Consider the following 47,427-nt stretch of genomic DNA (forward strand, 5'->3'; position numbering starts at 1 on the left):
GCCTATCGCAGATTGGCTAAGATGGTGGCAAGGTCCAAATTTGGCCACGCCGGGCAGATGAGATTTGATGAAAAAGGGCTGTGCGTGAACACGCAAGCCAGCACGTGGCGCACAGGGTGGCGCGACGTCGAAGAAATACTTATCGGGAAGCGCTGTATCAGTTTTGCAATTTCGGGCATCGTTTTGATCCTGCCGCTGAGCGCGTTTGAAAGCAAAGCGGCGATGCACCAAATCTATACGCAAGTGAGCAAAATGTTTGAGCAAGGACAGAACGCGACATGAAACAACCTCTTGGTGTGATCCTTGCAGGCGGGCAAGCGCGGCGTATGGGCGGTGGTGATAAGGGGCGGCTGATGCTAGGCGGGCGCAGTTTGCTCAGCCATGTGATTGCACGGTTGGAGCCGCAAGTCGCGGCGCTTGCTTTGAGCGCAAACGGCGATGTTGCGCGGTTCGTTGATACGGGTCTGCCCGTGGTGGCAGATAGTGTCGCGGGATTTGTCGGACCTTTGGCAGGTGTGCTGGCAGGGCTGGATTGGGCTCATGAACAAGGTGCTGAGACGATTGTGACGGCGGCGGCGGACACACCGTTTTTTCCATGCGATCTGGTGCCGCGATTGATGATGGCCGCGGATGGCATGGTGCATCCCTTGGTTCTGGCAGCTACGCTGGATAGCGAGCGTGGGCGCAATCGACATCCAACGTTTGGGCTTTGGCCTGTTGCACTTCGCGATGATCTACGCCGTGCGCTGGAGGGTGGCTTGCGTAAAGTCGTGCTCTGGAGCGATCAGCATGGTGGGCGCGAAGCGATGTTTGAAGCCGAACCGTTTGATCCGTTTTTTAACGTGAACACCCCTGAAGATTTGGCGCACGCCGAGGGATTATTATGAAGATTTACGGCGTTGTCGGTTGGAAAAACGCGGGTAAGACCGGTCTTATGGAGCGTTTGGTGAGCGAAATTTCGTCGCGTGGGTATTCAGTGTCCACGGTCAAACATGCCCACCATAGTTTCGATGTGGATCACGTGGGCAAGGACAGCTACCGTCACCGCGCGGCGGGTGCGAGAGAGGTGCTGCTGGCTTCGCGCAATCGTTTCGCTTTGATGCATGAATTGAGCGATGAAGATGAGCCAACGCTTGAAGAATTGCTGGGCAAACTTGCGCCCGTCGATCTGGTGTTGGTGGAAGGGTACAAGCGCGACAAGCATCCCAAAATAGAGGCGCATCGCCAGGAAACGGGCAACCCGTTGATCGCGGATGCGACTGTGCGCGCCTTTGCAGCGGATTGCGCGTTGGATGTGGGTCGCCCTGTGTTTGATCTGAATGCGACGGCTTTGATTGCCGATTTTGTGTTGAGTGATGTGGGTTTGGCGGAGCGGCTGGTATGACGTTTGATACGGTCATCGTTGTCGATTGGGCCTCTGGCAAAGCATCGGGGCCGACGCCGAAGAAGGACGCGATCTGGATCGGTGTTGCGAGCTCCACTTCTGTCGAACCGCCGCTTTATTTGCGTTCGCGCGTAGAGGCCGAAGCATGGTTAATCGCTCGTTTGATCGCGGAGCGCGCCAAGGGTCATCGGGTGCTTGCGAGTTTTGATTTTCCCTTTGCCTATCCCACTGGTTTTGCACGCGCTCTAAGCGGTTCGGATGATCCGTTCGGTGTCTGGGAATGGCTCGCCGTGCGGATCAAAGATGATGAGAACGGCGAGAATAATCGCTTTGACGTTGCTGCTGAAGTTAACGAATTTTTCGGAGGGACTGGTCCGTTTTGGGGCAATCCTTTGAAGCGTGATATAGCAGGGTTGCGACGAAATAAGTCTGAGTATTCTTTGCATGGTTTGCCTGAAAAGCGTCAGTGTGAGCAGGATGAAAAAGGGTTGTTCACGTGCTGGCAGCTTGCGGGCGCGGGCGCTGTTGGCGCACAAGTTTTGATGGGATTACCCGTTTTGCATCGCCTGCGTGAACGATTCGGCAAGGAATTGGCGGTATGGCCATTTGAAGCGGCGGACGCGCCGATTGTTTTGGCAGAGATTTGGCCATCTCTGCTGGGGCCTGTGGTTAAGGAGGCAGAGAAAAGTGGTGAAATAAGAGATGCAGCACAGGTTCGGCTGTTGTCGAAGGCTTTGGCGTCTATGCCGGCTATTGAACTTGCTGGAATGATGGATCTCACGTCGCCTATTGAGGGCGCGATCCTTGGTGCTGGGCACTCAGATGAACTGCAACGCGCGGCGGTGCATCTAGCGCCGCCAAAGTTGTCAAATGACTGTTTTACCTTGCCAATGGGCGTAGATTGGACACCTGTGGATGAAGCGTTGGGGATGCTTCGCGCGCGTTTGAAACCTGTGGTGCCGACGATAACTGTCTCGGTGCAGAGTGCCGTGAACAAAATCCTAGCAAAGGATGTGATCGCGCAACGCTCTAACCCGCCGCTACCCAATACAGCTGTGGATGGATATGGGTTTGCATCCAAAAGTTTGTCTGGCGAAGGGCCATTTGAGTTGCCTTTGGTAAAAGGACGTGCAGCAGCTGGTTTGCGCTTTGATGGTCGCGTGCCAAACGGTTTCGTCATTCGCATTTTGACGGGTGCTGCATTGCCGGATGGCGTTGATACGGTGATTTTGCAGGAAGATGTGCGCAGTGATGGCCTGCGCATTGCTTTTAACGGACCGGTCAAAGCAGGTAGCAACACGCGTCGCGCGGGTGAAGATGTGGGCGCTGGTGAAACTGTTCTGCGTGCGGGGCGGCGGATGACGCCAGCCGATGCCGCATTGTTGAGTGCGGTGGGCGTTTCGCAGGTTAGCATCTACGCGCCATTGCGCGTTGGTGTCCTTTCGACTGGCGATGAGCTGGTTGAAACAGGTCAGCCCGCGCAGGATGGGCAGATTTATGATGCAAACCGCCCAATGCTTTTGGCGCAATTGCGCGATTGGGGGTTTGAAGCGGTCGATCTTGGTCGGGCACCTGATGACAGAGCAACGCTAGGTGCAATGTTGGATGGGGGTGCTGCTCAGTGCGACGCCATTATAACATCTGGCGGTGCGTCTGCGGGGGATGAAGATCACATGTCGGCCCTTTTGGAAGAGACCGGCTCGCTCGCGTTGTGGCGGATTGCTTTGAAACCTGGGCGGCCCTTGGCGCTGGGAATGTGGAACACAGTTCCGGTTTTTGGCTTGCCAGGAAACCCTGTGGCGGCACTCGTGTGCACGTTAGTTTTTGCGCGCCCTGCTTTGAATATTCTTTCAGGTGCCGGATGGTCAGAACCACAATGCTTTTTGCTGCCCGCTGCCTTTGAAAAGCGTAAAAGGGCTGGACGACGCGAGTTTTTGCGAGCAAGGGTTCGAGACGGTCATGTTGAGGTCTTTAAGTCCGAGGGATCAGGGCGGATCAGTAGTTTAAGCTGGGCGGAAGGTCTCGTTGAATTGCCCGATGGCGCTGCATTGATCGAGCATGGAACACCGGTGCGATACTTGCCGTTTGGTTTGTTTTAAGCATCAAAGGGGCGATTGCGATGACAACACGAAAACCTGTCTCACACATCTTGCCAAAGCACTAGTCAAACGTCCCCGCAACGCGACCCAACAGCATGAAGGCGCGGGCCGTGCGTGTGCTGGAAAGCGCAGCAATTTCAGCGTCTGTCGCTATTTCTTCAAACTCCGAAAAGCTCTTGTCGAAACGGCGTAAGAAGTGATGCGCTGCATCGCGGAAAATCGTATCTTGCTTCATGCGAGCGGCGGACAAAGCCAGTGAAGAGCGATCCCGAATGCCGCCAAGTGCCGCAATCGCACGGCCACGTTCGCCAGCGGCGAAACTCCGCCAAATTTCGGGGCGCGCGGCGTCAGGGCGCAAGTCATCCATGTAAATACCGTCTTGGCTAAGCAGTGTCAGCACATCTTGCGCTGCCTGAATCAACTGCGCAGAGGTTCTGTCTTTTAACGCATCGCGCAAAGCATCAAAGCCGGCTTTGTCATTGGCATCCTCAGGGAAATTTAGCGCGCGGATCAAAACGTCACGCTCGAGCGGCGGTGCCATTTCAGCGGCTTGCGTGCCAAGGGCCAGACTGGCCTGTTCGGAGGGGTCCGCCGCAGCCGGTTCTACAGGAGCCGGTTTGCGCACGGGGGCCGTGTCGCGCTTCGTTGAGAAGGTCGCAAGCGTCGTTTCGGTCTTGCGCTGAGCCGCGGCGATTTCATCAAGTTTACGAGTTACAGAGGGCTCCGCCGCCATATTGCGCCCTTGGCTTTGGGCCACATAAGCTTGTCGAATGCCATCAATAGCGGCTTGTAAACGCTGGCTTTCTTCACGCATCACACGACTCGAGCGGGCAGCCGTCGCTGCGACCCAGATCATTGCAACCGGCATAAAGATTGCAAGCATTGTCATCAAGAAACGAAGGCCACCAGTACCCTCGACAGCGGCTTCGCTCGGAAGCGTGAGGAAGAAAATCGCAGCACCAAGTAACCACAAAAGGCTCAGCGCGATCGCGATGATTTCGATCCCCGTGATCGAGGATTTACCCGGACGATCATAGATGCCCAGTGGTGTTGATTTACCGTCAGAGCCGTCAGCCATGCTCACTTCTTTCGCTCTTCGCCTGTGGAAAAACCACGGTCTAAATATATTCGACTTTAAGCACTTCGTAAGATTTGCCGCCACCAGGCGTGCGCACCTCAACACTATCACCTTCGTCCTTGCCAATCAAAGCGCGCGCGATAGGGGATTTGATATTGAGCAAGCCGTCTTCGATGTTGGCTTCATGTTCGCCAACGATCTGCCACGTTTTTTCTTCATCGGTGTCTTCATCAACCAGAGTTATGGTCGCGCCAAACTTAATGGTTCCGCTCAGTGTCGCCGGATCAATCACGGTGGCCAAGGAAAGAACGCCTTCAAGTTGCTTGACTCGGCCCTCGATGAAACTGTGTTTTTCGCGCGCGGAATGGTACTCGGCGTTTTCTGACAGATCGCCATACTCGCGTGCTTCAGCAATTGCTGCGATAATCGCAGGGCGTTCCACGGTCTTGAGGTTCTTGAGTTCAACCTCAACAGCCGTATGGCCTGCTTTGGTCATCGGTATCTTTTCCATGGGCGACCCCGTCGTCATCTAACGTGCTTGTGTAGCACAGCTATTTATACAAAAACGCCGGACAAACCGGCGCTGCACTCTTGTCTATTTTCAGCACTCAGATTGCCCTGAGCTGGTGGGCAAATGCAAGTGATGATCGCCATATAAGCATATTCGCGCGAATGCGTAGGTTTTTCTGCTGAAACACCACGATTTACGTATCGTTGCGATTGACCACATTAGGCATGCCTTGATACCCATCGGCGCAACATAATTTCTTGCTCACGAGAGGAGCCATCATGTGTGAAATCGAACGCGAAGCGATGGAATATGACGTAGTGATCGTGGGCGCGGGGCCCGCGGGCCTGTCTGCGGCGATCCGTCTGAAGCAACTGGATGCTGATTTGCAGGTTGTTGTGCTGGAAAAGGGCTCTGAAGTGGGCGCGCATATCTTGTCTGGCGCAGTGCTTGATCCGGTTGGTTTGAACAAGCTTATTCCTGATTGGAAAGAAAAGGGCGCGCCGTTGAACGTGCCTGTAAAGGACGACAATTTTTATGCGTTGGGCGAGGCGGGTCAGATCCGCATTCCGAATTTCCCGATGCCACCTTTGATGAACAACCACGGCAATTACATCGTTTCCATGGGCAATGTGTGTCGCTGGATGGCAGAGCAGGCCGAAGAGCTTGGCGTTGAAATCTTCCCGGGCATGGCTTGTTCCGAGCTGGTTTACGGCGACAATGGCGAAGTCAAAGGCGCCGTGGCTGGCGTGTTTGGGCTAGAGGCTGATGGCACGCTTGGGCCGAATTCGGAGCCAGGCATGGAGCTTCATGGTAAATACGTTTTCCTCAGCGAAGGTGTGCGAGGATCGCTTAGCAAAGAAGTGATTGCGAAATACGATCTCTCGAAAGGGAAAGAGCCGCAGAAATTTGGCCTTGGCATGAAAGAGATTTGGGAAATTGATCCCGCCAAGCACAAAGAAGGATCTGTCACGCATACGATGGGTTGGCCTTTGGGCAGCAATGCTGGCGGTGGTTCGTTCATATATCATCTTGATAACAATCAGGTTTACGTTGGTTTCGTGGTGCATTTGAACTACGAAAACCCGCATCTGTTCCCCTATATGGAATTCCAACGCTTCAAACATCACCCGATGATCGCGGACCTTTTGAAAGGCGGCAAACGTGTGGCCTACGGAGCGCGCGCGATCTCTGAAGGCGGGTATCAGTCCATGCCGAAGATGGTGGCACCCGGCGTTGCATTGCTTGGCTGTTCTGTAGGCATGGTTAACGTGCCGCGCATCAAGGGCAATCACAACGCAATGTTGTCTGGCATCGCGGCTGCAGAAGCTGCGTTTGCTGCGATTGAGGCGGATCGTTCTGGCGATGAGCTGAACGACTACGAGGTCGAAGTGCGCTCTGGCGAGATTGGCAAAGACCTCAAGAAAGTGCGCAACGTAAAGCCACTTTGGAGCAAATACGGGCTTGTCGCATCGCTTGCAGTTGGCGGGTTTGACATGTGGACCAACACGCTTGGCTTCTCGCTTTTGGGCACTTTAAAGCACGGCAAAAATGATGCGGACGCAACGGGTAAAGCGGCGGCACATCAGCCGATTGAGTATCCCAAGCCTGATGGCACGCTTAGCTTTGATCGCCTCACGAATGTGGCGTTCAGCTTCACCAATCATGAAGAAAGCCAGCCAGCGCATTTGCAGCTGACTGACAAAATGGTGCCGATGGCGGTGAACATGCCGCATTACGCAGAGCCAGCGCAGCGCTATTGCCCCGCCGGCGTTTACGAGGTTGTTGACGATAATTTTGTGATCAACTTCCAGAACTGCGTTCACTGTAAAACATGTGATATCAAAGATCCGAGCCAGAATATCACTTGGGTCACGCCTCAGGGTGGGGACGGTCCGAACTACCCGAATATGTAATATCGACGCTTTGAAATGACGCGGAGGGCAGGCTTAGGTCTGCCCTTTTTCGTTGAGCATTTGCTCGACGTTTGCCCTGTAGCTGTTGCTTACGGGAACAGAACGCCCATCTTTGAGAGCCAGTTGGTGACGGCGATCAACACGCGACAGACTACTTGCATGCGCGCGTGCAGCCCAGTGAGATCGGTGGGTCTGCACGCCTTCGATTCCATCGAGCAGATCAATCGCATCGCTTAGGCGCATCAGGATCATCTCACTTCCTTTAGTTGTCGTAACCTCGACGTAGTGATCCTGCATCGACATTGAGATGATTTGCCCTTCGCGTAAACGCGTGGGTAAGCGTTGTAACAATCGAGGGGTCAATAAGCTTGGGGTCTTTTCGTCGCTTTTTACTGAATTACTATCCTGCGTTTCTTGTCGCGCAGTTTGCGAGCGAGAATTGATCAAAAGCTCCAGTCCCGCGATCAGTATGCCCATAACGGTGACTTGAAACCACAGCATAGGAAATAGCGCGCCTTCTAAATGTTCGGGGCGGAAGACCTTGTTAAGCGCTATAACAAATGAGGTGCCGGGCACACTGCCGAGCGCAGAACCAATCACGATGGTAAACAGCATTGGAACCCTTGTGAGCCATTTGCTTTCGATTGCGGCAAGGATGCAAATTTCCATAAAAATGCCGACAGTGCTGATCGCAACAGTCCAAAAGACCACACGATCCCAGAAGGATAAATCATCACCCGTGTCGAATGGACCTAGGAAAACACAGACAAAAATCGCGATGGCGAAAACGGCAATGCGCCTGTCTCTGCTGTTTTGACTTGTATTTTCACGCATCGTGTATTTGCTTTTCTGCTGATTTCACGAAGAATCTTAACGATATACGCAGTTTGACTTCGAAGAGAGCCGAGTTGCAATGATAAATGATCTCGTGAGTGAGGCAATCGGCATCCTAACCCAACTGATTGCAGTTAACTAAAATTCCCTTTTCAAAACGTACATGGAGCGGTGCACTCGTTTGCACCGCTTCTTTTTTATCGCTCTGCGTGTCGCGCTCGAAAGAAATCGCAAAAACTTGAACGACTCTTTGTGTTGTTGAGACGTGCGATCATTGCTTTACCCGCATCGACGCCCTAGCTTCTTGTAAAGCAGTACACATAAAGGAGCATCACACGTGCCCATTCGCGTCTTACGGCAGATAAGTTTTGCAGCGGTTCTTGCCGTCACTGGAATTCCGCTGGTAGCTGAGCCTGCGGGGCCTTATCTCGCGGCGCGTTCTGCTGCGGTGACAGGCGATTACGATGCTGCGGCGCGCTATTATACTCAGGCTCTAGCGCGTGATCCTTCAAACCCTGAAATATTGGAAAACGCCAGCTTTGCGTTGCTCGCCCTTGGTGACATCGAACGCGCGGCGATCGTTGGTGGCACTTTGCTCGCCAACGGCCAAAGCAGCCAAGTTGCGCAAATGGCCTTGCTCGCACAGCGCGCACAGGAAGAGAATTACGCTGATGTGCTTGGACGGATTCTTGATAACCAAGGTGTTGGACCTTTGGTGGACGGACTTTTGCGTGCTTGGGCGCAAGTCGGCATTGGCGAAGTAACAACTGCGCTTGAGAACTTTGAAAAGATTGGCGAAGAGCGCGGGCTGCAAGGCTTTGCACTTTACCACAAAGCGTTCGCTCTTGCGATGGTTGGCGATTTTGAAGGGGCGGATGAGATCTTTTCCAAACCTGAGTCAGGTGCGTTGCGTCAAACCCGTCGCGGTGCGATTGCGCATATTGAAGTGCTCAGTCAATTGGGGCGGACTGAGGATGCTTTGAAACTTCTCGACGACTCGTTTGGCCCTGACCTTGACCCGCTACTCAAGTCTATTCGCGCGAGCCTGAGTGATGGCAAGACTGTTGAATTTAGCCAGATCAAGACTGCGCGCGATGGCATGGCAGAGGTCTTTTTCACCGTGGGCAGTGCGTTGCGTAACGAGGCGAGCGAAGATTACACGCTTCTTTATACGCGCGTCGCTGAATATTTGAACCCAATGCACAGTGATGCGACCTTGCTGTCCGCTGGTTTGCTCGAGCAGATGGAACGGTTCGAGTTGGCGACGGAAACTTACAAGAAAGTTGGTCGTGATGATCCCGCGTTTCATGCGGCAGAGCTGGGGCGCGCAGAAGCGTTGCGGCGTAGTGGGAAACCGGACGCCGCGATCGAGGTGCTCGAAAGTCTCGCGCAAACCCATGGTGAATTGGCGCTCGTGCATTCGTCGCTCGGCGATGCGTTGCGCCAGATGGAGCGTTTTGAGGATGCGATCAAAGCGTATGATACCGCGCTAGAGCAGTATGACGAAGAAAGCCGCGGACAATGGTTCATCTATTACGCGCGCGGGATTTCTTACGAGCGGCTTGATAACTGGGAAAATTCGGAAGCGGATTTTCGCAAAGCGTTAGAGTTGAACCCGGAGCAGCCGCAAGTTTTGAACTACCTTGGATATTCCTTGGTTGAGAAGCAAGTCAAGCTGGATGAAGCGCTAAATATGATCGAGCGCGCCGTCGCGGCACGTCCTGACAGTGGGTATATCGTCGATAGCTTGGGTTGGGTTTTGTTTCGTTTAGGTCGCTATGAAGAAGCGGTCGCACCGATGGAACGCGCGACAGAATTGATGCCGATTGATCCCATTGTGAACGACCATTTGGGCGATGTGTATTGGTCTGTGGGGCGCTTTCTTGAGGCGGAATTCCAATGGAAACGCGCACTTTCGTTCGTGGATTACGGTGATGCTAGCCAAGAAGCGGACCCAGATCGCATTCGGCGCAAGCTAGAAGTCGGTCTTGATCAAGTGCTTGAAGAAGAAGGTGCAAAGCCGCTCCGATTGGCAGATGACGGTTAATAGTGTCAGGCGCACCGCACGCGCAAAGGTTAATTTAACGCTTCACGTGACAGGTCAGCGGGCGGATGGGTATCATCTGCTCGACAGCTTGGTCTGTTTTGCGGATATCGGGGATTTCATTGACATGCGCGAAGCGGATGCGCTCTCGCTCAGTGTAGATGGCCCTTTGGCGGCAGGTGTGCCGACGGACGAGCGCAATTTGGTACTGCAAGCCGCGCGATTGTTTGGTGCTGACAAAGGCGCGGCCATTAACCTAAGTAAACACCTACCCCATGCGGCGGGTATTGGTGGCGGCTCTGCGGATGCAGCGGCGACGCTACTGGCTTTGGCTGAATTGTGGGACCTTCCTTTGCCGGAGGATGTGGTACGCCTTGGCGCGGATGTGCCTGTGTGTCTTTCGCCAATGGCCTTGCGGATGCGTGGTGTTGGAGACGAATTGTCAGTTGTGCCGCCATTGCCCGAGCTGCCAGCAGTTTTGGTAAACCCGCGCGTCGCTGTCGAGACGCCACCAGTATTTAAAGCATTGACCCAAAAAGAGAATGCGCCGATGGGCGTTGTTCCTGAATGCGCGGATGTAGGCGTTTTCGCCAAGTGGTGCGCAGAGCAGCGTAACGACTTGCAAGCCCCAGCGATCAGCATCGAGCCAACTATCCAAGACGCGCTTGATGCGTTGGAACCTGCTCTTTTTGCACGCATGTCAGGTTCTGGCGCGACGTGCTTTGGACTTTGCGAAAACGCGGATTCGACGAAAGAGCTGGCGAAAACCATTCGAGGGAAACATCCAGACTGGTGGGTGGTCGCGACTAACTTTAGTTAATGCGCGCCACGACGTAACCCGCAATTTCGCGTAGCATATCGCGCACTGGATGCTCTGGCAGTTGGTCTATCGCAGCGACGGCTTTGTCAGCCCATGCGAGCGCTTCGAGCCGTGTGTCTTCCAATGCACCATGCTTGTGCAAAAGCGCAATCGCATGTTCCAGATCGCCGTTTTCCTGGCGACCTTTCTCGATCGTGCGTACCCAAAAAGCGCGCTCTTCGGCGTCGGCTTTGGCAATAGCCTTGATCAGGGGTAAGGTTAATTTCTTCTCGCGAAAATCATCGCCTACATTCTTGCCAATCGCGTTCGGATCACCTGACACATCGAGCAAATCGTCTACGATCTGGAACGCAATGCCGAGGGCATCACCATAATCAAATAACGCCTGCACTTGCGCATCATCTTCACCTGCAATCACACCGCCAACCTCCGTCGCGGCCGAGAAGAGCGCAGCAGTTTTGCCGCGTACGACTTGCAGATAGATCGCTTCTGTCGTGGCAAGATCTTGCGAAGCGGTAAGCTGCAACACTTCGCCCTCCGCAATCGTTGCCGAAGCGTTGGCAAGAATGTCGAGCACACGCAAAGAACCCGTTTCTACCATCAACTGGAATGAACGCGAAAAGAGATAATCGCCAACAAGAACAGAGGACTTGTTGTCCCATAACAGATTGGCAGTCGGACGTCCGCGACGCTGACCGCTTTCATCAACCACATCATCATGGAGCAATGTGGCGGTGTGAATAAACTCTACCGTCGCTGCCAAATGCACGTGATAGGGGCCATCGTAGCCACACAAATGCGCCGCCGCGAGGGTCAACATCGGGCGCAAACGCTTGCCGCCTGCTTCGACCAGATGCGCGGTAACTTCAGGGATGCGCGGGGCATGTTCAGACGCCATGCGCTCACGAATGAGCACATTCACCGCCTCCATATCAGCCGCCAAATAGGCCGCTAAGGCATCATGTGGCTTTATTGAAATCTCGTCCAAGCTCATCACACTCTCGTTCCTGCCCTGTAGTATATCTGTACATTCGGGCGCGCCGCGCTTAACTCTATTTTTATGCAAGAACTGATGCGAACCAATGACATAACACTCACGGCTCTCGTGCGAGCCATCCTTGATGATGCGGGTATACCGATCTTTGAGTTGGACGTAAATATGAGCGTGCTTGAAGGCTCCATAGGCATTTTGCCGCGCCGTGTGATGGTGGCGACGCGTGACTATGAACGTGTCCTGCGCATTTTGGCGGAAAACGAAGTTGAACTCCCACATTGAGCATCCCCAACTAGGGCCGTGCAGCGTTGATGCCTTCCTTGGGGGGCTCGTGCAGATTGCACAACCGCTTAACGGTTATCGTGCGGGTGTAGACCCTGTTTTACTGGCTTCGAGCGTGCCTGCGAAAGCGGGTGAAACAGTACTTGAACTTGGATGTGGGGGCGGCGTTGCATCGCTGTGTTTGGGGCGGCGGATTGCGGGCCTGTCTTTGACGGGGGTGGAACTGCAAGCAGATTACGCTGATCTTGCGCGTGAAAATGCGGCGCGTAATGGTATCGACTTCACTGTTTATCCGGCTGATTTGAAAGCTTTGCCCGCAGAGGTGAAAGCACAGGGCTATAATCATGTGATCGCTAACCCGCCATACTATGATCGTGCTCGTAGCGTGCCTTCGCTGAATGTTGAGCGCGAAGTGGGGCTAGGTGGCGACACGCCGTTGAGTAAATGGGTGAGCGTTGCGAGCAAGCGACTTGCGCCCAAAGGACAGCTGCATTTTGTGCAGCGCGCGGATCGTTTGCCAGAACTTATGAGCGCTGTTTTCAAATCGCTCGGCTCTATTGAGGTACAACCTTTGTATGCACGCACAGGTCGCGATGCGCATTTGGTATTGGTGCGCGCAAAAAGAGAGGGGCGGGCAGATTTTCGCTTACACGCGCCTATTGTGATGCACCAAGGGGCTGAGCACGGTGGAAATGATAAGAATTACAATGAGATAATCGAAGCTATCTTGCGTCATGGCGCGGGTTTGAGCTTTGGGGGCGTTGCCTAAATCTTACGCATTTTAAGGTTGGGTTAACCATAGGATGCATCTGCAGCGTGACAGATGAAAAAAATTATGCTGGACTATCATTGCACATCTAACCTTAGGAGGACCTCGATGAGCTTGAGTTCACATCTGGAACAGCTGAAGAAGAAACACCTAAACCTTTCTGCCGAAGTGGAAGCCGCACAGCGCGCGCCCGGAACGCAGGACCTTCAAATTGCAGAACTCAAAAAACAAAAACTACGACTTAAAGAGGAAATTACGCGCCTTTCGAGTTGAGCGTAATTTCATTTTAAGATGACTGGACCGGCGCTGGAGTGATCCTAGCGCCGGTTTTTTGTTGTCTACCCCACACCCTGCAAAGACATCACGCCCAGATCGTCGCTGATCTGTGCTTCTATGGCGAGGGCGGCGGCTTGGGCACCGGCGGCAGTCGTGAAATAGGGGATCTTGCCGTAAAGCGCGACGGAGCGGATTTCGCGGCTGTCTTCCACCGCTTGCGCGCCCTCAGTCGTGTTGATCACCAAGGCGATTTCGCCGTTCTTGAGGTTGTCGACCACGTTTGGGCGGCCCTCATATACTTTGTTCACGATCTCGCACTCAATGCCCGCAGCGGATAGCCAGCTTTGCGTGCCGCGTGTTGCAGTAAAGGTAAATCCGAGAGATGCCAATAGTTTAGCGGCCTCTAAGGTCTTGTCGGTTTTGTCGTCATCACGGATGGAAACAAAGACTTTACCCTCGCGCGGCAAGACAACGCCAGCGCCCATTTGTGCCTTAAGGAAGGCGCGGGCGAAGGAGGTGTCCCAACCCATGACTTCGCCCGTAGAGCGCATTTCAGGGCCGAGGATCGTATCGACACCGGGGAAACGAGCGAAAGGCAACACGGCTTCTTTGACGGAGAACCACGGCATATTGTAATCTGCCAACGTCATTTGATCCGGCATTGGTTGCGAGCCGGGGATCGCACCCTCTGGATATGCGCCGCGCTTTGGGAAGTTGGAGAGCGGCTCACCTGCCATGAGGCGCGCGGCGATGGACGCGATTGCGCTGTCGGTTGCTTTGGCGACGAACGGCACAGTGCGCGAGGCGCGTGGGTTCACCTCAATCAAGTAAATCTCGTCGTCTTTGATCGCGAATTGTACGTTCATCAAGCCAACGACGTTCAGGGCAAGCGCTAGGGCATGTGTCTGCTCCTCGATCCGCTTGATCACGTCTTTGGACAGCGAGTAGGGCGGCAAGGAACAAGCGCTGTCACCAGAGTGAACACCCGCTTCTTCGATGTGTTGCATGATGCCTGTGACGTGGACCTCTTTACCATCGCAAAGCGCATCAACGTCGAGTTCGACCGCGCCAGAAAGGTAGCTGTCAAGCAACACAGGGCTGTCGCCGGACACAACAACCGCCTCAGAAATGTAGCGTTCCAGTTGCGCTATATCGCGCACTATTTCCATAGCGCGGCCACCCAAAACATAAGAAGGACGAATAACCAGTGGAAAGCCGATGTTTTCCGCAATCGCGAGGGCTTCGGCGTCTGTGGATGCGATGCCATTGCGTGGTTGCTTGAGGTTCAACTGGTTCACAAGCGCTTGGAAACGTTCGCGATCTTCTGCCAGGTCGATCGCATCAGGAGAGGTGCCAAGGATCGGAATGCCCTCTGCTTCTAGCGCATTGGCCAGCTTCAAAGGCGTCTGTCCACCAAACTGAACGATAACGCCATGCAGCGTGCCGTTCTCAAGCTCGACGCGCAGGATTTCCATGACGTGCTCGAATGTGAGGGGTTCAAAATAGAGGCGATCAGAGGTGTCGTAATCCGTCGAAACCGTCTCGGGATTACAGTTGATCATGATCGTCTCGTAACCCGCGTCCGTTAGGGCGTAGCAGGCGTGACAGCAGCAGTAATCAAACTCGATCCCTTGACCAATACGGTTCGGACCACCGCCAAGAATGACAACTTTGTTGCGATCAGACGGGCGTGCTTCGCATTCCACATCGCCGAAAGCGGGTGCCTCGTATGTGGAGTACATGTAGGGCGTTTGCGCCTCGAATTCGGCAGCACATGTGTCGATGCGTTTGAAGACGGCTGTGACGCCGACGGCGTGGCGCGCTTTGCGCACGTCTTTCTCTTTGAAGCCAGTTAGGTTGGCGAGGCGGGCATCTGTGAAGCCCATCATTTTGAGATGGCGCAGGCCCGCTTCATCGCTGGGCAGGCCATTTTCGCGCACGCCTTCTTCGGCCTCGACGATTTCGCGAATACGGGCAAGGAACCAAGGGTCAAACATCGTGACCACGTGAATTTCATCATCCGTCAGACCGTGACGCATGGCTTGCGCAATGGTGCGCATGCGGTCTGGGGTTTGCTTGGAGATCGCTTTGATAACCGCAGATTTCTCTGGCGCGCCCTCGATTTCGACTTCGTCGAAACCAGTGAGGTCGGACTCCATCGAGGCCAGCGCTTTTTGCAGGCTCTCATGGATCGTACGGCCGATGGCCATGGTTTCGCCAACGGATTTCATAGCCGTGGTGAGGTATGGCTCAGAACCCGGGAATTTCTCGAACGCGAACTTCGGGATCTTGGTGACGACGTAGTCGATGGTCGGCTCAAAGGACGCAGGCGTTACTTTGGTGATGTCGTTATCCAGCTCATCTAGCGTGTAGCCTACGGCCAGCTTAGCAGCGATCTTGGCAATCGGGAAACCTGTCGCCTTGGAGGCAAGCGCGGAAGAGCGAGACACGCGTGGGTTCATCTCAATGACGACCATGCGGCCATCCGCAGGGTTTACCGCCCACTGAACGTTGGAGCCGCCTGTTTCCACGCCAATTTCGCGCAAAACCGCGATGGAGTGGTTGCGCATCACTTGGTATTCTTTGTCTGTCAGGGTCAGCGCGGGGGCGACGGTGATCGAATCGCCTGTGTGCACGCCCATGGGGTCGATGTTTTCAATCGCGCAGACGATGATCGCGTTGTCAGCCGTGTCACGCACGACCTCCATCTCGAATTCTTTCCAACCCAGAAGTGACTCGTCCACGAGGATTTGGTTCACAGGGGACGCGTCCATGCCAGAGCGGCAGAAAAACTCATAATCTTCGCGGTTGTACGCCACGCCGCCGCCTGTGCCGCCCATGGTAAAGGCAGGGCGGATAATCGCGGGTAGGCCGACGTAGTCGAGTGTTTCAAGCGCGATGCGCACGCCCTCGGAAAGATCGGCTTTGCCGTTCTCATCTGTGGGTGCGGTTACGATTGTCGCTTTGGGGTTTTCGATGCCGAGGCGGTCCATGGCTTCGCGGAAGAGCTTGCGATCTTCTGCCATTTCAATAGCTTCGCGTTTCGCACCAATCATTTCAACGCCGAATTTCTCAAGCACGCCCATCTCTTCAAGGGCCAAAGATGTGTTGAGACCCGTTTGACCACCCATCGTCGGAAGCAACGCATCAGGGCGTTCTTTCTCGATGATCTTGGCGACGATCTCGGGTGTAATCGGCTCGATATAAGTTGCATCCGCCAAGTTCGGATCGGTCATGATTGTGGCCGGATTGGAGTTGACCAGAATGACGCGGTAACCCTCTTCACGAAGGGCCTTGCAGGCCTGTGCGCCAGAATAGTCGAATTCGCAGGCTTGCCCAATTACGATTGGCCCCGCGCCGATGATCATAATGGATGAAATGTCGGTACGTTTGGGCATGGGAAGACCTCTTTTTCGGGGCGGCTCGATCGGTGGCAGGACAGAGTCGCGGCAGCGTGCAAATTGTCGTGGGTTATAGACATGGCATGGGCAGGTTCAAGGGGCATATGAGCGTGCGGGCAAGCGAGACTTGACTTTCGCGCCCCCGCGCGGTGTATCGGCCCCTATCCTATAGCCCTTTCCGAAGGAAAAAGCACCATGCACGCCTATCGCAGCCACACTTGCGCCGATCTAAATAAATCCAACGTAGGCGAAAATGTGCGTCTTTCTGGCTGGGTGCATCGCGTGCGCGATCACGGCGGCCTCTTGTTTATCGACCTGCGCGATCACTACGGCATCACTCAGGTGATGGCAGACCCAGACAGCCCTGTGTTCAGCCAGATCGAAAAAGTACGCTCTGAGTGGTGTATCCGTATCGATGGCAACGTCATGGCGCGCGACGAGAGCTTGGTGAACCCAAAAATCCCGACGGGTGAAGTTGAAGTGTTCATTCGTGACATTGAAGTTTTGGGTGCTGCGTCCGAGCTGCCGTTGATGGTATTCGGCGAGCAGGAATATCCCGAAGAGACCCGCCTCAAGTATCGCTACCTAGATCTGCGCCGTGAGAAATTGCAGCGCAATATGAAGCTGCGGTCTGATGTTGTGTCCTCAATGCGCAAGCGCATGTGGGAGCGGGATTTCCGCGAATATCAGACACCAATTATCACAGCATCATCCCCAGAAGGCGCGCGCGACTTTCTGGTGCCGTCACGCCAGCATCCGGGCAAGTTCTACGCTTTGCCGCAGGCCCCTCAGCAGTTCAAGCAGCTGATCATGGTGTCTGGCTTTGACAAGTATTTCCAGATTGCGCCGTGTTTCCGCGATGAAGATCCGCGCGCGGATCGCTCGCCTACAGATTTCTACCAGCTCGACCTTGAGATGAGCTTTGTAGAGCAACAGGACGTCTTTGATACGATCCAGCCGGTGGTTGGCGGTATTTTCGAAGAGTTCGGTGGTGGCCGCAAAGTTGACCAGACGTGGGAGCAGATTTCGTATAAAGATGCGGCCCTTTGGTATGGCTCTGATAAGCCGGACCTGCGCAACCCGATCAAGATGCAAGTCGTGTCTGAGCACTTCGCTGGGTCTGGCTTTGCGATCTTCGCGAAGCTTTTAGAGCAAGAGGGTACCGAGATCCGCGCGATCCCTGCGCCGACAGGTGGCTCGCGCAAGTTCTGTGACCGTATGAATGCCTTTGCGCAGAAAGAAGGTCTGCCTGGCATGGGCTATATCTTCTGGCGCGATCAGGGCGAGGGTATGGAAGCTGCTGGACCGCTGGCTAAAAACATCGGACCTGAGCGCACAGAGGCGATCCGCCAGCAGCTTGGTCTGGGTGTCGGCGATGCAGCATTCTTCTTGGGTGGTAAGCCATCTGCGTTTGAAAGCGTTGCAGGACGTGCGCGCAACGAGATTGGCGCAGCCTTGAAATTGATCGACGAGGATCGTTTTGCATTTGCGTGGATCGTTGATTTCCCGATGTACGAGGCGGACGAAGAAACGGGCAAGATCGACTTCTCGCACAACCCCTTCTCGATGCCGCAGGGTGGCCTAGAGGCGCTTCAAGGCGATCCTTTGGAGGTTTTGGGCTACCAGTATGACCTAGCCTGTAATGGTTACGAGTTGATTTCCGGTGCGATCCGAAACCACCAGCCCGACATCATGTTCAAAGCGTTTGAGCTGGCGGGCTATGGCAAGGATGAGGTCGAGAAGCGTTTTGGTGGCATGGTCAATGCGTTCCAATACGGTGCTCCGCCCCACGGTGGTTGCGCGGCAGGGATCGACCGGATTGTGATGTTGCTTGCGGATGAAGCGAACATTCGCGAAGTCATCATGTTCCCGATGAACCAACGTGCGGAAGATTTGATGATGAATGCGCCGTCAGAGCCGATGAGCGATCAGATGATGGAACTGGGCCTGCGCGTTATTCCGCAGGACTAAGCAAATGTGGCCCTGCGTGCTACAACACGCAGGGTTACTCGCCCAGCACACGCTCAATCTGGGAAAGGCCGCGAGGGCCTGTGTAGAGATCAGGCGCTGTGAAAAGTGGATCACGCAGGGCTTGCTCTACGGTGATGAATGTCCAGCCGTTGGTGTCATACCACGCGAGCAAATCATCCAAGTGATCTGCGTTGATCTTATTCATATGCAGCAGCAGAATATGCGATACGTCGCGCCCTAGCGCCTTTTGCGAGAGCGCTTGAAAATACGCGGTCCGCTCTTTCATATGTTCTAAATATGCTGTCGCGATGTGCTGCGCTTCGCGCTGATCACCCATATCCAAAGCATCCACGTAATCCGAGTTGAACCGCCACTCGTCATTATCAATGGTGACGGGAACATTTTCATACCCTTGATTTTTCAGGACATTTTCCGCAGCACGTTTGGCTTTTTCTGTTTTACCTTCTCGTAGAAATGGAAAGCGATAGTACTTTTGGCCCTGCATCCACGGTTTGAGCGCGCGGTCAGTGCGACGGACCTCGCGGCGGAATGCCCAGCGTGTGAGAGTATCGTAATCAGGGTGTGACCAGCTGTGATTGCCAACCGTGTGCCCCGCGTTTGCGAAGGCGTCCATGACAGGGGCTGTCTCTTCGTTGATCTGATTGCCGATCGCAAAGCCCGTTGCAATGATGTCATGGGTTTTCAACGCCGCATTTACATCGCGTATAATTTTCATGCCTTCTTGCGGCGTGGTGCGCGAACGCAAGACTTAGGGCAGATCATCAAGCGTGATCGCGATTTGCTGCGCCTGCAGGGGAAGAGCCAAAAAGATGAGACAAAACGTCCAAATATGGCTCAACATGAAAGCGCCTTCGAAGGAGTATGCGCGCGCGTTACATCAGCGCGCGCAAATAGATTAGCGGCGACGGTCGCGGCGCGCGGACATAGGCTGGAACGCGACGCCGACATGCGCTTCGCAATAAGGCTTGCCAGCTTTCACAGGTAGACCACAGAACCAGAAGTCCTCTGTGGCTGGATCACCGACAGGCCATTTGCATGTGCGCTCTGTTAGTTCCATCAAGCCGATCTTTTTTGATTTCTTCTCGACCTCGGACACTTTCGCAAGCGCCTCTGGGCTGATCTCATTCGCAGAAGGCTGCGGTGGCAAAGGTTGACCCGCAGGAATAATGGCACGGCGCGCACGCGAAGGGGGCGGAGGAGGCGTCGTAGGCTCTGCAATTGGCATCACAGCCTTGGGAGCCGCATCAGCCTTTGGTGCTGCCTTCGCCTTTGGCTCTGCCTTGGCGGTCTTCGGTTTGGCGTCGCTCTTGGCGGTGCTCGTGGTCGTGCGGTTCGACAAGCCCAAGCGATGCACTTTGCCGATCACAGCATTGCGCGTCACGCCGCCGAGTTCTTTGGCGATCTGGCTCGCGGACTGGCCTTCGCCCCACATCTTTTTCAGCGTCTCTACGCGTTCATCTGTCCAGGACATTCTGGCTTCCTTATGTAAAAAAGCGGCCCGCTCAACGCGCCGCTCCTGATATCTGGTGCTTGCCCCTATTCTAATCAGCCTCGGCTGAGATACAAGTCGCACGAATCAGGGACACGAGGCTGGAGCCACCTATGACACAAAACGCACGCTTGGATACACCACAGATGGGTGCGCGCCGCTTTGGCCGGGTGAATTGGCTGGGATTGCAAACCTTGATCTGGCGCGAAACGCGCCGCTTCTTGGCGGTTTGGACGCAAACGCTGTTGGCACCATTGGTCACCGCAGGCTTGTTGCTGTTGATCTTTAATCTTGCTGTCGGCCCACGTCGAGGAGAGGTCATGGGCGTGCCGTTCATCGAATTCATAGCGCCCGGTATTCTGATGATGACCGTTATTCAGAACGCGTTTGCCAATGTGACCTCCTCGATTGTGATTTCCAAAGTGCAGGGCAACATTGTTGATACGCTTATGCCGCCCTTGTCTCCGCTGGAGATGGTGATCGGTTATCTGGTTGGCGGCATCGGACGCGGCGTGTTTGTTTCGATCGCGATTGGTCTTGGCCTGCTCGTTTTCCTCGGCATTGGTGTGCAGCACCCATTTATGGCGCTGGTCTTCGTCGTGCTTGGCTCTGCTTTCCTTGGTGGACTGGGCATCATTGCGGGTATTTTTGCAAATAAATTTGATCAAATGGCGGCGATTACGAATTTCATCGTCACGCCGCTCGCTATGCTTTCGGGGACGTTCTACTCGGTCACCGTGTTGCCACCTGTCTTGCGCGAGATCACGCATTTCAACCCGATCTTTTATTTAATCGACGGCCTGCGTTATTCGGTGATTGGCGTGTCGGATAGTAACCCATGGTCTGGTATGCTCATCTGCACGCTCTCAGTCGCCATTGTCACTGGAATTGCATGGCAAATGTTTCGCACCGGCTATCGCCTCAAGCCTTAGAAGTGATGGCCTGTCGCCATGCAAGCAGCGCTGCACCCGCGATGATAATCCCAGCGCCAAGCAGTGAAACGGATGTCGGGATGACGCCAAAGATCAACGCGTCATACAGGGTCGCAAACAACAGCGTACCATAGCTGAAAGGCACCACAAAAGACGCATCCGCGCGCGCGACCGAGTTCAGAAAACACGTCTGCGCCGCTGCCATCAACACGCCTACACCCGCAAGCGCGAGCCATTGTTGCCCGGTGGGTGGCTCCCAAACGAACAAGACGGCGAGTGTGGCAATCACCAAGCCGATCCCATTGTTCACCAGCAAGATTTGAAACGGGGCTTCACGACCCGACAAACGCTTGATGAAGACAATTTCCAACCCCAAGATCAAAGCCGCCCCAAGTGCGAGCAATGCCCCCGGTGCAATCGCTCCCGAGCCGGGCCGGAGCAAAACCAAAGCCCCAACCATCGCAATACCAGCAGCACTCCACCGGATTGGGCCAACCTTTTCCCCGAGCAAGAAAATCGCAAAGACCATCGCAAACACAGGGTTTAAAAAACTGATCGCCGTAGCGTCTGCGAGTGGAATGAAGGCAGCAGCTGCAAACATCAACGTCACCCCCGCAGCACCACAAGTCGTGCGCATCACATGTAGTTTCAGATCAACAGGCCCAAGCTTTGGACGCATGATCAAAGCCGCACTGCCAAGCGTCAACGCGGCGAACAAGAACCGCGCATGCGTGATCTGAACAGGATGCAAAGGTGCGCCAAGCGTGTCCGTGCCCAGTGCTTTGGCCAGCAAAGTTGTCGCCGCAATGAACGCGGTTGCGCAGATCATCAGGATTATCGCAAGACGTGGATTGTGGCTTGGCAGGTGTTTGTTGGGCAGATCACTCATACGCCAGATCTGCGTTGAATTCTGCGCATCCGCAAGCGTCCAATTGTATCCACATACAATCCCAGACTTGCGTTCTTCGCGCGCTGCTTTATGAAAAGCGCATGATCAAAACCGCACATAACCGTCTCCGACGACACTTGCGCCGCGCTTAAAAAGCGTTCGATCTGCCGTGCGTGACGGCCAACTCTTTCACGTATCACCCAAATTGTTGACTTGCCCTTGCCGCTCAGGCACTCAAAGGGCTTAATTTTTCCAAGGATGCTCCCATGATCCCTTCTGTTCTACCGACCTATTCTCGTGCGCCTATGTCCTTTGTAAAGGGCGAGGGCAGCTGGTTGATTGAAGCAGACGGGCGACGTTTTCTTGATTTGGGCGCGGGTATTGCGGTGAATGCCCTTGGTCACGCGAACCCGGTTTTAGTTGCGGCTTTGACCGAGCAAGCAGGCGCTCTGTGGCATGTGTCCAACCTCTATCAAATCCCTCAGCAGCAAAAGCTTGCGGATCTTTTGGTCGAACACACTTTCGCGGATACGGTTTTCTTCACCAATTCAGGCACGGAAAGCTGCGAACTCGCTGTCAAAATGGCGCGTAAATATTGGTACGATAAAGATGCGCCCGAGCGGGTAGAGATCATCACGTTCGAGGGCTCTTTCCACGGCCGATCTTCCGCGGGCATCGCCGCTGCAGGCTCTGAGAAAATGACTAAAGGCTTCGGCCCTCTGCTCGGTGGTTTCAAACATTTGCCATGGAACGATCACGACGCGTTGACGGCTGCGATCACTGATCAAACGGCAGCGATCATGATCGAACCAGTCCAAGGTGAAGGCGGTATTCGCCCGCTTCCGGATCAATGCCTCAAAGGTCTGCGCGATCTGTGCGATGAGCATGGCATTTTGTTGATCCTCGATGAAGTGCAATGTGGTGTCGGTCGCACAGGCAAACTCTTCGCGCATGAATGGGCTGGGATTGAGCCTGACATCATGATGGTCGCCAAAGGCATCGGTGGCGGCTTCCCACTCGGCGCCGTGCTCGCAACAGAAAACGCGGCAAGTGGCATGACCGCTGGCACCCATGGCTCCACATATGGCGGCAATCCTCTGGGCTGCGCTGTTGGTTGCGCTGTGCTTGAGACTGTCGCTAATCCTGAGTTCCTGGCGGATGTTTCGCGCCGTGCAGGGGGATTGCGTCAAAGTCTCGAAGGGCTGATCGCGCAACACCCCGATATCTTCGAGAGCGTGCGTGGCGCAGGTCTGATGCTTGGTCTCAAATGCAAAGCGACGAACATCGACATCGTGAATGCGGGCTATGACAACGAGGTCATCACTGTTCCGGCTGCCGACAATGTGATCCGCCTGCTGCCTGCCCTCAACATCACCGAAGACGACATTGCCGAAGCCATCAAGCGCCTCAGCGCCGCCGCCTCTCAAATAGAGAAAACGCTCTAGTCTTCCTCTCTTCATAAATATCCCGGGGAGCGCGAGGGGTTGGCCCCTCGCCCCATCATTAGAAAAAGTATAAACACATGAACCATTTTCTAGACATCCACAAAACAGACCCAACCGCGCTGAGCGGTATCATCAGCAACGCGCGTTCTATGAAAGATGCGCGCGTTGGCCTGCCCAAAGCGACGCTGGATTCAGAGCAACCGCTTGCAGGCCACATGGTTGCGCTCATTTTCGAAAAGCCCTCGACCCGAACACGCGTCTCTTTTGATGTGGGCGTGCGCCAGATGGGTGGTGAGACCATGGTGCTGTCTGGCTCTGACATGCAACTTGGTCACGGCGAAACCATTGCTGACACGGCGCGCGTGCTGTCGCGCTATGTTGATCTGATCATGATCCGCACGTTTGACGAAAGCGTGTTGCTCGAGATGGCGGAATACGCTGATGTGCCTGTCATTAACGGGCTGACAGATCGCACGCATCCCTGTCAGATCATGGCGGATGTTATGACGTTCGAAGAACATCGCGGGCCAATCAAAGGTAAGAAAGTCGTGTGGTGTGGTGATGGCAACAACGTTTGCGCGTCCTTCCTTCATGCGGCGGGTCAATTCGGGTTTGATCTGGTATTCACTGGGCCTAAGCAGCTTGATCCAGAAGACGAGTTCGTCGGTCTTGCGCGCAAAGCAGGTGTCAGCGTCAGCATTGAGCGCGACGCACAAAAAGCTGTGCAAAATGCTGATCTTGTCGTCGCGGATACGTGGGTTTCGATGCATGACAGCCAGTCCGCTAAGGAGCGTCGCCACAACATGCTACGTCCGTATCAGGTGAATGAAGAGCTGATGTCGCATGCCAAACCAGACGCATTGTTCATGCATTGCTTGCCTGCGCACCGCGAAGAAGAGGCGACAAGCGCTGTCATGGATGGGCCAAATTCGGTGATCTTTGATGAGGCGGAAAACCGGTTGCACGCTCAAAAAGCGATTATGCGTTGGTGTCTCGAAAAATAATCTAATCGGCCAAGAAGATCGTCGTTAGCGACCTGTCGTCGCCTCTGAGATACCCAATTCCGCCCGCCTCATCAGGCTGGCCGGAATTGGTGAGCCCAAAGAAGCGGCCAAGCGCGCTTTCTTGTGCGCGATCTGTAATGATTTCGACGTCACGCCCATTTTGCTCAGTCGTGATCGTGCCGCCTGAAAATTGGTTTCCAAAGATTTTCATGCCGGTGATCTTGATACCGTTGAACCCGACATTGGCGCTGACGCCCGTATCGCGATTTGTGATTTCAAATTGATCCGTTGTCACATCTACCGTGCCATCCGTGAAATTTGTTTCAACTTTCGACGTGCCATTGCTTAAGTCGAAGTTGGTGGCACTGTTGAAATAGCTCGCTTGCGCTTCGCCATTTAATGTCGCGGAACCAGCCGTTGGCATATCTTCAGAGCGCGTTACGACGCCATAAATTCCGGTTGATAAGAAGGGTACAGAGTTGACGAAATAGGCATGTGTGTAGACGCGTGCGTAATCATAGTTGCCCGTAAACCCCTGCGCTGGCGTTGAAAACAGGGTTGATACACCATCGGTGAGCAGGCCATCCGCAGTAAACCCATCTGGATCAACCAAAGTGTAGGTCCCGTCGTTAATCGTGGTTGCACCCGTGGCATGATCAAGCGTTCCAGAAGAGCTGCTCAATGTCGTTGCCGTCGGAATAGGCTGGAGTTTCAAAGCTACGCCGCCAAGTCCGCTGGTCTCGTTGGCAGTGCTCGCGAGGCGTTCATAGTCAGGGCTAAGATTACTGCCAGACGTACTCATGCGGTCTTCACTCACAGCGTTGCAAGCTGACAAAGTACAGATCAGCATGAAGGGCAGGCCGCGGGGCAATGAGTGATACAAGATTTGATCAGTTTAAACGGATAGAACCCAGTGCATAGCGATTCTTGCGTGTCCGAGCAGGAACGCGCTTACACGGCGATCCAATAGAGGACGCTAAAGATGACACCTGACATAAATGCGGCGGCAGGCACGGTGATGACCCAAGCTGCAATGATGGTCATAAAGTGTGAGCGACGCACAAGTTTGCGACGACGACGCTCAATCGGTGCGATCGTTTTCGCGACAGGCACGGGGCCTTTGAGACCGCGCAGACGATTTTCCATATGCCATTCGCGATAGAAACCCACGCCAAAGATACCGCCAACGGCGATATGGGTGGAACTCACAGGAAGGCCAAGCCAACTGGCCACGATCACGGTGATAGCAGCGGACAAAGCCACGCAATAAGCTCGCATCGGGTTCAATTTGGTGATCTGGCTGCCCACCATGCGGATCAACTTCGGACCAAATAAGAAAAGGCCGAACGAAATACCAAAGGCACCGATCACCATGACCCACATAGGAATTGCGACTTTGGAAGAGAAATCACCAAATTCATTGGCGTGAACAATCGCAGCAAGGGGGCCAACCGCATTGGCGACATCGTTCGCACCATGTGCAAAACTTAGGAGTGCCGCGGAGAAAACCAGTGGAATGCCGAACAGGACCTTAAGCGACTTGTTTCTGTTCTCAAGACCCTGGGATTGCTTGATAATAAGTGGTTTTGTGATGAAGTAAGTACCAATGCCAATCACGGCACCGATGAAGAGGGCGGTTTGAATATCAATTTTGATGATCCGTTTTAGGCCCTTCATCGCAAGATATGTGGCAAACACACCGGCCATAATGCCAACGAGGATCGGAACCCAAACACGTGCAGCGGCGATTTTATCTTCGCGATAGATGATCTTGTGTTTGATCAAAGCAAGGAAAGCCGCCGCGATGACACCACCAAGGACGGGCGAAATAATCCAGCTGGCAGCAATCGTGCCCATCGTTGGCCAGTTCACAGCAGCCAGACCAGCCGCGGCGATGCCCGCACCCATCACGCCACCCACGACAGAGTGGGTCGTGGACACAGGCGCGCCGACATACGTGGCCAAATTCACCCAAAGCGCAGAACTGATCAACGCGGCCATCATCGCCCACATAAAGACTTGCCCGTCTGCGACGGCTTCTGTGTCAATGATGCCTTTAGAAATGGTCGAGACAACATCCCCGCCTGCCAAAAGCGCACCGGCGCTTTCACAGACTGCAGCAATCGCAATCGCGCCGCCCATTGTCAGTGCGTTCGCACCAACCGCTGGGCCCATGTTGTTGGCAACATCATTCGCACCAATGTTGATCGCCATATAGGCACCAACTGCGGCGGCGGCGGCAACGATGAGCGAGCCTTCGGTGCCCCCGAACCAGATCATGGCAATCAAGAACGCCATCAAGATAAAGGCAAAAGCAATGCCAAGGCCTACCATGGGACGCGCGACATAGTTTGTCGCCATCTCAAGCTGACTGATCCTGTTCAGATCACGATCGAGGGTTTTCCACTGGCTACCAAGGGGATCTTCGGCCATGTCAGTCTCTTTTGGCTGCGATAAAGTTGAACTGCGCCTAGAGCTCAAAATGATTCAAGACAAGGGTTTCATCACATCGGCTTGGATTTACTTACCTTTGGTCAGCGCCAATCAGAATTGTTTTAGAATGTCTTGCAAACCTGGTTCATCAACCATTTCAGCGGCTTGCTTTGGATTAACCCACTTGCGCGTGCGCTCAGCCGCCTCTGGAAAGTCATCCTCTAAATGATCCACCTCGAGGGCATAAACCTGCGTTGCACAAGACACTACACCGCCGCCGTCCATGCGTTTGTCGTAATCATAGGTGCCTAGCGGCTCTGGCGAGATATTGGCAACTTTCACGCCCGCTTCTTCCCAAGCTTCTTGGGCAGCGGCTGCTTTGGCATCCAGACCATCGATGGGCCAGCCTTTGGGAACGATCCAGCGTTTGGTTTCGCGGCTGGTGATCATAAGCACTTTGCGATCTGCACCCGTGCCTTGATAACAAATGGCCGCGACTTGTACGCGATCAGGGCGCTGCACCAGAGGTTTTACAACTTCCTGCCACGCCTTTTTTAACAATCCTACCATCGAAATCCGCCATCCTTTTTTTGCTTTTATGTGTCGCACCTTAACAGAGTGTTGAAATTATTCAACTTTCAGCGGTTTTTTCGCTTTGCGCGCAAGGTCGGATCAGCTTCACGCGGGTTCTCCGGCCATGGATGGCGTGGGTAACGCCCGCGCATGTCTTTGCGCACATCCGCATAGGACGTATCCCAGAACGCAGGGATGTCAGTCGTGGTTTGCACAGGGCGACCAGCAGGCGACAAGAGCGTCACGCGCAAGGCTTGGCCTGCCACGATGGGGTGCACGGTGGTGCCGAACATCTCTTGCAAGCGCAGTTCTATTTCGGGCGTGCCATATTCATAATCTACCGCAATGCGCCGCCCCAGCGGCGTTTCAACATGCGACGGTGCAGCTGTATCAAGGCGCTGTTGTTGATCCCATGTGAGAAGGGATTTTAAAGGGTTAAGCAAATCGAGCGCTTTGAGCTGGGCGGCGTTCTTGATGTTGGAGAGATAGGGCAAAAGCCATTGCTCAATGCTGTCCAAGAGCACCACTTCATCAAGGTCAGGAAAATCTTCACCCGCTTGCCGCATCAGATCAACACGTGTGCGAAAGCGCTGTGTGGCAGGGGAAAACGTCAAACCAAGCGCGCGAACGCCATCGAGCATCGCATGTGCAATCGCCTGATCTGGCGCGTCTTTCCAAAGGCGCTCATCCAGCACCAGAGCCCCTAGCTTTTCGCGTTGGTAAGCAATGACGCGTCGCTCGCGCTTGGACCAGGCGCACTCATCGACCCAAGTGATCTGCGCATTGTATAGCGCGCGGATATCAGCAAGATCTATCTGAGCCGCTTGCCTGATGCGGGCTTCACGTGGGTTGCCGTCCGTATCAGTGACTACGATGAAAGGCGCGTTACCAAGGACGTCGCCCTCTTCCATGACTGCGCCTTTGCCGCCTGACAGCACATAGCGCGGTGCGTCGCCTTTGCGTCGTTGTCCGATACGGTCAGGATAGGCAAGCGCCGCCATAGAGCCGAGGCTGAAAGGGTCTTGCGATGCGTTTGGCATGAGTTTGTTCAGGCGTTTCACTTCTTGCGTGATACGGCTCCCGTAGTCCTTTGGGACACGGCGGTCTTGTAGCGCGCGCGTGCGCAACGACAGATCACAGCCCGCGCTGCGTCCGAGAGGATCGCGTTCGTTCAGGATGGCCGCGGGCATTGCTGCTTGTTTGCCTGCTTTGCTTAGCATGTGGCCAAGGCGCGGATGAAGCGGCAGGCGAGCAAGGGCTTTGCCATGCGCGGTGATGCGTAAATCTTTGTCGAGTGCGCCGAGGGTTTGTAACAGCGCTTGCGCTTCGCCAAGTGCGATGGGGTTGGGCGGTGTCAGGAAGGGTAAATCCTCTGGCGGCGCACCCCAAAGGGCAAGCTCAAGCGCGAGTCCTGTCAGGTCAGCCGTCTCGATCTCAGCAGGGGCAAAAGCAGGAAGTGTGCCATTTTCGCCCTTCGCCCAGAGTTTGTATGCTTTGCCGGGACCAAGACGCCCTGCACGACCCGCGCGCTGTGTCGCTTCGGCGCGAGAGGCGCGTTCGGTCACAAGGCGCGACATACCAGTTCCGGCATCAAAGCGTGCGCGCCGCGCAAACCCGCTATCTACCACGGTTGTGATGCCCTCAATCGTCAGGGATGTTTCGGCGATCGAGGTTGCAAGCACGACTTTGCGCCGCCCATCTGCTTGGGGTTGGATCGCGGCGCGTTGGTCTTGGAATTTCATTGCACCAAAGAGTGGACGCAGGGTCGTATCTGTGGCGATACGGCTCGCGAGCAGGCTTTCAGTCCTGCGAATTTCGCCTTCTCCGGGAAGGAACGCAAGAATACTGCCGTCTGTTTCGTTCAATGCCTGCGCGATGAGATCGGCCATATGTGCCTCAAGGCGGCGCTCTTTCGAGGTTGGGCGAGACAAAAATATCGGCTCGACGGGATAGCTGCGCCCCTCTGACGTGATGATCGGCGCGTCATTGAGCAACTCGGCGACAGGGGCCGCATCGAGGGTTGCGGACATGACGATCAACGCGAGGTCTTCACGCAGGGCTGTGCGGCACTCAATACAGAGGGCAAGGCCAAGATCGGCATTGAGCGAACGTTCATGAAATTCATCAAAGATCACGCAATCGATGCCCGTCAGTTCAGGGTCGGACTGGATCATCCTTGTGAGAATGCCTTCTGTGACGACTTCTATGCGGGTGTTTGGGCCAGTTTTGCGCTCGCCACGCATCGCGTAGCCGACGGTTTGGCCGACGGGTTCGTTCAGCTGGCTGGCAAGGCGTTCAGCGGCTGCGCGCGCCGCGAGGCGGCGAGGCTCGAGCATGATGATTTTGCCGTGGAATTTCGCGGCTTGCAGCACCGCCAAAGGGACGCGGGTGGTTTTGCCGGCACCGGGGGGCGCTTGCAGGACGGCACGCCCATGGGTTTCAAGCGCGCTCAAGAGCGCGGGAAGGACGTCATCAATGGGTAGAGCACCTTGCATTGGATACATATCGTTCAAAGCGAAGGGCTAGACAACGCTTGCTTGCTCGTTGAAAACCGAGGTCAGTTTTTCAAGAGGTCGTCGATGGATATTCAAGCGCTTGCCCAGTCGGTTCGAAACGGTGAACGGCGCGGCCTTGCGCGGGCGATTACGCTTGTGGAAAGTGCGCGCGCAGATCATCGCATCGCGGCGGCGGGGTTGCTGGAAGCCCTGGCGCAGGGGGGCAAGCAAGCTTTGCGCATCGGCCTATCTGGGACGCCCGGTGTTGGCAAATCCACGTTCATCGAAAGCTTTGGTATGAATTTGATCGCCAAGGGGCTGCGTGTGGCGGTTCTGGCGGTTGATCCGAGTTCAACACGCTCTGGCGGCTCTATCTTGGGGGATAAGACCCGTATGGATCGTTTGTCGCGCGAACAGGCTGCATTTATTCGCCCGTCTCCTTCGCAAACGCATTTGGGTGGTGTCGCGCGGCGCTCGCGCGAAGCGGTTGCTGTCTGCGAGGCGGCCGGGTTCGATGTGGTGCTCATTGAAACGGTTGGCGTTGGGCAATCCGAGACTGTTGTGGCGCAGATGGCAGATTTGTTTGTTCTGCTTTTGGCACCTGCTGGTGGGGATGAGTTGCAAGGGGTGAAGCGCGGGATCATGGAAATGGCTGATCTGATTCTGGTCAACAAGGCGGATGGCGATTTGAAACCTGCCGCGACGCGCACGATGGCGGATTACGCGGGGGCTTTGCGGTTGCTGCGCAAGCGCGCGCAGGATCCAAGCGATTTTCCAAAAGCGCTGGCTGTGTCCGCGTTGGAGGAGAACGGGTTAGAGCAGGCTTGGGAAGAAATGAGTGCTTTGATCGCTTGGCGGCGTGAGAACGGGTTTTTTGAGGGAACGCGCGCAGAGCAAGCGCGGTTTTGGTTTGAAGAAGATGTGCGTCAAAGTTTGCTGGCGCGGTTGAGTGAGGCTGGTGCGCTGCGCAATGCGATGGATGATTTGGGAGCTGCGGTTGCGCGAGGGGATGTTACGCCAGCATTTGCGGCGCAACAGATGCGCGAATTGTTGTAGATTTTAGCGATGTGAAACGACGCGACCCTGCGAGGGGGCCGGCCCCCGCCTCAGCAAGCTGAGACTCCCCCGAAGTTTATTTGGAAAGATGAAGGGGAAGGGGGAGTGAATCGCTTGACGGCTCACTGTTATCCCCCTAATACCCCCGAGAGATTTACATGCGCCTGCGTTAGCTGCGCCCAATTTTGCTTTTCTAAGATACGCTTAGAATGCACGAACACGAGGATACGCCCATGTCGCGCCGTTGCGAATTGACCGGAAAAGGCCCGATGACGGGCAACAACGTAAGCCACGCTAAGAACCGTACACGTCGTCGGTTTTTGCCAAACTTGAACGATGTGACGCTTCAGTCCGAAGTTCTGGGCCGTGGCATCAAGCTGAAAATTTGTGCAGCAGCATTGCGTACAGTGGATCACCGCGGTGGTCTGGATCAGTTTTTCGCAAAGTCCAAGGACAGCGAATTGTCCGACAGCGCGTTGAAAGTAAAAAAAGAGATTGCAAAGGCGCAAACAGCAGCAGCTTAAGCGTTTCGCACCTTAGAGATTTTAGCGCCTCGCGACACATGTTGCGGGGCGCTTCTTTTTGTCCGTTGTAGTCATTTTTGCTAGTGTTTAACTTGCCCATATGAAACGTGTTTCTCAAATCATTAGTAGCCTTCTAGTAGCGCTTGTTGTGTTGACCGCTCAAAGCGCTGCGGCTGCGCGTACGATGCCTGATGCCTCAGGGCAGATGGTGATCTGCACGGGCAACGGCCCGATGATGATTTATATTGATGCCAATGGTGAACCGACAGGTGCGCCACAGATTTGTCCTGAATATGCGTTATCTTTGATCGTGGCTGTCGCGCTAGATGCGCCTGTGATGAGCAAGCGTGTTGTTTGGTCTGAATTGCGTTCGGTGGAGCGCGTTTTGAAACAGGCAACTGTTCGGCTTGGGACGCCTATGGCGCGGGGGCCACCTGTCACGGATTGAGTTAACTCGATTTCAAACCTTTAGACAGATAAGGAGAGACATGATGTCCCTCGGCCCCAAAATTTCGACCCTTTTTGCGACGGTAATCTTCGCGTTTCCAGTCTATGCTGGCGACATTATGATCAATGACGCCTACGTGCGTACTGCCATGAAAGGTGCAAAGTCAGGTGCGGCCTTTATGCAGATTATGAACCACACCGCTGAAGATGATCGATTGATCAGTGTGGCGTCGGACATTGCCAAACGCGTTGAGCTCCACACTCACAAGGACATGGGGGAAGGCGTGATGAAGATGATGGAAGTCGAAGACGGCTTTGTGATCCCCGCAGGTGGCATGCATCGGCTGACGCGCGGTGGCGATCACGTGATGTTCATGGGGCTGACTCAGGACATGGTTCAGGGTGAAAGCGTCGAAGTGACAGTGACTTTTGAAAAAGCTGGCGAGATGGTTGTGCAAATTCCTGTGGATTCAGAGCGCCAAGATCATGGTGCGATGACACCTAGTGATACGGATCACTCGGGTCACAGCGCTGATAAATAGAGGCGTTTCTTAAGATAAGATCGTTTCGACCCAGCTTGGAACGATCTTGCTCGCTTTGCCGAACTGGGCTTGAGCGAATTCAGAGATTGTCGCGCTGGGCTCTAGATTAAGCTCTAGCGTGTCAGCACCTGATGCTGTTGCTTCTTGGACGAAACCAGCGGCTGGATATACGTTGCCAGAGGTGCCGATCGCAACGAAAAGATCAGCCTCGCTCAAGTGCTGGTAAATCTCATCCATTTGGTAGGGCATTTCGCCAAACCACACGATATCAGGTCGCGTTGTTTGTCGGTTGCATGTGGGGCAGTTCATGGTTTTTTCCATCACGAGGGGCGCTTGCCAACGGGCATCACACCGCGCACAGAGTGCGCCATCCAGAAAGCCATGCATGTGCATCACGTTTTGTGCGCCTGCGGCCTCATGCAAGCTATCGACGTTTTGCGTGACGAGAATGACAGCGCCTTGATGCTCTTTTTGAAGCTTTGCCAATGCAAAGTGAGCTGGATTGGGCTTTGCCATGCGTGATTGTGCACGCCGCGCATTGTAAAACTGATGCACCAAGTCAGGGTTGCGCGCGAAACCTTCTGGCGTTGCGACATCCTCAATCCGATGCTGTGCCCAAAGCCCGCCTTCATCACGAAAGGTGCCAAGGCCGCTTTCGGCGGAAATGCCTGCTCCGGTCAGGATGACAATCTTGCTCATGATTTACGTGTTAAGAGCACATCTGCTGCGCGCGAGAGCCGAATTTCTTGTAGCGCTTCCAAAATGTTTCATGGCTCGTGCGATCAGATTGGCGGATTTCTTGACTGCGATGCGGGTCTTTAAAGAAGGTCGCTGCCAAACGCTGGTCTGATGAACTCAAGGTGCCGCGCGCTGCTTTTTGGATGCAATTGCACAGCCTGCGATTCGCGGCTTTGCGGTCTGATTTCATGCAAGCGCGCGTGATTGTACCTGCGTCTAGCGGGGCCGGAACCACAGGAGCTAGTACGCCTGCCAAAGCGAGCGACAAAATGATGTGTTTCATAATCTCTGCCTTTTTGTCGGCATGGGCGCGGATCTATGCCCATCGTCTCACATGCCAGCTACTCTCACTGAATATATAGAGCAAAAACAGCGACATTTCAATTCAAGCGATGCGTCGGCAGAGCTTTGCCAAAACGATGGGCAAAGCGCGACGCATTCGCCACCTTGACCAAGGCGTGAAACCAACTCATATCCAACTTATGACAGAGCTGAACAAAATCCGTAATTTCTCGATCGTGGCGCATATTGACCACGGTAAATCCACCCTTGCTGACCGGCTCATTCAAGAGACGGGCACGGTGAAGGATCGCGATATGCAAGAGCAGATGCTTGATAGCATGGATATCGAGCGCGAGCGCGGGATTACCATCAAGGCCAACACGGTGCGCATTGACTACAAAGCCGATGATGGCGAAAATTATGTGCTCAATTTGATCGACACACCCGGCCACGTGGATTTCGCTTACGAAGTGTCACGCTCAATGCGCGCGGTCGAAGGGTCATTGCTGGTGGTTGATTCATCGCAAGGCGTGGAAGCGCAGACATTGGCGAACGTTTATCACGCGATGGATGCGGATCATGAGATTGTGTCTATCTTGAACAAGATTGATCTGCCCGCGTCCGATTGCGACCGCGTGGCGGAGCAGATTGAAGATGTGATTGGCCTTGATGCGACGGATGCTATCCAAGTGTCGGCGAAGACAGGGCAGGGCATCCACGAGACTTTAGAAGCGATTGTCAAGAAATTGCCCGCGCCCAAGGGCGAGCGTAATGCGCCGCTGAAAGCGATGCTCGTGGACAGTTGGTATGACGCTTATCTCGGTGTCATCGTCCTTGTGCGCATTATTGATGGTGTGTTGAAAAAGGGTGAGCGGATCAAGATGCTCTCTAACGGTTCGGTCCACCACGTGGATCGTATCGGTGTATTCAAGCCCCAGCGTGAAGAGATTGACGAACTTGGGCCGGGCGAGATCGGGTTTCTGACCGCCTCGATCAAGCAAGTGCGCGACACACGTGTGGGTGATACAATAACGCACGAAAAGAAGGGCACAGAGGATGCTTTGCCGGGCTTTAAGCCTGCGCAACCCGTTGTCTTTTGTGGGCTGTTCCCGGTGGATAGTGCCGAGTTCGAAGACCTACGCGATGCGATTGATAAGCTCGCTTTGAATGATGCGAGTTTCTCTTTTGAGATGGAAACATCAGCGGCGCTTGGTTTTGGTTTTCGCTGTGGCTTCCTTGGGCTTTTGCATTTGGAAGTGATCCGCGACCGGATCGAGCGCGAATATGACATCGAGTTGATCACGACTGCACCGTCGGTGATTTATCATATCCACATGAAGGATGGTACGATGCAGGAGTTACACAATCCTGCTGACATGCCTGATTTGACGTTTGTCGATCACATGCAAGAACCGCGTATCAAAGCAACGATTCTGGTGCCCGATGAGTATTTGGGCGATGTTTTGAAGCTGTGCCAAGATCGTCGCGGCATTCAGGAAGACCTAACCTACGCGGGTACACGCGCTATGGTGGTTTATGATTTGCCTTTGAACGAGGTGGTTTTTGATTTTTATGATCGTCTGAAGTCTGTGACGAAGGGCTATGCGTCGTTTGATTATCAGATGATGGGGTATCGTCAGGACTTCTTGGTGAAAATGTCGATCCTTGTGAACGATGAACCTGTTGATGCGCTCTCTACGATGGTGCACCGCGATCGTGCTGAAATGCGCGGGCGGGCGATGGTCGAAAAGCTCAAAGATTTGATACCGCGTCACATGTTTAAAATTCCGATCCAAGCGGCGATTGGCGGTAAAGTCATTGCGCGCGAGACTCTGTCTGCGATGCGCAAGGACGTGACGGCCAAGTGTTATGGTGGCGATGCGACCCGAAAGAAGAAGCTGCTGGAAAAGCAGAAGGCGGGTAAGAAGAAGATGCGTCAATTCGGTAAGGTCGATATTCCGCAAGAGGCGTTTATCTCTGCGCTTAAGATGGATGGCTGATGGTAAGGTGCGTGGTATCACGCACCTTACGCTGTCGCTCTTTTTAGCTTTGCGAAAGACGTGAATTCCCAATGTTCGGGCTTTTGAACCAAACCATGGCGAACTGGGTCCATCCAGCAATGTTCCATATGCGCATCAAAATCCGTTTTGCCACGAATATGATGCTCCCAAAAGCGCCGGTTCCAAATCCCGCGCTCTTTGCGCTTTAGATCACTTGCGCGTAGCGGACCTTTAGGCAATCCGTGTGAAAAACGTGCTTTGATGATCCGCCAACGGGTTGAATAATCATGATCACCAGGTGGCATCGTCCATATGCAATGCATGTGGTCTGGCAGGACGACCCATGCGTTCACAGTGACTGGTCGTTCGCGCAAAGTGCGCGATACAGCGCTGCGCAACAAGTGAATTTCACGCAAGAGCAAATCAGAACCTTGCGCGCGTATGCAAACGGAGAAGAACACCGTCGCACCGGGGATTTGGGGGCGAATGTAATTGGACATATGGGAAAACTTGCATGTTCACAGTTAAGATCAGATGAATCTTCGTAATGTGCGTGATAGCACGCACCCATCATCATTCTGTTACATACAGGGCCTAAGGAAACGCTCATGACAACTTATGCAATCAATGGTCTCGGCCGTATCGGAAAATTAGCGCTGCGCCCGCTGCTCGAAAGTGGTGCTGAAATCGCGTTTCTCAATGACGCAGTAGGCGATCCAGAAATGCACGCGCATTTGCTGGAATTTGACACTGTGCATGGCCGATGGAACGCAGACTTCACCTACGACGACAACAGCATAACGATTGATGGCACACAACTTTCGCTTTGCAAAACACGCAATCTCGACGAACTGCCGCTCAAAGGCGTCGATGTGGTCATTGATTGCACGGGCGCGTTTAAAACCAAAGCCAAGCTCGCGCCATATTTTGCTGCTGGCGTTAAAAAGGTCATCGTCTCCGCCCCTGTTAAAGACGGCAATGCGGCAAATATCGTCTATGGCGTGAACAATCATGACTATGATCCGAACACGCAAAACATCGTTACAGCGGCGTCTTGTACAACCAATTGTCTCGCCCCCGTCGTGAAAGTCATTCATGAAAACCTTGGGATCAAGCACGGCTCAATCACGTCGATCCATGATGTCACCAACACGCAAACGATCGTTGATCGCCCTGCAAAGGATCTTCGCCGCGCGCGTTCGGCACTCAACTCTTTGATCCCAACCACCACAGGGTCTGCCACAGCAATCACCCTGATTTATCCTGAACTAAAGGGTAAGTTAAACGGCCACGCAGTGCGCGTGCCTTTGCTCAATGCCTCGCTGACAGATTGTGTGTTCGAGGTAGAGCGGGCAACGACCACAGACGAGGTAAACGCGTTCTTTAAAGAAGCGTCCGAGGGCGCGCTCAAGGGGATCCTTGGTTACGAGACCCGCCCACTTGTCTCTGCGGATTACGTGAATGATCCGCGCAGCACGATCATCGACGGTCCGTCTACGATGGTCATCAACGGCACACAGGTGAAAATCTATGCCTGGTATGACAATGAATGGGGCTACGCGAACCGCCTTGTCGACGTGGCGCGTATGGTGGGCGACGCTCTGTGAGCAGGCGGGCGGGTTTTGCGGCCTATCTGGTCGTAACGGCCGCCTATTGGGCGTTCATGCTCACGGATGGTGCCCTGCGGATGCTCGTGCTCTTGCACTTCCACACGCTTGGCTTTTCACCGGTTCAGCTTGCCTATCTTTTTGTGCTCTACGAGATAGCGGGGGTTGTCACCAACCTCTGTGCTGGTTGGCTCGCCGCGCGCTTTGGTTTGACGCGCACACTTTACGCGGGGCTGGAATTGCAAATCATTGCGCTGCTCGCTTTGGCACAGCTTGACCCCTCGTGGAGCGTCGCAGGGTCAGTCATCTTCGTGATGTGCGTGCAAGGGCTTTCCGGTGTCGCAAAGGATCTCGCCAAGATGAGCAGCAAGTCGGCTGTGAAACTGCTCGCACCTAGCAAGGACGGCGCGTTGTTCAAATGGGTGGCTGTGCTAACCGGTTCCAAGAATGCGGTGAAGGGTTTGGGCTTTTTGCTCGGTGCGGCGTTGCTCGCGGTGCTTGGGTTCAAGGGGGCGGTCTTTGTGATGGCGAGCGTTTTAACGGTGATCCTTGCCTTGGTGATGCTGAGGATGCCGGATGGCCTACCCAAAGGCATGAAAGGTGTGAAATTCAGCGCTGTTTTCTCAAAAAATGTGGACGTGAACTGGCTCAGCCTCGCGCGGGTATTCCTATTTGCAGCGCGCGACGTGTGGTTCGTCGTTGGCATCCCGATCTACTTCTACTCAGTCTGGTCGGATGGCACGGAGGCAGGCAACAAAGCCGCATTCTTTATGATCGGTAGCTTCATGGCGCTCTGGGTGATCAGCTACGGTGTGGTGCAGGGATTTGCGCCAAAGCTGCTGTCGAAATTACCAGTGCAAAGCGCGTCGGGGCTGGCAGCAAGCCTTGCGATTTTGCCCTTGGCGTTGGCACTTTTGGTCTGGTTTGAGGCTTCAGGATTAACTTTGCTCGTCGTGCTTGGTCTTTTCCTTTTTGGCGCGCTGTTCGCACTAAATTCAGCGCTGCATTCTTATCTGATCTTACGCTTCACAACAGCAGAACGTGTCACTCTGGACGTTGGGTTCTACTATATGGCCAACGCAGCCGGACGGCTCATTGGCACTGTTCTCTCAGGAGTGAGTTATCAGTTGGGGGGATTGACGCTATGTCTATTCGTGGCGGGGTTCATGCTCGCCATCAGCGCTCTCGTGGCGCGTCGGTTGCCAGTCGTAGACCTGAGCTAACGAGGAAAGGTCGCGCGCTTTTCACAACGCACGACCCATATTTCGTTAACCAATGATCGCGTTCAGCGTCGCAGACGGACGCATCACAGCAGCTGTTTTCGCAGCATTGCCGTGATAATAACCACCCAGGTCAACGGCAGGGCCTTGCGCGCCTGCCAACTCGGACAAGATCGCAGTCTCACCGGACGCAAGCGCCTGCGCGATTGGTACGAAATGTGCGGCAAGCTCGGCATCATCGCTTTGTGTCGCCAATGCATCGGCCCAATAGCGCGCGAACCAGTAGTGGCTGTCGCGGTTGTCCGGCTCACCGACTTTACGCGACGGTGAATTGCCGTTGTCGAGAATGCCTTGCGTCGCAGCTTCTACGGCAAGACCCAGCACACGTGCCTTTTCGTTGCCTTTGGCATCGGCGAGGAACTTCAGGCTCTCACCCAATGCGCAAAACTCGCCAAGGCTGTCCCAACGCAAGTGGTTCTCTTCCATGAGCTGCTGCACGTGCTTGGGGGCAGAGCCACCAGCACCTGTTTCAAACAGACCGCCGCCGTTCATCAGTTTCACGATGGAGAGCATCTTGGCCGAGGTCGCAAGCTCAAGGATCGGGAACAGGTCCGTCAGGTAGTCACGCAATACGTTGCCGGTGATCGCGATGGAATTTTCACCCTTCGTGATCGTCTCCAGCGAGGCGCGTGTCGCTTCGCGTGGGGCCATGATCTGGAACTTATCCGCAACGCCCTGCGCCTCTAGGATCGGTGTCACGTAAGCAATCAGCTCCGCGTCATGCGCGCGGTCTGCGTCGAGCCAGAAAATCGCTTCAATGCCTTCGGCCTTTTGACGTGAAATGGCGAGGTTGACCCAATCTTCGATAGGAGCCTTGCGCGTGGAGGCAGAGCGCCAGATGTCACCCTCTTCAACCTTGTGCTCATGCAAAACCGTGCCATCATCGAGGATCATTTTGACCGTGCCAGCGGCGGGCATTTCGAAGGTTGTCGGGTGAGAGCCGTACTCTTCCGCCTTTTGCGCCATCAGGCCGATGTTTTGCACTGTGCCTGCGGTCGCTGGGTTCAGCGCGCCATTTTCTTTGAAGAACTTAATGGATTCGTCATAGATCGGGGCATACGAGTTGTCGGGAATGACGCAGTTTGTATCGCTCTCTTTGCCGTCAGGCCCCCAACCTTTGCCGCCTGCGCGGATCAACGCGGGCATGGATGCGTCAATAATCACGTCAGAGGGAACATGCAGGTTGGTGATGCCTTTGTCGCTGTCCACCATATACATGGGCGGGCGCTTGTTCATGCATGCGTCAATCGCGGACATGATCTCAGGCTTGCCCTTTACGCGCTCAAGCAGGTCGCCCAAGCCGGAATTCGGGTTCACACCAAGGTCTGCCATTTCAGGGCCGTAGATGTCGAAGACAGGTTTGAGAAAGACCTTAACCGCGTGACCAAAGATGATCGGGTCGGAAACCTTCATCATCGTGGCTTTCATGTGCAAGGAGAAGAGCGTGCCCTCTTCCTTGGTGCTCGCGATTTCCTGCGCGAGGAACGTATCAAGGGCGGCTGCGCTCATGAAGGTCGCATCGACAACTGTGCCTGCGGGGTAGCTGATACCCTCTTTCAGTACAGTTTCACCAGTTGCTGTTTCCAGCACGATCTTAGCGGTTGCCTCTTTCGCGAGTGTCGCGGATTTCTCGTTAGAGAAGAAGTCGCCGCCTGTCATCGAAGACACACGCGTTTTGCTTGCGCCTGTCCACGCGCCCATGCGGTGCGGGTTGCTTTGCGCGTAGCTTTTGACAGCTTTCGCCGCGCGGCGATCAGAGTTGCCTTCGCGCAGAACAGGGTTAACGGCAGAACCTTTGATCGTGTCGTATTTCGCACGGATCGCTTTTTCCGCTTCGGTGGATGGCGCTTCTGGGTAATCAGGAAGTGCGAAACCTTGCGATTGCAGTTCTTTCACTGCTTCAACCAATTGCGGCACAGAGGCTGAAATGTTGGGAAGTTTGATTACGTTGGCGTCAGGCGTTTTTACCAATTTGCCAAGCTCAGCAAGATCGTCTGATTGCTGCTGCTCTGCGCTCAACGCCTCTGGGAACGTTGCCAAGATGCGGCCCGCGAGCGAGATGTCTTTAGTGCCAACAGACACGCCCGCCGCAGAGGCGAATTTCTGGATGATCGGCAAGAAGGATGCGGACGCAAGTTCCGGTGCTTCGTCAACTTTGGTGTAGATAATATCGGACATGGAAAACCTCATAAGATCGGGAGTTGGCCTGTCTCTAAAGGATCAATTTAGAATCGTCTACAGTATACCGTTGTATGCATTGCCGCAGTTGATGAAGATTTTCCCTACTTTTCTTTAAATTTGATCAAATTATCGCTTTCTCCTCAAAAGTATGACCAGAGGTGATCCGCTCGAACCCGAATGGAGCCATATCAAGTGAGCGATATTCGCCGCAGACCAGCCATTCCGCCGTCGCGCGCCCCATCGCAGGGCTTTGCTGCAAACCGTGACCGGAAAAGCCATTCAGGAAAACGAAGTTCGTGATCTCAGGATGCGCGCCAAGGACCGCATTCTTATCAAACGTGTTGTAGGCATAATGCCCTGCCCATTCCGTGACGATCTTGATCGCCTCAAACTGTGGAATGCGCGTCGCAATAATTGGCCAAACGTGGTTTTCCCAACGACCATGATCCATCGTGAAATCGTTTGGATCAACAGGGACGTCATCCTCTGGCTCTGGCGGGCCACCCGCGAGATATGTTTTCGGGCCATCTTGACGGAAGTGCACCCCTGATGGGTCAATCGTCAGCGGAAGATCCTGATCCAGCGGTTGCTCTGCACTGAAGATCCAAGTGAAGCGTTTGCGTGGTTCAACGGGCAACTCGATCCCCGCCATTTTTGCGGTTAGCGCACCACGTGGGCCAGAAGCGTTCACCACTTGGCCGCATTCGATCACCTCACCGGTTTCCAAAGTGATCGAGCGCACTTTGCCACCCTCCACATTCATCGCAACCGCGCGGTTGGTGACATATTCGACGCCATTGTCTTTCGCAGAGCGCCGCCACCAGTCAAACACAGTGCCACCGTCCCAATATCCTTCGTCTTTGAGGTTAATGGAGCCGAGCACCACGTCATCGACGCTATAAAAAGGATAGCGTGCTTTTATCTCTTGCGCGCTCAGCAACTGCGTCTCTGCACCAGCGGCGAGTTGCACCTGCTGGTTCTCGCGCAGCACATTTGCGAAACCGTCGTTATCAGCCAAATACATATAGCCGTAGTTTTGAATATCGAGCTCAGGCACGCGCGTGTCGCCACCCATATACTCACGAATGTTCTTTACGAAATCCGCCGCAAATTGCGAGATACGCACGTTCAACTCATTGGAGAACTGCTGGCGCATGCAGGAATTCGTATGCGCGGTAGAGCTGTTGACATAGCTGCTGTCCATCTCAATCACGAGGCATGAGCCGTCAAAGTCCGGGTTCGTTGAAAGGAACCAAGCGGTAGACGACCCCATCATCGCGCCACCAATGATAACAACGTCGTAGTTGGCTTTCTGCGGAGTTTGAAACGCACTCATTCAGCGCGCTCGACTGGACCGCCTTGGGCTTCCCAAGTGGAAAACCCTTCGCGTAGATGTGCGGCCTCAAAGCCCATGCTCTTCAATGTTTGCACAGTCAAAGCAGAGCGCCATCCGGAAGCGCAGTGAAACACAAACTGTTTGTCTTCACCAAAGATCGCTTTGAAATAGGGGCTGTCAGGATCAACCCAAAATTCGATCATCCCGCGCGGCGCATGAAAGCTGCCGGGAACAAAGCCGACACGCTGACGTTCACGCACATCACGAATATCGACTACAACCACGTTGGGATCATCCAGCATGCCAATCAACTCAAGCGTTTCAATCTCGCGGATTTCGCTGCGTGCTTTTGCGACCATTTCGGCGGCTGTCGTGGTTAATTTCTGCATTGGTTTTCCTTAGATCACGCCTTGCTCTTTCAGGGCGTCTATTTCGTCTGATTTGAAACCTAATCCCTGCAAAATCGCAAGAGTTTGCTGCCCAAGAGCGGGAATAGCGTCCATCCGAGGTTCAGCACCTCCCAAACCACCCGGCGGGATCAGCGCAGGCATGGGTCCGACAGGACTGTCGACCTCACGCCAGCGGTCCCGTGCTTGCAACTGCGGATGCGCCCAAAGCCCCGCCATATCGTTCATACGCGCATTGGCGATGCCTGCTGCGCTGAGCTTGGCGATCACCTCTTCAGAGGTCCATTTGGAAAAAGCAGATAAGATAATCGCCGTGAGCTCCAATTTATGCGCAGAGCGATCCGCGTTAGTGGCAAAGCGCGCGTCGGTTACTAACGCGGGTTCATCGAGGATTTCTTTGCAAAAAATCGACCATTCGCGCGCGTTCTGAAGCCCGAGCATGACCTCCTTGCCATCGCCTGCAAAGAACGGGCCATAAGGAAAGATCGTCGCATGAGCCGCACCTGCGCGGGCAGGGGGCGTGGCGTCGTCAGTGGCGTAATACATCGGATAACCAATCCATTCTGCCAAAGCTTCCAGCATTGAGATGTTGATTTCCACGCCTTTGCCCGTTTTTCCACGTTGAATGAGCGCAGCAAGAATGTTGGAATAAGCATACATGCCAGCGGCGATATCGGCGACGGAAATGCCTGCCTTGCTGGGGTGCGCATCGGTGCCTGTGATCGATAGAAACCCGGCTTCGGCTTGGATTAAGAGGTCATAAGCCTTGCGATCGGTTTCGGGTCCATCAGGGCCGTAGCCAGAGACGTTGCAAACGATGAGTTTTTCGTGCGAGTCGTGCAGCGCCTCGAAGCCAAGCCCCATGCGGTCCGCGGCACCGGGCGCAAGGTTCTGCACAAGCACATCTGCTTCGCTCAGAAGTTTACGCAAAATATCCATACCAGCATCGGATTTCAGATCCAGCGCCAAGCTCTCTTTGGAGCGGTTGGTCCACACAAAATGTGAAGACATGCCGCGTGCACGGGTATCATAGCCGCGCGCAAAATCGCCGGTTGCTGGCCGTTCAATCTTGATGACACGCGCGCCGAGATCAGCCAGTTGACGGCTCGCGAAAGGGGCAGCAACGGCATGTTCCAGCGCGATGACGGTGATCCCATCCAGCGGCGACATTTAGAATGACCTCGGCAGGCCAAGCACATGCTCGGCAACGTAGGATAGGATGAGGTTGGTTGAGATCGGTGCCACTTGATAAAGCCGGGTTTCGCGGAATTTGCGTTCAACGTCGTATTCAGCGGCAAAGCCGAAACCGCCATGGAACTGGATGCAGGCGTTTGCCGCTTCCCAGCTTGCTTTCGCTGCGAGGTATTTCGCCATGTTGGCTTGCGCCCCGCAGGGCTCGCCCGCATCGAACAAACGGCAGGCCTCAAAGCGCATGAGATTGGCGGCTTCGATTTCGATATGTGCTTCTGCGATAGGGAATTGCACCCCTTGGTTTTGACCTATGGGACGGCCAAAAACTTCGCGGGTCTTTGCATACTCTGTCACTTTTTCGATGAACCAATACCCATCACCGATGCACTCCGCCGCGATCAATGCGCGTTCGGCATTCAGCCCATCAAGGATGTATTTGAACCCCATCCCTTCTTCGCCAATAAGATTTTCAGCTGGTATTTCGAGGTTGTCAAAGAACAGTTCGTTGGTTTCGTGGTTGACCATGTTCGGGATCGGTTTCACCTCTAGCCCGTTGCCGATGGCGTCGCGCAGATCGACGATGAAGATCGACATGCCACGCGACTTTTTCGTGACGTCAGCCAAAGGCGTGGTTCGCGCGAGCAAGATCATCAGATCGGAGTGCTGAACGCGGCTGATCCAGACCTTTTGCCCGTTGATCACATATTTATCGCCGCGCTTTTCGGCTTTGGTTTTGATCTTGGTGGTGTCTGTGCCTGTGGTGGGTTCCGTCACGCCCATGCTTTGCAAGCGCAGCTCGCCCGCTGCGATGCGTGGCAGGTATTTCTGCTTTTGCGCGTCCGAGCCGTGGCGCAAGAGCGTGCCCATATTATACATTTGCCCGTGACACGCACCGGAATTGCCGCCAGAGCGGTTGATCTCTTCCATGATCACGCTCGCCTCGGTCAGGCCAAGGCCCGAACCGCCGTATTCCTCAGGGATCAGCGCAGCCATCCATCCGGCTTTGGTAAGTGCTTCTACGAAAGCGTCAGGATAGCCGCGTTCTGCATCGACCTTGCGGTGGTATTCAGGTGGAAATTCCGCGCAAAGCGCGCGCACGGCGTCGCGGATGTCTTGGTGGCTTTCGCTCATGTCGGCTCCTTGAGGGTTGCGTGGCCTTGCATCGCCAAAGCGCCGTCTTCGCGCGCGATCCAAAGGGTGATTTTGTTGTCTTGCACGTAGGCTCCATGAACCGAAAAGTGCTGCGTGTCGAAGACAGGTGCGAGCGCGCGGAACTCGAAATGCGTGACCTCTGAGGCGGGGTATTCACGGCGCAACAGATCGAGCATCAAGGTCGCGAGCAAAGGACCATGCACGACAAGCCCGCCATATCCTTCGGTGCCTGTGCAAAACGGATGATCGTAATGGATGCGGTGGCCGTTGAACGTCAGAGCAGAGTAGCGGAACAGCAGAACCGGGTCGGGGTCGATTTTTCTAGAAAAATCGCTGCGCTCCGGGGCAGGCGAGGGTGCTGCGATGGGCGCGTCGGGATCAGGGAGTGCACGATAAACGATGTCCTGCTCTTCGTTGATGCAAAGCGTATCACCGACAAAAACCTCGTGGATGAGGGTAACAAAAACAAGATCACCGCTGCGTCCAGACTTATGGCGTACGCTTTTAACGGTCGAGCGTTTACTCAACGAAGCGCCTATGCAAACAGGCGCGCGAAAATCCAGACGACTGCCTGCCCACATACGACGTGGCAGTGGGACAGGGGGTAAGAACCCTCCCAATGCCGCGTGACCATCATAGCCGCTGTCGCTTAGTTTATGGATTGGCAGAAAATGCAGCCAGTGCCATAGCGGGGGAAGCGTATCGCCAATTTCATGGATCTCATCACGATCCAAAGTTGCAGCAAGCGCATTCGCGGGAAAAGACGCGATCAGATCATCACGCGTCTCGCTGCGGTTTTGCCAGCTTTGCAGGTGTTCAATGTCGATCGTGCTCATGGTCTATCCTGTGATTGGTTCTCGCAGAAGGTTGAGCAGACTGCCAAGCGCAAAGCAAGCGGCAGCGACGCACACAATCGTCGGACCCGTGGGCGTGTCAAAGATATAAGCGGCACGCAAACCCGCGAGAGCAGAGAAACCACCAATCCCAGCAGCGATGATTGCCATACGTTCAGGCGTGCGCGCAAAGGGGCGGGCGGCAGCGGCAGGAATGATCAAAAGCGCAGCGATCAAAAGAACGCCAACAACTTTGATCGCAACAGCCACAACGAGGGCGAGCGCGATGGTAAGAACCATCTGTTCGCGCCGTGGTTCGATCCCGGCAGCAAAGGCCAGATCCGGGCTGAGTGTTGCGGTCAGCAGAGCGGACCAGCGCCACCAGAGCATCAACATAACAAGAGCAGCACCGCCCCAGATCACAGCAAGGTCGAGCCGTGATACAGCAAGAATGTCGCCAAAAAGGTAGGCCATCAAATCTATGCGCACACCTTGCAAGAACGACACGGCCACAAGACCAATCGCCAAGGCCGAATGCGCCATCACACCAAGCAGCGTGTCCATCGCATAACCACGACCCGATAGGGTTGAAACCATCCATCCCATGAGCAAAGCGACAACAAGAACGCCACCAAAGATCGAGGTAGAAAAGGACAGCGCCAGAGCGATCCCAAGAATAGAGGCATGCGCGGTCGCTTCGCCAAAATAGGCCATGCGTCTCCAGACGACGAAACATCCCAAAGGGGCGGCGGCCAGCGCCACGCCAAGACCAGCGAGTGTGGCGCGTGCGAGAAAACTATCGAGAAAGTCCATCACGCGTCCTCGGTTTCGTTGTGATCATGGGAATGCCCATGATGATGGTGATGATGATCGTGATCATGTCGATAAAGTGCCAAAGCCCCTTGCGTGCCGGACCCAAACAAAGCGCGATATTCAGGGGCAGAGGCAACGACTTCGGGGGCCCCTTCGCAACACACATGCCCGTTCAAACAAATGACCCGATCAGATGCGGCCATGACCACATGCAACTCGTGGCTCACCATCAAAACAGCGCAGCCAAGCGTTTCGCGCAAGCGCTCTATTTGACGGTAGAACGCAGCAGACCCGGGTTGATCAAGGCCTTGTGTCGCTTCGTCCAAGATCAAAAGTTCCGGTTTTCCAAGCAATGCCCGCGCGAGTAAAACGCGTTGGAACTGACCACCTGAAAGATCGCTCATCTGACGTTTTGCGAGTGTGCTAACGCCTGCTTGGGCAAGCGCTGCGTCCGCAGTTTCTTTGGAAACCTTTGTCGGCAAGGACAAGAAACGCGACACACTCATGGGCAGGGTCGCATCGATGTGCAGTTTTTGCGGAACGTAGCCAATGCGCAGGTTGTCTTGGCGTGTAAGCGTGCCCTCATAGGGCTGTTCGGCACCGATAAACGCCCGCAGCAGTGTCGATTTGCCAGAGCCGTTCGGCCCCACAATTGTAACGATTTCACCGGCGTTGATTTCCAAAGTGACGTTTTGCAAAACCGGTGCTTTGCCGCGCCGCACCGAAATGTTTTTAGCGCTGATCAAGCTCATACAACTGGCCCTTCTGCGCAATTTGGGCAAATGCCTTCGGCTTCCAAAACTGCCCGCTCAATCTGGAAACCTGTGAGTTTCGCAGTGGAACCCAACTGCCCACGCGCGGATTTGGTTTGCGCTTCGGCAACGCCATCGCATTTGCGACAGATAAGGAACGCAGGGTCGTGCACCTCACCGGGATGGGCGCATGCAACAAAAGCGTTCAAGCGTTCGATCTTATTGACAAAACCATGGCTCACCAGAAAATCCAGCGCGCGATAGGCAACTGGCGGCTGTGAGCCCAGCCCTTCTTCGCGCAACTTATCAAGGATGTCGTAGGCCCCAAGCGCGCGATGCTCATGCAAGAGAATTTCAAGCACGCGACGGCGTACAGGGGTCAATTGCAGCCCTGCTTCGCGGCAATGGGTTTCGATTTGAGTGAGCGTGCCTTTGATGCAGCCCGCATGATCGTGATTGGTAAATCCGATTGGATCCATGGCTGCGTGCTTTCTTTTAGAAACTGTGTTGACGAGATGTGTTATATTATAACATATGGCCTCGACACAACCACGGATGATCTATTCGCTATACCGCTGCTACCCCAAAACCCGAATTTTTTCATGGGTTATGACGCGGAAATTGTCTGA

The 47,427-nt window shown here is 54.5% G+C and carries 45 protein-coding genes (1 of these 45 cut by a window edge); 21 read left to right on the forward strand and 24 right to left on the reverse strand.

Translation table 11 applies throughout. The features are described from left to right. The 4 genes in view from PFRI_RS09225 to PFRI_RS09240 are tightly spaced (each overlapping or abutting the next) and all read left to right on the forward strand, a layout consistent with a single transcriptional unit that may run on beyond the window. Positions 1–282, forward strand: the 3' portion of a protein-coding gene (locus PFRI_RS09225; RefSeq protein WP_170124824.1) for a hypothetical protein. 282 nt of this gene lie to the left of the window's left edge; 282 of the gene's 564 nt are visible here — the last part of the coding sequence; the start codon falls outside the window, past its left edge; it ends in the stop codon at positions 280–282. Then, on the forward strand, positions 279–887 hold the full coding sequence (mobA, locus tag PFRI_RS09230) for a molybdenum cofactor guanylyltransferase MobA (protein ID WP_072630413.1): 609 nt from the start codon (positions 279–281) through the stop codon (positions 885–887). The genes PFRI_RS09225 and mobA overlap by 4 nt, the downstream gene beginning before the upstream one ends. Beyond that, on the forward strand, positions 884–1,384 hold the full coding sequence (mobB, locus tag PFRI_RS09235) for a molybdopterin-guanine dinucleotide biosynthesis protein B (protein ID WP_072630414.1): 501 nt from the start codon (positions 884–886) through the stop codon (positions 1,382–1,384). The genes mobA and mobB overlap by 4 nt, the downstream gene beginning before the upstream one ends. Continuing rightward, on the forward strand, positions 1,381–3,483 hold the full coding sequence (locus tag PFRI_RS09240) for a molybdopterin-binding protein (protein WP_072630415.1): 2,103 nt from the start codon (positions 1,381–1,383) through the stop codon (positions 3,481–3,483). The genes mobB and PFRI_RS09240 overlap by 4 nt, the downstream gene beginning before the upstream one ends. A 61-nt stretch (positions 3,484–3,544) precedes the next feature. Here the strand turns inward: PFRI_RS09240 and PFRI_RS09245 are convergent, their stop codons facing one another. Then, a complete protein-coding gene (locus PFRI_RS09245; RefSeq protein WP_072630416.1) occupies positions 3,545–4,561 on the reverse strand; it encodes a hypothetical protein in 1,017 nt (338 codons plus the stop codon). Between the two features lie 40 nt (positions 4,562–4,601). Further along, positions 4,602–5,072, reverse strand: a complete 471-nt coding sequence (gene greA, locus PFRI_RS09250) for a transcription elongation factor GreA (RefSeq protein ID WP_072630456.1) — start codon at positions 5,070–5,072, stop codon at positions 4,602–4,604. A gap of 278 nt (positions 5,073–5,350) precedes the next feature. On the opposite strand from greA, the gene PFRI_RS09255 reads away from it, so the two are divergent. Continuing rightward, positions 5,351–6,985, forward strand: coding sequence for an electron transfer flavoprotein-ubiquinone oxidoreductase (locus PFRI_RS09255; protein ID WP_072630417.1), 1,635 nt, complete (start codon positions 5,351–5,353; stop codon positions 6,983–6,985). A 33-nt stretch (positions 6,986–7,018) separates the two neighbouring features. On the opposite strand, the gene PFRI_RS09260 is transcribed toward PFRI_RS09255, so the two are convergent. Beyond that, on the reverse strand, positions 7,019–7,819 hold the full coding sequence (locus PFRI_RS09260) for a LytTR family DNA-binding domain-containing protein (protein WP_072630418.1): 801 nt from the start codon (positions 7,817–7,819) through the stop codon (positions 7,019–7,021). Between the two features lie 337 nt (positions 7,820–8,156). On the opposite strand from PFRI_RS09260, the gene PFRI_RS09265 reads away from it, so the two are divergent. Both PFRI_RS09265 and PFRI_RS09270 read left to right on the forward strand, forming a co-directional pair. Next, positions 8,157–9,866 carry a tetratricopeptide repeat protein gene (locus PFRI_RS09265; protein WP_072630419.1) on the forward strand — a complete coding sequence of 570 codons (1,710 nt, stop codon included), beginning with the start codon at positions 8,157–8,159 and terminating at the stop codon, positions 9,864–9,866. After that, the gene (locus tag PFRI_RS09270; RefSeq protein WP_072630420.1) at positions 9,856–10,683 is read left to right on the forward strand and encodes a 4-(cytidine 5'-diphospho)-2-C-methyl-D-erythritol kinase; all 828 of its coding nucleotides are present in this window, start codon (positions 9,856–9,858) and stop codon (positions 10,681–10,683) included. Before PFRI_RS09265 ends, PFRI_RS09270 begins: the two co-directional genes overlap by 11 nt. On the opposite strand, the gene PFRI_RS09275 is transcribed toward PFRI_RS09270, so the two are convergent. After that, positions 10,676–11,677 carry a polyprenyl synthetase family protein gene (locus PFRI_RS09275; protein WP_072630421.1) on the reverse strand — a complete coding sequence of 334 codons (1,002 nt, stop codon included), beginning with the start codon at positions 11,675–11,677 and terminating at the stop codon, positions 10,676–10,678. The two genes, PFRI_RS09270 and PFRI_RS09275, sit on opposite strands and share 8 nt — an antisense overlap. A 66-nt stretch (positions 11,678–11,743) precedes the next feature. On the opposite strand from PFRI_RS09275, the gene PFRI_RS09280 reads away from it, so the two are divergent. From PFRI_RS09280 to PFRI_RS09290, 3 genes are all read left to right on the forward strand, one after another. After that, positions 11,744–11,959: a putative signal transducing protein gene (locus tag PFRI_RS09280; RefSeq protein WP_072630422.1), complete on the forward strand. Its 216-nt coding sequence runs from the start codon at positions 11,744–11,746 to the stop codon at positions 11,957–11,959. Positions 11,960–12,008: 49 nt separating this feature from the next. Then, positions 12,009–12,728 carry a tRNA1(Val) (adenine(37)-N6)-methyltransferase gene (locus PFRI_RS09285; RefSeq protein ID WP_245812333.1) on the forward strand — a complete coding sequence of 240 codons (720 nt, stop codon included), beginning with the start codon at positions 12,009–12,011 and terminating at the stop codon, positions 12,726–12,728. 108 nt (positions 12,729–12,836) lie between these two features. Next, positions 12,837–13,001 (forward strand): YdcH family protein, encoded by a 165-nt coding sequence (locus PFRI_RS09290; RefSeq protein WP_072630423.1) that lies wholly within the window; start codon positions 12,837–12,839, stop codon positions 12,999–13,001. 65 nt (positions 13,002–13,066) lie between these two features. On the opposite strand, the gene carB is transcribed toward PFRI_RS09290, so the two are convergent. Continuing rightward, positions 13,067–16,402 (reverse strand): carbamoyl-phosphate synthase large subunit, encoded by a 3,336-nt coding sequence (gene carB, locus PFRI_RS09295; protein WP_072630424.1) that lies wholly within the window; start codon positions 16,400–16,402, stop codon positions 13,067–13,069. A gap of 198 nt (positions 16,403–16,600) precedes the next feature. Between carB and aspS the strand changes: the two genes are divergently transcribed. Continuing rightward, positions 16,601–18,376: an aspartate--tRNA ligase gene (aspS, locus tag PFRI_RS09300; protein WP_072630425.1), complete on the forward strand. Its 1,776-nt coding sequence runs from the start codon at positions 16,601–16,603 to the stop codon at positions 18,374–18,376. A 34-nt stretch (positions 18,377–18,410) separates the two neighbouring features. On the opposite strand, the gene PFRI_RS09305 is transcribed toward aspS, so the two are convergent. Next, entirely contained in the window at positions 18,411–19,112 is a 702-nt protein-coding gene (locus PFRI_RS09305) for a polysaccharide deacetylase family protein (RefSeq protein ID WP_111445375.1), read from the reverse strand. Between the two features lie 180 nt (positions 19,113–19,292). Further along, a complete protein-coding gene (locus PFRI_RS09310; protein WP_072630427.1) occupies positions 19,293–19,868 on the reverse strand; it encodes a GcrA family cell cycle regulator in 576 nt (191 codons plus the stop codon). A 131-nt stretch (positions 19,869–19,999) separates the two neighbouring features. On the opposite strand from PFRI_RS09310, the gene PFRI_RS09315 reads away from it, so the two are divergent. Then, positions 20,000–20,818 (forward strand): ABC transporter permease, encoded by an 819-nt coding sequence (locus tag PFRI_RS09315; RefSeq protein WP_072630428.1) that lies wholly within the window; start codon positions 20,000–20,002, stop codon positions 20,816–20,818. On the opposite strand, the gene PFRI_RS09320 is transcribed toward PFRI_RS09315, so the two are convergent. Then, complete coding sequence (locus tag PFRI_RS09320) at positions 20,808–21,707, reverse strand: DMT family transporter (RefSeq protein ID WP_072630429.1); 900 nt, start codon at positions 21,705–21,707, stop codon at positions 20,808–20,810. The two genes, PFRI_RS09315 and PFRI_RS09320, sit on opposite strands and share 11 nt — an antisense overlap. A gap of 266 nt (positions 21,708–21,973) precedes the next feature. On the opposite strand from PFRI_RS09320, the gene PFRI_RS09325 reads away from it, so the two are divergent. Both PFRI_RS09325 and argF read left to right on the forward strand, forming a co-directional pair. Beyond that, complete coding sequence (locus PFRI_RS09325) at positions 21,974–23,152, forward strand: aspartate aminotransferase family protein (protein WP_072630430.1); 1,179 nt, start codon at positions 21,974–21,976, stop codon at positions 23,150–23,152. A gap of 77 nt (positions 23,153–23,229) precedes the next feature. After that, entirely contained in the window at positions 23,230–24,156 is a 927-nt protein-coding gene (gene argF, locus PFRI_RS09330; RefSeq protein ID WP_072630431.1) for an ornithine carbamoyltransferase, read from the forward strand. Position 24,157: 1 nt separating this feature from the next. On the opposite strand, the gene PFRI_RS09335 is transcribed toward argF, so the two are convergent. The 4 genes from PFRI_RS09335 to hrpB form a co-directional block, all read right to left on the reverse strand. Further along, positions 24,158–24,958 (reverse strand): hypothetical protein, encoded by an 801-nt coding sequence (locus PFRI_RS09335; RefSeq protein ID WP_072630432.1) that lies wholly within the window; start codon positions 24,956–24,958, stop codon positions 24,158–24,160. A 149-nt stretch (positions 24,959–25,107) separates the two neighbouring features. Further along, a complete protein-coding gene (locus tag PFRI_RS09340; RefSeq protein WP_072630433.1) occupies positions 25,108–26,589 on the reverse strand; it encodes an inorganic phosphate transporter in 1,482 nt (493 codons plus the stop codon). Positions 26,590–26,700: 111 nt separating this feature from the next. Further along, a complete protein-coding gene (locus PFRI_RS09345; protein ID WP_072630434.1) occupies positions 26,701–27,159 on the reverse strand; it encodes an NUDIX hydrolase in 459 nt (152 codons plus the stop codon). A gap of 68 nt (positions 27,160–27,227) precedes the next feature. Then, positions 27,228–29,657: an ATP-dependent helicase HrpB gene (hrpB, locus tag PFRI_RS09350; RefSeq protein ID WP_072630435.1), complete on the reverse strand. Its 2,430-nt coding sequence runs from the start codon at positions 29,655–29,657 to the stop codon at positions 27,228–27,230. 84 nt (positions 29,658–29,741) lie between these two features. On the opposite strand from hrpB, the gene meaB reads away from it, so the two are divergent. From meaB to PFRI_RS09370, 4 genes are all read left to right on the forward strand, one after another. Continuing rightward, positions 29,742–30,713, forward strand: a complete 972-nt coding sequence (meaB, locus tag PFRI_RS09355) for a methylmalonyl Co-A mutase-associated GTPase MeaB (protein WP_072630436.1) — start codon at positions 29,742–29,744, stop codon at positions 30,711–30,713. Between the two features lie 233 nt (positions 30,714–30,946). Further along, a complete protein-coding gene (rpmB, locus tag PFRI_RS09360; RefSeq protein WP_072630437.1) occupies positions 30,947–31,237 on the forward strand; it encodes a 50S ribosomal protein L28 in 291 nt (96 codons plus the stop codon). Between the two features lie 151 nt (positions 31,238–31,388). Then, positions 31,389–31,685, forward strand: a complete 297-nt coding sequence (locus tag PFRI_RS09365; protein WP_139292111.1) for a hypothetical protein — start codon at positions 31,389–31,391, stop codon at positions 31,683–31,685. 43 nt (positions 31,686–31,728) lie between these two features. Then, entirely contained in the window at positions 31,729–32,226 is a 498-nt protein-coding gene (locus PFRI_RS09370) for a copper chaperone PCu(A)C (protein ID WP_072630458.1), read from the forward strand. A gap of 9 nt (positions 32,227–32,235) precedes the next feature. Here PFRI_RS09370 and PFRI_RS09375 read toward each other — a convergent pair whose 3' ends face one another. Beyond that, positions 32,236–32,925 carry an NAD-dependent deacylase gene (locus PFRI_RS09375; RefSeq protein WP_072630439.1) on the reverse strand — a complete coding sequence of 230 codons (690 nt, stop codon included), beginning with the start codon at positions 32,923–32,925 and terminating at the stop codon, positions 32,236–32,238. A gap of 10 nt (positions 32,926–32,935) precedes the next feature. Further along, complete coding sequence (locus PFRI_RS09380; RefSeq protein WP_072630440.1) at positions 32,936–33,247, reverse strand: hypothetical protein; 312 nt, start codon at positions 33,245–33,247, stop codon at positions 32,936–32,938. Positions 33,248–33,446: 199 nt separating this feature from the next. On the opposite strand from PFRI_RS09380, the gene lepA reads away from it, so the two are divergent. After that, positions 33,447–35,246: a translation elongation factor 4 gene (gene lepA / locus PFRI_RS09385; protein ID WP_072630459.1), complete on the forward strand. Its 1,800-nt coding sequence runs from the start codon at positions 33,447–33,449 to the stop codon at positions 35,244–35,246. A gap of 26 nt (positions 35,247–35,272) precedes the next feature. Here lepA and PFRI_RS09390 read toward each other — a convergent pair whose 3' ends face one another. Continuing rightward, positions 35,273–35,746: an REP-associated tyrosine transposase gene (locus tag PFRI_RS09390; RefSeq protein WP_072630441.1), complete on the reverse strand. Its 474-nt coding sequence runs from the start codon at positions 35,744–35,746 to the stop codon at positions 35,273–35,275. Between the two features lie 108 nt (positions 35,747–35,854). On the opposite strand from PFRI_RS09390, the gene PFRI_RS09395 reads away from it, so the two are divergent. Both PFRI_RS09395 and arsJ read left to right on the forward strand, forming a co-directional pair. After that, positions 35,855–36,853 carry an ArsJ-associated glyceraldehyde-3-phosphate dehydrogenase gene (locus PFRI_RS09395; RefSeq protein WP_072630442.1) on the forward strand — a complete coding sequence of 333 codons (999 nt, stop codon included), beginning with the start codon at positions 35,855–35,857 and terminating at the stop codon, positions 36,851–36,853. After that, positions 36,850–38,076 (forward strand): organoarsenical effux MFS transporter ArsJ, encoded by a 1,227-nt coding sequence (arsJ, locus tag PFRI_RS09400; RefSeq protein WP_072630443.1) that lies wholly within the window; start codon positions 36,850–36,852, stop codon positions 38,074–38,076. The genes PFRI_RS09395 and arsJ overlap by 4 nt, the downstream gene beginning before the upstream one ends. 45 nt (positions 38,077–38,121) lie before the next feature. Here the strand turns inward: arsJ and PFRI_RS09405 are convergent, their stop codons facing one another. From PFRI_RS09405 to PFRI_RS09445, 9 genes are all read right to left on the reverse strand, one after another. Next, the gene (locus tag PFRI_RS09405) at positions 38,122–40,311 is read right to left on the reverse strand and encodes an NADP-dependent isocitrate dehydrogenase (protein WP_084649658.1); all 2,190 of its coding nucleotides are present in this window, start codon (positions 40,309–40,311) and stop codon (positions 38,122–38,124) included. A 124-nt stretch (positions 40,312–40,435) separates the two neighbouring features. Beyond that, positions 40,436–41,650, reverse strand: coding sequence for an NAD(P)/FAD-dependent oxidoreductase (locus tag PFRI_RS09410; protein ID WP_072630445.1), 1,215 nt, complete (start codon positions 41,648–41,650; stop codon positions 40,436–40,438). Beyond that, complete coding sequence (locus PFRI_RS09415) at positions 41,647–42,039, reverse strand: rhodanese-like domain-containing protein (RefSeq protein WP_072630446.1); 393 nt, start codon at positions 42,037–42,039, stop codon at positions 41,647–41,649. Before PFRI_RS09415 ends, PFRI_RS09410 begins: the two co-directional genes overlap by 4 nt. A gap of 9 nt (positions 42,040–42,048) precedes the next feature. Then, positions 42,049–43,227, reverse strand: a complete 1,179-nt coding sequence (locus PFRI_RS09420; RefSeq protein ID WP_072630447.1) for a CaiB/BaiF CoA transferase family protein — start codon at positions 43,225–43,227, stop codon at positions 42,049–42,051. Continuing rightward, a complete protein-coding gene (locus tag PFRI_RS09425) occupies positions 43,228–44,379 on the reverse strand; it encodes an acyl-CoA dehydrogenase family protein (RefSeq protein WP_072630448.1) in 1,152 nt (383 codons plus the stop codon). Next, positions 44,376–45,236: an HTD2 family dehydratase gene (locus PFRI_RS09430; protein ID WP_072630449.1), complete on the reverse strand. Its 861-nt coding sequence runs from the start codon at positions 45,234–45,236 to the stop codon at positions 44,376–44,378. Before PFRI_RS09430 ends, PFRI_RS09425 begins: the two co-directional genes overlap by 4 nt. Positions 45,237–45,239: 3 nt before the next feature. Next, positions 45,240–46,046 (reverse strand): metal ABC transporter permease, encoded by an 807-nt coding sequence (locus tag PFRI_RS09435; protein WP_072630450.1) that lies wholly within the window; start codon positions 46,044–46,046, stop codon positions 45,240–45,242. Further along, the gene (locus PFRI_RS09440; protein WP_072630451.1) at positions 46,046–46,798 is read right to left on the reverse strand and encodes an ATP-binding cassette domain-containing protein; all 753 of its coding nucleotides are present in this window, start codon (positions 46,796–46,798) and stop codon (positions 46,046–46,048) included. Before PFRI_RS09440 ends, PFRI_RS09435 begins: the two co-directional genes overlap by 1 nt. Further along, positions 46,795–47,277 (reverse strand): Fur family transcriptional regulator, encoded by a 483-nt coding sequence (locus PFRI_RS09445; RefSeq protein ID WP_072630452.1) that lies wholly within the window; start codon positions 47,275–47,277, stop codon positions 46,795–46,797. Before PFRI_RS09445 ends, PFRI_RS09440 begins: the two co-directional genes overlap by 4 nt. Positions 47,278–47,427 lie beyond the last annotated feature (150 nt).

Source organism: Planktotalea frisia (assembly GCF_001890925.1).
GTDB lineage: Bacteria > Pseudomonadota > Alphaproteobacteria > Rhodobacterales > Rhodobacteraceae > Planktotalea > Planktotalea frisia.

What these genes read in the sequence shown, in the direction of transcription:
- PFRI_RS09270 (WP_072630420.1), top strand. Translation starts at nt 9,856, where the DNA reads ATGACGGTTAATAGTGTCAGGCGCACCGCACGCGCAAAGGTTAATTTA.
- PFRI_RS09375 (WP_072630439.1), bottom strand. Translation starts at nt 32,925, where the DNA reads ATGAGCAAGATTGTCATCCTGACCGGAGCAGGCATTTCCGCCGAAAGC.
- PFRI_RS09340 (WP_072630433.1), bottom strand. Translation starts at nt 26,589, where the DNA reads ATGGCCGAAGATCCCCTTGGTAGCCAGTGGAAAACCCTCGATCGTGAT.
- PFRI_RS09305 (WP_111445375.1), bottom strand. Translation starts at nt 19,112, where the DNA reads ATGAAAATTATACGCGATGTAAATGCGGCGTTGAAAACCCATGACATC.
- PFRI_RS09335 (WP_072630432.1), bottom strand. Translation starts at nt 24,958, where the DNA reads ATGAGTACGTCTGGCAGTAATCTTAGCCCTGACTATGAACGCCTCGCG.
- PFRI_RS09245 (WP_072630416.1), bottom strand. Translation starts at nt 4,561, where the DNA reads ATGGCTGACGGCTCTGACGGTAAATCAACACCACTGGGCATCTATGAT.
- PFRI_RS09280 (WP_072630422.1), top strand. Translation starts at nt 11,744, where the DNA reads ATGCAAGAACTGATGCGAACCAATGACATAACACTCACGGCTCTCGTG.
- PFRI_RS09320 (WP_072630429.1), bottom strand. Translation starts at nt 21,707, where the DNA reads ATGAGTGATCTGCCCAACAAACACCTGCCAAGCCACAATCCACGTCTT.
- hrpB (WP_072630435.1), bottom strand. Translation starts at nt 29,657, where the DNA reads ATGCAAGGTGCTCTACCCATTGATGACGTCCTTCCCGCGCTCTTGAGC.
- meaB (WP_072630436.1), top strand. Translation starts at nt 29,742, where the DNA reads ATGGATATTCAAGCGCTTGCCCAGTCGGTTCGAAACGGTGAACGGCGC.
- PFRI_RS09380 (WP_072630440.1), bottom strand. Translation starts at nt 33,247, where the DNA reads ATGAAACACATCATTTTGTCGCTCGCTTTGGCAGGCGTACTAGCTCCT.
- lepA (WP_072630459.1), top strand. Translation starts at nt 33,447, where the DNA reads ATGACAGAGCTGAACAAAATCCGTAATTTCTCGATCGTGGCGCATATT.
- PFRI_RS09390 (WP_072630441.1), bottom strand. Translation starts at nt 35,746, where the DNA reads ATGTCCAATTACATTCGCCCCCAAATCCCCGGTGCGACGGTGTTCTTC.
- PFRI_RS09255 (WP_072630417.1), top strand. Translation starts at nt 5,351, where the DNA reads ATGTGTGAAATCGAACGCGAAGCGATGGAATATGACGTAGTGATCGTG.
- rpmB (WP_072630437.1), top strand. Translation starts at nt 30,947, where the DNA reads ATGTCGCGCCGTTGCGAATTGACCGGAAAAGGCCCGATGACGGGCAAC.
- PFRI_RS09425 (WP_072630448.1), bottom strand. Translation starts at nt 44,379, where the DNA reads ATGAGCGAAAGCCACCAAGACATCCGCGACGCCGTGCGCGCGCTTTGC.
- PFRI_RS09345 (WP_072630434.1), bottom strand. Translation starts at nt 27,159, where the DNA reads ATGGTAGGATTGTTAAAAAAGGCGTGGCAGGAAGTTGTAAAACCTCTG.
- PFRI_RS09395 (WP_072630442.1), top strand. Translation starts at nt 35,855, where the DNA reads ATGACAACTTATGCAATCAATGGTCTCGGCCGTATCGGAAAATTAGCG.
- PFRI_RS09275 (WP_072630421.1), bottom strand. Translation starts at nt 11,677, where the DNA reads ATGAGCTTGGACGAGATTTCAATAAAGCCACATGATGCCTTAGCGGCC.
- greA (WP_072630456.1), bottom strand. Translation starts at nt 5,072, where the DNA reads ATGGAAAAGATACCGATGACCAAAGCAGGCCATACGGCTGTTGAGGTT.
- PFRI_RS09315 (WP_072630428.1), top strand. Translation starts at nt 20,000, where the DNA reads ATGACACAAAACGCACGCTTGGATACACCACAGATGGGTGCGCGCCGC.
- PFRI_RS09410 (WP_072630445.1), bottom strand. Translation starts at nt 41,650, where the DNA reads ATGAGTGCGTTTCAAACTCCGCAGAAAGCCAACTACGACGTTGTTATC.
- mobA (WP_072630413.1), top strand. Translation starts at nt 279, where the DNA reads ATGAAACAACCTCTTGGTGTGATCCTTGCAGGCGGGCAAGCGCGGCGT.
- carB (WP_072630424.1), bottom strand. Translation starts at nt 16,402, where the DNA reads ATGCCCAAACGTACCGACATTTCATCCATTATGATCATCGGCGCGGGG.
- PFRI_RS09430 (WP_072630449.1), bottom strand. Translation starts at nt 45,236, where the DNA reads ATGAGCACGATCGACATTGAACACCTGCAAAGCTGGCAAAACCGCAGC.
- PFRI_RS09260 (WP_072630418.1), bottom strand. Translation starts at nt 7,819, where the DNA reads ATGCGTGAAAATACAAGTCAAAACAGCAGAGACAGGCGCATTGCCGTT.
- PFRI_RS09310 (WP_072630427.1), bottom strand. Translation starts at nt 19,868, where the DNA reads ATGTCCTGGACAGATGAACGCGTAGAGACGCTGAAAAAGATGTGGGGC.
- mobB (WP_072630414.1), top strand. Translation starts at nt 884, where the DNA reads ATGAAGATTTACGGCGTTGTCGGTTGGAAAAACGCGGGTAAGACCGGT.
- PFRI_RS09435 (WP_072630450.1), bottom strand. Translation starts at nt 46,046, where the DNA reads ATGGACTTTCTCGATAGTTTTCTCGCACGCGCCACACTCGCTGGTCTT.
- PFRI_RS09440 (WP_072630451.1), bottom strand. Translation starts at nt 46,798, where the DNA reads ATGAGCTTGATCAGCGCTAAAAACATTTCGGTGCGGCGCGGCAAAGCA.
- PFRI_RS09445 (WP_072630452.1), bottom strand. Translation starts at nt 47,277, where the DNA reads ATGGATCCAATCGGATTTACCAATCACGATCATGCGGGCTGCATCAAA.
- PFRI_RS09405 (WP_084649658.1), bottom strand. Translation starts at nt 40,311, where the DNA reads ATGTCCGATATTATCTACACCAAAGTTGACGAAGCACCGGAACTTGCG.
- PFRI_RS09240 (WP_072630415.1), top strand. Translation starts at nt 1,381, where the DNA reads ATGACGTTTGATACGGTCATCGTTGTCGATTGGGCCTCTGGCAAAGCA.
- aspS (WP_072630425.1), top strand. Translation starts at nt 16,601, where the DNA reads ATGCACGCCTATCGCAGCCACACTTGCGCCGATCTAAATAAATCCAAC.
- argF (WP_072630431.1), top strand. Translation starts at nt 23,230, where the DNA reads ATGAACCATTTTCTAGACATCCACAAAACAGACCCAACCGCGCTGAGC.
- PFRI_RS09415 (WP_072630446.1), bottom strand. Translation starts at nt 42,039, where the DNA reads ATGCAGAAATTAACCACGACAGCCGCCGAAATGGTCGCAAAAGCACGC.
- PFRI_RS09325 (WP_072630430.1), top strand. Translation starts at nt 21,974, where the DNA reads ATGATCCCTTCTGTTCTACCGACCTATTCTCGTGCGCCTATGTCCTTT.
- PFRI_RS09420 (WP_072630447.1), bottom strand. Translation starts at nt 43,227, where the DNA reads ATGTCGCCGCTGGATGGGATCACCGTCATCGCGCTGGAACATGCCGTT.
- PFRI_RS09370 (WP_072630458.1), top strand. Translation starts at nt 31,729, where the DNA reads ATGTCCCTCGGCCCCAAAATTTCGACCCTTTTTGCGACGGTAATCTTC.
- PFRI_RS09290 (WP_072630423.1), top strand. Translation starts at nt 12,837, where the DNA reads ATGAGCTTGAGTTCACATCTGGAACAGCTGAAGAAGAAACACCTAAAC.